Source organism: Robiginitalea biformata HTCC2501, assembly GCF_000024125.1.
Classification (GTDB): Bacteria; Bacteroidota; Bacteroidia; order Flavobacteriales; family Flavobacteriaceae; genus Robiginitalea; species Robiginitalea biformata.
Genome location: NC_013222.1, coordinates 1,510,942 through 1,568,612 on the forward strand (window position 1 = coordinate 1,510,942; position 57,671 = coordinate 1,568,612).

At 52.9% G+C, this 57,671-nt stretch carries 46 protein-coding genes and 1 other RNA gene (2 of these 47 only partly in view); 28 read left to right on the plus strand and 19 right to left on the minus strand.

The genetic code is table 11. From position 1 onward, the window contains the following. Window positions 1-23, minus strand: partial view of a hypothetical protein gene (locus RB2501_RS06705; protein WP_015754008.1) — the 5' end (the start) only. It extends 787 nt beyond the left edge of the window; 23 of the gene's 810 nt are visible here — the first part of the coding sequence; its start codon is at window positions 21-23; the stop codon falls past the left edge of the window. Window positions 24-70: 47 nt separating this feature from the next. Further along, complete coding sequence (locus tag RB2501_RS06710; RefSeq protein ID WP_015754009.1) at window positions 71-772, minus strand: class I SAM-dependent methyltransferase; 702 nt, start codon at window positions 770-772, stop codon at window positions 71-73. 72 nt (window positions 773-844) lie between these two features. On the opposite strand from RB2501_RS06710, the gene RB2501_RS06715 reads away from it, so the two are divergent. Beyond that, window positions 845-1,345, plus strand: coding sequence for a YkgJ family cysteine cluster protein (locus RB2501_RS06715; RefSeq protein ID WP_015754010.1), 501 nt, complete (start codon window positions 845-847; stop codon window positions 1,343-1,345). A gap of 100 nt (window positions 1,346-1,445) precedes the next feature. After that, window positions 1,446-2,321 carry a sterol desaturase family protein gene (locus RB2501_RS06720; protein ID WP_015754011.1) on the plus strand — a complete coding sequence of 292 codons (876 nt, stop codon included), beginning with the start codon at window positions 1,446-1,448 and terminating at the stop codon, window positions 2,319-2,321. A 35-nt stretch (window positions 2,322-2,356) separates the two neighbouring features. On the opposite strand, the gene RB2501_RS06725 is transcribed toward RB2501_RS06720, so the two are convergent. Continuing rightward, a complete protein-coding gene (locus tag RB2501_RS06725) occupies window positions 2,357-3,565 on the minus strand; it encodes an exo-beta-N-acetylmuramidase NamZ family protein (RefSeq protein WP_015754012.1) in 1,209 nt (402 codons plus the stop codon). Window positions 3,566-3,574: 9 nt separating this feature from the next. Here RB2501_RS06725 and RB2501_RS06730 point away from each other — a divergent pair, with 9 nt between their 5' ends. From RB2501_RS06730 to RB2501_RS06755, 6 genes are all read left to right on the plus strand, one after another. Then, on the plus strand, window positions 3,575-4,816 hold the full coding sequence (locus RB2501_RS06730) for an ABC transporter permease (RefSeq protein WP_015754013.1): 1,242 nt from the start codon (window positions 3,575-3,577) through the stop codon (window positions 4,814-4,816). A gap of 61 nt (window positions 4,817-4,877) precedes the next feature. Then, entirely contained in the window at window positions 4,878-5,885 is a 1,008-nt protein-coding gene (locus RB2501_RS06735) for a PLP-dependent cysteine synthase family protein (RefSeq protein ID WP_015754014.1), read from the plus strand. Between the two features lie 110 nt (window positions 5,886-5,995). After that, on the plus strand, window positions 5,996-6,913 hold the full coding sequence (locus RB2501_RS06740) for a sulfotransferase (protein WP_015754015.1): 918 nt from the start codon (window positions 5,996-5,998) through the stop codon (window positions 6,911-6,913). Window positions 6,914-6,971: 58 nt separating this feature from the next. Further along, entirely contained in the window at window positions 6,972-7,769 is a 798-nt protein-coding gene (locus tag RB2501_RS06745; RefSeq protein ID WP_015754016.1) for an aldose epimerase family protein, read from the plus strand. 61 nt (window positions 7,770-7,830) lie between these two features. Beyond that, entirely contained in the window at window positions 7,831-9,246 is a 1,416-nt protein-coding gene (locus tag RB2501_RS06750) for an MBL fold metallo-hydrolase (RefSeq protein WP_015754017.1), read from the plus strand. Between the two features lie 170 nt (window positions 9,247-9,416). Next, window positions 9,417-9,599 (plus strand): hypothetical protein, encoded by a 183-nt coding sequence (locus tag RB2501_RS06755; RefSeq protein WP_015754018.1) that lies wholly within the window; start codon window positions 9,417-9,419, stop codon window positions 9,597-9,599. A gap of 108 nt (window positions 9,600-9,707) precedes the next feature. Here the strand turns inward: RB2501_RS06755 and RB2501_RS06760 are convergent, their stop codons facing one another. Then, window positions 9,708-11,078, minus strand: coding sequence for an exonuclease domain-containing protein (locus RB2501_RS06760; protein WP_015754020.1), 1,371 nt, complete (start codon window positions 11,076-11,078; stop codon window positions 9,708-9,710). A 294-nt stretch (window positions 11,079-11,372) separates the two neighbouring features. Here RB2501_RS06760 and RB2501_RS06770 point away from each other — a divergent pair, with 294 nt between their 5' ends. From RB2501_RS06770 to RB2501_RS06810, 9 genes are all read left to right on the plus strand, one after another. Continuing rightward, a complete protein-coding gene (locus tag RB2501_RS06770) occupies window positions 11,373-12,671 on the plus strand; it encodes a phosphoribosylamine--glycine ligase (protein ID WP_015754021.1) in 1,299 nt (432 codons plus the stop codon). A gap of 1 nt (window position 12,672) precedes the next feature. Beyond that, window positions 12,673-13,137 (plus strand): GNAT family N-acetyltransferase, encoded by a 465-nt coding sequence (locus RB2501_RS06775; RefSeq protein WP_015754022.1) that lies wholly within the window; start codon window positions 12,673-12,675, stop codon window positions 13,135-13,137. A gap of 241 nt (window positions 13,138-13,378) precedes the next feature. Then, window positions 13,379-15,340, plus strand: a complete 1,962-nt coding sequence (locus RB2501_RS15765; RefSeq protein ID WP_015754023.1) for a SprB repeat-containing protein — start codon at window positions 13,379-13,381, stop codon at window positions 15,338-15,340. 210 nt (window positions 15,341-15,550) lie between these two features. After that, a complete protein-coding gene (locus tag RB2501_RS06785) occupies window positions 15,551-15,952 on the plus strand; it encodes a hypothetical protein (RefSeq protein WP_015754024.1) in 402 nt (133 codons plus the stop codon). Between the two features lie 80 nt (window positions 15,953-16,032). Then, on the plus strand, window positions 16,033-16,731 hold the full coding sequence (locus RB2501_RS06790) for a GLPGLI family protein (protein ID WP_015754025.1): 699 nt from the start codon (window positions 16,033-16,035) through the stop codon (window positions 16,729-16,731). Between the two features lie 13 nt (window positions 16,732-16,744). Next, window positions 16,745-19,390: a carboxypeptidase regulatory-like domain-containing protein gene (locus RB2501_RS06795; RefSeq protein ID WP_015754026.1), complete on the plus strand. Its 2,646-nt coding sequence runs from the start codon at window positions 16,745-16,747 to the stop codon at window positions 19,388-19,390. Window positions 19,391-19,543: 153 nt separating this feature from the next. Then, window positions 19,544-20,239, plus strand: coding sequence for an SMUG2 DNA glycosylase family protein (locus RB2501_RS06800; RefSeq protein ID WP_015754027.1), 696 nt, complete (start codon window positions 19,544-19,546; stop codon window positions 20,237-20,239). Window positions 20,240-20,330: 91 nt separating this feature from the next. Further along, window positions 20,331-22,040 (plus strand): hypothetical protein, encoded by a 1,710-nt coding sequence (locus tag RB2501_RS06805; protein WP_015754028.1) that lies wholly within the window; start codon window positions 20,331-20,333, stop codon window positions 22,038-22,040. 27 nt (window positions 22,041-22,067) lie between these two features. Beyond that, window positions 22,068-22,760, plus strand: coding sequence for a hypothetical protein (locus RB2501_RS06810; protein WP_015754029.1), 693 nt, complete (start codon window positions 22,068-22,070; stop codon window positions 22,758-22,760). Here RB2501_RS06810 and RB2501_RS06815 read toward each other — a convergent pair. Further along, entirely contained in the window at window positions 22,741-23,895 is a 1,155-nt protein-coding gene (locus tag RB2501_RS06815) for a hypothetical protein (RefSeq protein WP_148214306.1), read from the minus strand. The two genes, RB2501_RS06810 and RB2501_RS06815, sit on opposite strands and share 20 nt — an antisense overlap. A gap of 127 nt (window positions 23,896-24,022) precedes the next feature. After that, window positions 24,023-24,619, minus strand: a complete 597-nt coding sequence (locus tag RB2501_RS06820; protein WP_015754031.1) for a fasciclin domain-containing protein — start codon at window positions 24,617-24,619, stop codon at window positions 24,023-24,025. A 495-nt stretch (window positions 24,620-25,114) separates the two neighbouring features. On the opposite strand from RB2501_RS06820, the gene RB2501_RS06825 reads away from it, so the two are divergent. The 6 genes from RB2501_RS06825 (at window position 25,115) to RB2501_RS06850 (ending at window position 32,592) form a co-directional block, all read left to right on the plus strand. Beyond that, the gene (locus RB2501_RS06825) at window positions 25,115-25,789 is read left to right on the plus strand and encodes a C40 family peptidase (RefSeq protein ID WP_049764838.1); all 675 of its coding nucleotides are present in this window, start codon (window positions 25,115-25,117) and stop codon (window positions 25,787-25,789) included. 27 nt (window positions 25,790-25,816) lie between these two features. Beyond that, a complete protein-coding gene (locus RB2501_RS06830; RefSeq protein ID WP_015754033.1) occupies window positions 25,817-27,355 on the plus strand; it encodes a hypothetical protein in 1,539 nt (512 codons plus the stop codon). 18 nt (window positions 27,356-27,373) lie between these two features. Continuing rightward, window positions 27,374-29,146, plus strand: coding sequence for a hypothetical protein (locus RB2501_RS06835; RefSeq protein WP_015754034.1), 1,773 nt, complete (start codon window positions 27,374-27,376; stop codon window positions 29,144-29,146). Between the two features lie 18 nt (window positions 29,147-29,164). Next, complete coding sequence (locus RB2501_RS06840) at window positions 29,165-30,925, plus strand: hypothetical protein (protein ID WP_015754035.1); 1,761 nt, start codon at window positions 29,165-29,167, stop codon at window positions 30,923-30,925. Window positions 30,926-31,015: 90 nt separating this feature from the next. Next, complete coding sequence (locus RB2501_RS06845) at window positions 31,016-32,020, plus strand: hypothetical protein (RefSeq protein WP_015754036.1); 1,005 nt, start codon at window positions 31,016-31,018, stop codon at window positions 32,018-32,020. 44 nt (window positions 32,021-32,064) lie between these two features. Next, window positions 32,065-32,592, plus strand: a complete 528-nt coding sequence (locus RB2501_RS06850; protein WP_015754037.1) for a hypothetical protein — start codon at window positions 32,065-32,067, stop codon at window positions 32,590-32,592. A gap of 397 nt (window positions 32,593-32,989) precedes the next feature. Here RB2501_RS06850 and RB2501_RS06855 read toward each other — a convergent pair whose 3' ends face one another. The 6 genes from RB2501_RS06855 to ssrA all read right to left on the minus strand — a co-directional run bounded on the left by RB2501_RS06855 (window position 32,990) and on the right by ssrA (window position 42,118). Beyond that, on the minus strand, window positions 32,990-36,010 hold the full coding sequence (locus RB2501_RS06855) for an Eco57I restriction-modification methylase domain-containing protein (RefSeq protein WP_015754038.1): 3,021 nt from the start codon (window positions 36,008-36,010) through the stop codon (window positions 32,990-32,992). A gap of 100 nt (window positions 36,011-36,110) precedes the next feature. After that, window positions 36,111-36,812, minus strand: coding sequence for a nucleotidyl transferase AbiEii/AbiGii toxin family protein (locus RB2501_RS06860; protein ID WP_015754039.1), 702 nt, complete (start codon window positions 36,810-36,812; stop codon window positions 36,111-36,113). Further along, complete coding sequence (locus RB2501_RS06865) at window positions 36,809-37,327, minus strand: hypothetical protein (RefSeq protein WP_148214307.1); 519 nt, start codon at window positions 37,325-37,327, stop codon at window positions 36,809-36,811. The genes RB2501_RS06860 and RB2501_RS06865 overlap by 4 nt, the downstream gene beginning before the upstream one ends. A 221-nt stretch (window positions 37,328-37,548) precedes the next feature. Continuing rightward, window positions 37,549-39,789: a KAP family P-loop NTPase fold protein gene (locus RB2501_RS06870; protein WP_015754041.1), complete on the minus strand. Its 2,241-nt coding sequence runs from the start codon at window positions 39,787-39,789 to the stop codon at window positions 37,549-37,551. A gap of 424 nt (window positions 39,790-40,213) precedes the next feature. After that, window positions 40,214-41,485: a site-specific integrase gene (locus RB2501_RS06875; RefSeq protein WP_015754042.1), complete on the minus strand. Its 1,272-nt coding sequence runs from the start codon at window positions 41,483-41,485 to the stop codon at window positions 40,214-40,216. A 236-nt stretch (window positions 41,486-41,721) separates the two neighbouring features. After that, window positions 41,722-42,118: a transfer-messenger RNA gene (gene ssrA, locus RB2501_RS15980) on the minus strand. Between the two features lie 141 nt (window positions 42,119-42,259). Between ssrA and RB2501_RS06885 the strand changes: the two genes are divergently transcribed. Continuing rightward, window positions 42,260-43,471 (plus strand): NAD(P)-dependent oxidoreductase, encoded by a 1,212-nt coding sequence (locus RB2501_RS06885; protein WP_015754044.1) that lies wholly within the window; start codon window positions 42,260-42,262, stop codon window positions 43,469-43,471. A gap of 32 nt (window positions 43,472-43,503) precedes the next feature. Here RB2501_RS06885 and RB2501_RS06890 read toward each other — a convergent pair whose 3' ends face one another. Next, a complete protein-coding gene (locus RB2501_RS06890; protein ID WP_015754045.1) occupies window positions 43,504-44,619 on the minus strand; it encodes an Sb-PDE family phosphodiesterase in 1,116 nt (371 codons plus the stop codon). A 97-nt stretch (window positions 44,620-44,716) separates the two neighbouring features. On the opposite strand from RB2501_RS06890, the gene RB2501_RS06895 reads away from it, so the two are divergent. Beyond that, a complete protein-coding gene (locus tag RB2501_RS06895) occupies window positions 44,717-45,082 on the plus strand; it encodes a DUF1801 domain-containing protein (protein WP_015754046.1) in 366 nt (121 codons plus the stop codon). Window positions 45,083-45,110: 28 nt separating this feature from the next. On the opposite strand, the gene kdsA is transcribed toward RB2501_RS06895, so the two are convergent. Continuing rightward, window positions 45,111-45,929 carry a 3-deoxy-8-phosphooctulonate synthase gene (gene kdsA, locus RB2501_RS06900; RefSeq protein ID WP_015754047.1) on the minus strand — a complete coding sequence of 273 codons (819 nt, stop codon included), beginning with the start codon at window positions 45,927-45,929 and terminating at the stop codon, window positions 45,111-45,113. A gap of 202 nt (window positions 45,930-46,131) precedes the next feature. Here kdsA and typA point away from each other — a divergent pair, with 202 nt between their 5' ends. Next, entirely contained in the window at window positions 46,132-47,928 is a 1,797-nt protein-coding gene (typA, locus tag RB2501_RS06905) for a translational GTPase TypA (protein ID WP_015754048.1), read from the plus strand. On the opposite strand, the gene ppgK is transcribed toward typA, so the two are convergent. The 5 genes from ppgK to RB2501_RS06930 all read right to left on the minus strand — a co-directional run bounded on the left by ppgK (window position 47,925) and on the right by RB2501_RS06930 (window position 53,220). Next, window positions 47,925-48,683 carry a polyphosphate--glucose phosphotransferase gene (gene ppgK / locus RB2501_RS06910; RefSeq protein ID WP_015754049.1) on the minus strand — a complete coding sequence of 253 codons (759 nt, stop codon included), beginning with the start codon at window positions 48,681-48,683 and terminating at the stop codon, window positions 47,925-47,927. The genes typA and ppgK overlap by 4 nt on opposite strands. A gap of 100 nt (window positions 48,684-48,783) precedes the next feature. Then, the gene (locus tag RB2501_RS06915; protein ID WP_238528112.1) at window positions 48,784-49,923 is read right to left on the minus strand and encodes an MFS transporter; all 1,140 of its coding nucleotides are present in this window, start codon (window positions 49,921-49,923) and stop codon (window positions 48,784-48,786) included. Window positions 49,924-49,967: 44 nt separating this feature from the next. Beyond that, a complete protein-coding gene (locus RB2501_RS06920; RefSeq protein ID WP_015754051.1) occupies window positions 49,968-50,648 on the minus strand; it encodes a sulfotransferase family protein in 681 nt (226 codons plus the stop codon). A 99-nt stretch (window positions 50,649-50,747) separates the two neighbouring features. After that, window positions 50,748-52,421 (minus strand): aryl-sulfate sulfotransferase, encoded by a 1,674-nt coding sequence (locus RB2501_RS06925; RefSeq protein WP_148214308.1) that lies wholly within the window; start codon window positions 52,419-52,421, stop codon window positions 50,748-50,750. Window positions 52,422-52,536: 115 nt separating this feature from the next. After that, window positions 52,537-53,220, minus strand: coding sequence for a cell division ATP-binding protein FtsE (locus tag RB2501_RS06930; protein WP_041327577.1), 684 nt, complete (start codon window positions 53,218-53,220; stop codon window positions 52,537-52,539). A gap of 153 nt (window positions 53,221-53,373) precedes the next feature. Here RB2501_RS06930 and RB2501_RS06935 point away from each other — a divergent pair, with 153 nt between their 5' ends. Both RB2501_RS06935 and RB2501_RS06940 read left to right on the plus strand, forming a co-directional pair. After that, window positions 53,374-56,394: a tetratricopeptide repeat protein gene (locus tag RB2501_RS06935; protein ID WP_015754054.1), complete on the plus strand. Its 3,021-nt coding sequence runs from the start codon at window positions 53,374-53,376 to the stop codon at window positions 56,392-56,394. Between the two features lie 3 nt (window positions 56,395-56,397). Then, window positions 56,398-57,671: the 5' portion of a TonB-dependent receptor domain-containing protein gene (locus RB2501_RS06940; protein WP_015754055.1), read on the plus strand. The gene runs 499 nt beyond the window's last position; only the first 1,274 of its 1,773 coding nucleotides appear in the window; its start codon is at window positions 56,398-56,400; its stop codon lies beyond the right edge, outside the window.

A 57,671-nucleotide genomic window follows, 5' to 3' on the forward strand; every position in this document is an offset into this window, starting at 1 on the left:
ATCCTGTATTTCTTTGTCGTCATGCCGCTTATTTTTTTATTAACGCAATGCTGCCCGGTTGTGGTATCCGCTAGTGGGATAATCGGGCCAGATAATCGAAATGGTTCCCGTGTTCCAGCAATTCTGCCTCCAACCCGGCCTCCCGGGCCGCTTCCCCCAGGGTTTCCCAGTCTGCGAATAACCAGGAAAACGCTTCGCTTCGCTGACCCCCGTATTCCCAGAGATAGGTAACTTCCCCGTAATATTCCCGGTCGCCGGGCACCCAAACGCCCCCGTCAGGGTCCCTGTCGAACATATAGATGATGTCACTGGAGTCTGCCAGAATCTGGCCGCCGGGGGCCAGCAAGGACTTCAGATGACGCAAAAAGGGGGTTAACCCGGCCCGGCGTCCCGCCAAACCGATCCCGTTCATTAATAACAACAAGGTGTCGAAATCCCCTACCCGGTATTCCCGGATATCTGCGAGTACCGGCTGTTGGACTCCCCGCTCAGCCGCTACTTGCAGGGCCCCGGGAGAGCTGTCCAGGGCGGTGACATCCAGGCCGCGCTCCTGGAGGCACAGGCTGTGGCAACCGGCGGCACTGCCGACGTCCAAGACCCGGCCCCGTGCCAGGGTGAGCGCCGTCTGTTCCAGGTAAGGCATGCCGGGAAAGTCCCGGAAGAAGTAGGAGGGGGGTACCACTTCCGAATCCCCCAGGGAGGAGTGACTGACCAGATCGCCGGCCGGGTTGCCCTGATGGTAATCCATCAATGCCTTTCCGAAAACATCCATAGGCCCTACCTTTGGGGGGTGCCTGCTAAAGGTGCAGGCTGCGCCAAAAATACGAATTAATACTCCGTTGGAATGGATGAGGATCTGGAAAAACTGCCCCAGCGGGCAGCTGAAAAGCGGGAGGAAAACCGCCGGTTTCTGGGGAAACTCCGGCAACGCCCGCCAAAGAAGCTGGACCACCTGATGGCGGAATTGCACCGGGACGAATTCCAGCGCACGGACTGCCTGGATTGCGGGAACTGCTGCCGCACCACGGGCCCCCTCTTTACCCAGAACGATATCGGCAGGATCGCCGGACACCTCCGCATGAAACCCGGGGCCTTTGTGGAAAAATACCTGCGCACCGATGAGGACGGCGACCAGGTGCTGCAGGATCTGCCCTGCCCCTTCCTGGGTGCGGATAATTTTTGCCATATATACGAAGTCCGCCCCCGGGCGTGCCGGGAATACCCCCATACCGACCGCCGCAAATTCCACCAGATCACTTCCCTGACCCTGAAGAACACGGCTATTTGCCCGGCGGCATTCCGGATCGTCGAAGAGATGAAAAGGCGGCTGCCTGGTTATTTATAAGGCCTGGCAACCTGTTTTGTGCGGGGCGCTGGCATTTTTAAATCCGGTAAAAGGCTGTTCTCCGCCGGAATACATCTGACTTTTTAATATTTTTAGTCCTGTGGAAACGCTGATCGGGTATTTTGAAACCATCCCCTCCTCCCACCGGAGCCTCCTGCTGGTGAGCGGGATCACCATTTTCTGGCTCCTGGAGGGAGCGGTCCCGCTGGTTCGGTTTAAATACCGCAAATGGCGGCACGCCCTCCCGAATATCTTTTTCACACTCACCACGGTGGCGGTGAATTTTGCCCTCGCCTTCCTGCTCCTGCAGGCCAGCGACTGGACGCAAACCAGCGGCTTCGGGATCATCAACTGGATGCCGGACCTGCCGCTCTGGGCGTATGTCGCGCTCGGGGTGCTGTTGCTGGATTTTTTCGGGGCCTGGCTCCCGCATTTTGTGGAACACCAGGTGAAGCCCCTGTGGATGGTCCACCTGGTCCACCATACGGACCACGAGGTAGACACCACCACGGCCAACCGGCACCACCCGATCGAAAGCGTGATCCGGTTTGTATTCACGCTGTTTGGTGTCGTGCTGGTGGGTACGCCCATAGGTGTTGTGATGCTCTACCAGTCGCTCTCTTTGGTTTCCACCCAGTTCAACCACGCCAATATCCGCCTGCCGCGCAGGGTAGACCGGGCGCTGAGCTGGGTGATCGTCTCCCCGGACATGCACAAGGTGCACCACCACTATGTGCTGCCCTACACGGATTCCAACTACGGCAATATTTTTTCTATCTGGGACCGGTTGCTGGGGACGTATCGGGAACTGGACCGGGAAGCCATCGTCTACGGCGTGGATACCTTCCCGGACCGAAAGGAGAATGGGAGTGTCTGGGGGTTGTTGCGGCAGCCCTTCCACAAATACCGGAAACCCACCACAACAGGCACGGGCCGCACGGATGCCGATGCAACCGGGGCGGGTGCCCGGGGTTAGGATTTCCCGAAGCCGGAATTTATCGGGACATGGGCCTACGGGTACCGCAGGTATTTGGCGCGTATCGCCCGGAAGGCTTCCAGCCCGGGTTGCCAGGACGACCGTATTTCCTCCATTTGCATCCCGTTTTCGATTTGCCGCTGCAGCTCGGCAGTTCCCGCGTGGCGGGTAAAACCGCTGGTGAGGAAAAATTCCGATTCCGGATCCCGGTGTGTATAGGCTTCAATGAGCCATTCCAGGTTTACGGCGCGTGGCGGCTCCACGTTTCTCAGGTCCCTGCCGTGGCATAGCACCCCTTCGTGTTTCGGGTGGCTTGCGCCGGGGTTCGGCCGGGGCGTATACGAAAAGGCAAAATGCCCGGGGTCCAGGTAGGGGGCCCCGAAAGCCTGGAACTGATGGTCGGTTCCCCGGCCGGCGTTTGCGGTGGTCCCCTCAAACAAGCCCAGGCTGGGATACAGCATGGCGGCCTGCGTATTCGGGATATTCGGCGAGGGGGGGATGGGCAGTTCGTACGGGATGCTGCGCTGGTAATTTTGCAGGGGAATAACCGTCAGCTCGGCGCGGATGCCTCCTTCCAGCCAGCCTTCCGCATTGATCATTTCCGCGTATTCCCCAAGGGTCATCCCGTAGGCCAGGGGGATGGGGGTCATCCCCAGGAACCCTTTGTGTGCGTCTTCCATAATGGGCCCGTCCACAAAATTTGCATTCGGGTTGGGCCGGTCCAGTACCAACACGGGGATGCCCGCTTCGGCGCAGGCCTCCATCACGAGCTGGAGGGTTGCGATGTAGGTGTAAAATCGCACGCCCAGGTCCTGGATGTCGAAGACTACCAGGTCCAGGCCTTCCAGGTGTTCCGGGCCGGGTTTCCGGTTGGTCCCGTAGAGGGAAATTATCGGCAGGCCTGTGCGGATATCCGTGCCGTCCTGTACGTGTTCCCCGGCATCCGCCTGACCCCTGAAACCGTGTTCCGGGGCAAATACGCGCCTGAGGTCCATCCCGGCTGCCAGGAGGGAATCGGCCAGGTGTACGGGCTCTTTCCCGTCCCGGAAGACGACGCTGGTCTGGTTGGCCACCAGGGCAATCCGCTTGCCCCGGAGCAATGGAAAATAGGCATCCGTCTGGTTGGCCCCCGTTACCGGGTCGTTGGCAGGGGTCCCGGCTTCGGCGGGTTGCCCGGTGGAACTTCCGCAGGCCGCCAGGCCCAGGAGAAGTGCAAATAGTGTATTTTTGAGGGTGGTTAACACAGGCAGGGATTGAATTTAGAATTATACATCGCAAGGCGGCTGATCGGCAGCAAGGAGGATAAAAGTACTATTTCCGCCCCAATCATTAAAATAGCTATTGCCGCCATCGCTTTGGGCCTCTTGATGATGTTGGTTGCCCTGGCCACCGGCGTGGGGCTCAAATACAAGATCCGCGAAAAGGTATCCGCCTTTAACGGCCACATCCAGATCTACAATTTTGACAACAATGTGTCCCAGGTCTCCGTGGTGCCCATCGCCCGCGACCAGGAATTCTATCCGGATTTCAACCTGACCGACGGGGTGCGCCATATCCAGGCGGTGGCTACCAAGGCCGGGATCATCCGGACGGAAGACACCTTTGAGGGGATCATCGCCAAAGGGGTGGGGCCGGATTACGACTGGACGGCCTTCCGGGATTTCCTGGTGGCCGGGGAACTGCCCGATTACAGCGGGGAACTCGGGGAGGAGGTGCTGGTTTCCCGCCTGCTGGCCAACCGGTTGCAGCTTCAGGTGGGCAGCGAATTCAACAGCCTGTTCCTCAAGGACGAGGATCCGTCCCGCGTTCCCAACCGGAGGCGGTTCCGGGTGGCGGGGATCTTTGACAGCGGCTTCGAGGAGTTCGACGGCACCTACGTATTTACGGATATCCGGCACATCCAGCGGATGTATGGGTGGGAACCCGGGGAGATCGGGAATTTCGAGATTTTCCTGGACGATTTTGACGCCATCGGGGAAAAGAGCGCGGAAATCTATGGGAAGACCCTTTCCAGCCTGGACACCCAGACGATTATCGATAAGTACTACCAGATCTTTGAGTGGATCGGGCTGTTCGACTTCAACATCGCCCTGATTATCGGGATCATGATTTTGGTGGGAGGCATCAATATGATCACCGCCCTGCTGGTCCTGATCCTGGAGCGCACCCCGATGATCGGCATCCTCAAGGCACTCGGCGCCCGGGACTGGAGCATCCGCAAGGTGTTCCTCTACAACGCGGCCTACCTGATCGGTATCGGCCTGCTCTGGGGCAATGGCCTGGGCCTGGCGCTGCTGGCCGTGCAGCACCGTTTCCGGATTTTTGAGTTCCCCAACCCCGAGGAATATTATATTGACTATATCCCGGTTTATATGGACCTCCCAACGATTTTGTTGCTCAACCTCGGGGTGCTGCTGCTCTGCCTGCTCATGCTGCTGTTGCCGTCCTATATCATCACCCGCATCAGCCCGGTCCGGGCAATTCAATTCGATTGACATCCTTCCCGGTTCGCTTCGGCCTGTGCTATTCCTTTTGGCCTGCCTATATTTGCCTGTAATGGAATACGCCTCGAATATCCTCGGGACCATCGGGAACACCCCCCTGGTCCGAATCAACCGGATCACCAGCGATTTACCCTGCCTGGTCCTCGCCAAATACGAAACCTTCAACCCCGGGAATTCCGTCAAGGACCGGATGGCACTGAAGATGGTTGAAGATGCCGAGGCCGACGGCTTGCTAAGCCCGGGCGGCACGATTGTGGAAGGGACCTCCGGGAATACCGGTATGGGGCTCGCCCTGGCAGCAATTGTCAGGGGTTACCGGATGATATGCGTAATCAGTGACAAGCAATCCCGGGAGAAAATCGATATCCTCCGCGCGGTGGGGTGCGAGGTGCATATCTGCCCGACGGATGTCGCCCCGGAGGACCCGAGAAGTTATTATTCCACGGCGCGACGGCTGGCGGAGGAGATCCCCGGCGCCTGGTATGTAAACCAATACGACAACCCGGGGAATACCCGCGCCCATTACGAGAGTACCGGGCCGGAAATCTGGCAGCAGACCGACGGCAGGGTGACGCATTTTGTGGTCGGCGTGGGTACCGGCGGCACGATTTCCGGGGTGGGGCGCTACCTGAAAGAGCAGAATCCCGACATCCGCATCTGGGGGGTGGACACCTACGGGTCTGTGTTTAAGAAATACCATGAAACCGGCATTTTTGACCCGGACGAGATCTACCCGTATGTGACCGAGGGCATCGGGGAGGACATCCTGCCGGAGAATGTGGACTTTGAGATCATCGACGGCTTTACCAAAGTCACCGACCGGGATGCGGCCCTGTATACCCGGCGCCTGGCCCGGGAGGAGGGTATGTTCCTGGGCAATTCGGCCGGGGCCGCTGTGAAAGGCGTGCTGCAGCTCGCGGAACATTTTGGCCCGGAAGACGTGGTGGTGGTATTGTTCCACGACCACGGCAGCCGGTATGTAAATAAAATATACAACGACCAGTGGATGCGGGACCAGGGTTTTCTGGACCCGGAATCCGGCCCACCGGTAAAGGAATAGTCCATCGTGGGCGGGTGTGCACTGTTCAGAGAGGAATCGATAGAAAGGCACATTAATTATTATGAGAGGCAAGGAGCTTCGACGCCTTTGCAATTCGATACGCAGAATTTATGACCCCGAAAAATTCGCCTGACAACCATGCATCAAAAAACAACAAAACATCCAATAAAGGTCCTGATTTCATAGGGGTTGGTCCGGAAAAGACCGGAACGACCTGGATATATAAGCACCTGAATACGCATCCGGAAACCCGGTGCACCCCGGTTAAGGAGCTTCGCTATTTCTGGGAAAACCTGGCGTTTCCGGGCGAAAGTTTCCTGCACCGGCTTTTGCACCGGAAGAGCTGGCACAACCCCCAGTATCGCGCGTATTTCAGGCAACGATTCAGGACTTACCTCAGACAGCCGGGAACTTTAAGGGATACCCGGCGATTGGCCTGGGACTTGAAATACCTTTTTGCCAGGCACGACGACAACTGGTACCTGTCCAGCTTTGATAACACCCCGGGGTGCATCTCCGGCGAGGTGAGCCCCCAGTACTTTTTCCTCCCCGAAGCGGAAGTTGCCCGTATCTGTGAGTTGCTCCCGGACACCAAATTCATTATTTCCCTTAGATACCCCCCGGAATGGGCGTGGTCGTTTGCCCGGATGATGGTCCGCATCCGGGAGATTGAGAACAGTGAGGAGGCGATAGAGGGTTTTATCCGGGAACTGAAAGAGGAAAAGTCCTTCGCAAAGAGCCTGCAGATCTGGAAAAAGTACGTGCCGGAGGATCGGTTAAAAATTGTTTATTTTGACCAGCTCCGCGATCAACCGCAGGAGCTCTTTAATGAGATTTGCGACTTTTTGGGCATTCAACCCATGACCAAGGAACTCGCCCAATTCAAGGCAGCGGTCAACAAGGGAAAGAAAAGGGAAATACCCGATCGGTTCCGGACGATGCTCGCCAAGGGCTGGCAGGATGAGATTGCTGCGTTGGACCGGGCCCTGCCGGATTTGCCGGAAGCCTGGCGGACCCGTAAATTCTGATCGTGCCATCTGCGCGGATGGACGACGGATACGCAAAGAGAACAAAGAAAAACCCGATATGAAGCAAGAGTATACAAGCCAGGCGGAATTGATCAACGGCGACCTGCGGGTCCGGGTCGAAGCTGGAGAACTCCGGAGTTTCCGGCGGGGAGACAGGGAGTATATGCACGATCCTTCCGAACCCGGATGGGGCCACTCGGACACCGAAATGTTCCCGGTGATCGGCCCGACGGCGGAAGCGGCCTACCGCGTGCAGGTGCCCCGGGGAAATGCGATCCAGGACCAGCACGGTTTGCTCCGGGAACTGGCTTATTCCTGTACGGTCCGGGAAAAGGACCGGGCCGTGTTTGTCAGGGAATACAAAGCGGGAACCCCGGTGGCGAATTCCAAGTATCCCGGCCGGTCAACAGCCCGGCTACTGATCTGGCCTTTTTCGTTCCGGGTTGAAAAACATTTTCAGTTGGGCCCTGGTTCCCTGGAAATCACCTTTCGGGTGGAGGGGGAGAAAGACATGCCGTACATGTTCGGTTACCACCCGGCTTTCCGGCTGGGGGGGGAGGGGTCCCTGGAGGCGTGCGGCCGGGAATTCGAACTATCGGAAATCCTCGCAGCCGGCGACCGTGCACTGGAAGTTCCCGCCTGCGAAACGGTGTTCCTGGGAGGCGATACGCCGCTGCGCATCCACACGGCCGGATTCGGGAATTTTATGCTCTGGTCGCCGGACCCCGGGATGGTATGCGTGGAACCCATCACCTATTACCCGTATACACACGGTCCTGCCCGCCTTCACGAGGGGTTTCGCTTCCTCGACTCCAAAAAAGCGGAGTTTTCGGTACGGCTCCAGCCTGCAGGTTAGGCCTGTCTGGCCCCCTGAAATCCGCTTAAATTCGTACTTTTATTCGACAGAACCCTTCATCATGAAAATTGAACAAATCTATACCGGGTGCCTCGCCCAGGGGGCGTATTACATCGAAAGCGAAGGGGAGGCGGCGATCATCGACCCGCTCCGTGAGGTTGGCCCCTACCTGAGGCGGGCAAAATCCGACAAGGCGGAGATCAAATATATATTCGAAACGCATTTCCATGCGGATTTTGTCAGCGGGCACCTGACGCTGTCGCGGGAAACCGGGGCACCGATCATCTACGGCCCCCTGGCCAACCCGTCCTTCGACGCGGTGATAGCGAAAGACGGGCAGGTTTTCCGGTTGGGCAAGGTAGCCTTTGAGGTGTTGCATACCCCGGGGCATACCATGGAAAGCACCACCTACCTGCTGCGCGACCCGGAAGGGAAGCCCCATGCAATATTTTCCGGCGACACGCTGTTCCTCGGCGACGTAGGCCGCCCGGATTTGGCCCAGAAGGCTGCCGACCTGACCCAGGAGGAACTGGCTGGCACCCTGTACGACAGCCTGCGCAATAAAATAATGCCCCTGCCCGATGAGGTGATTGTCTACCCGGCCCACGGGGCGGGCTCGGCCTGCGGGAAGAACATGATGAAGGAAACCGTCGATACGCTGGGGAACCAGAAAAAGGTGAATTATGCACTCCGGGCAGACATGACCCGGGAGGAATTTATCGCCGAGGTGACGGAAGGGCTTGCGCCCCCGCCGGATTACTTCCCCCTGAACGTAAAAATGAACCGGGAAGGTTACGAGGACTTTGACCAGGTCCTCGCCCGCGGGACCCGCGCCCTGGAACCGGATGCCTTTGAAGCAGCTGCAGAAGAGACCGGGGCGATTGTCCTGGACGTCCGCCACCAGGAAGATTTTGCCAGGGGCCACATCCCCCGTTCAATATTTATCGGCCTGAATGGCGATTTTGCCCCCTGGGTGGGTGCCCTGGTAGCCGATGTGGAACAGCCCATACTGTTAGTGACCCCGGAAGGGAAGGAGGAAGAGGCCGTCACCCGCCTGTCCCGGGTCGGTTTTGACAAAACGGTGGGTTATTTAAAAGGCGGGTTTACCGCCTGGGAATCGGCGGGGAAGGAAATCGACCAGGTCAGGACCCGGCCGGCTTCCCGGATGGAATCCGAGATGGCCGAACAGCCTGGCCGGGTGTTCGATGTCCGGAAAGAAAGTGAATACGAGGCCGAACATCTGGAAGGCGCACAGAACACGCCCCTGGCCAGGATCAATGACTTCCTCCAGGAATTCCCGCAGGAGGAGGCCTTTTACGTGCATTGTGCAGGGGGGTACCGCTCGATGATTGCCGCCTCCATCCTGAAAAGCCGCGGATACCACAACCTTACGGATATCGGTGGCGGGTTTAAGGCGATGAAAGAGAGCGGGCTGCCGGTAACAGCCTTCAGGTGCCCTTCCCAGACGGGAGAGTAACCTGCGGTAGGGTCCGGATTCCGATACGCCATTACAGCACCTGTTTTGATCAGAAGGACGCATTTCCCCGTCGGAGATATGCCCTTTTTTTATATGTTAAGAAAATCACAAAAATTTCTTAATAAAACGGGTGTAAATCCCTAATTTTAGCGAGAAACAGAAGACGCGAGATGTTTAAAGAATTTTTGGAGCGGCTCGGGTGGATGAATATCGTGCTGCTCCTGATAGTGTTTTCGATTATTGTAGTTGCTGAAATCCGATACTTGCAGGGCCACATTCTGGAGGCTATTTTCATCGGTTTGTGGGCTCCAACCATACTCGGATTTATGAATTACCTCAAATACAAAAAGTGACCATGGACCTCGTCCTTGTATATTCGATTTTTGTCGGCCTGGTCTTTATGGTCTGGTTGCTCTTTGTCATCCGGCAATTCCACAAGCTCCGGAATAAGAACAAGTAGTTTACCCGGGGATACGCTTTACCCTGGCCGGGTGTTTCAATATATACGACTGTACTATTTTCTCCGTTTCCGGATAGTGTTTCTGGGGGGTGATCAGCGCCTCGAGGTCCGGAAGGCGATCCGGGCACTGGCCTTTGGGAACAAAGCCGTACCCCCGGTAGGTCCCGTCTGCCACCCAAACCAGGCCTCGCTCATCCGGTTGCCTGCCCTGCTCGTCTATTACCAGGTGGTTGCCGCCGGGCTCCAGCGATTGCAAGGCGTCGCGGACCTTTTTGTTGTAGGCTTCCACGGTTTGTTTTCCCGAGCAAATACCCGCGCATTGCGGCACGCGGAAATGACTGCAGGTTGCCACCCCTTCCTGCAGGTGGCAGAACTTGGCACATAACCCGAATTCCGTACACAGTTGCTCCAAAAATAAACGGGCATCCGTCTGGCTGAAGAAGACGCGAAGCGCTTGCTGGCCCCGGGCGAGCCTGTTAAACGCCAGGTGTATTACGCCGTTTCGGTCCGGATAGCTGAACAGTCCGAAAGCCGGACGGATGTTTTTTTGCGCCCGGTTGTATTTTGGAAAGTACTTCTTGATGGCGGCAGCTTCCATCAGCAGGGCAACCAGGTCCGAACCCGATAATTCAAAATCGATTTGGGAGGTCTCCCGGCAGAGCCTGCGTTCCCGGTCTGAGGTATCGTAAAAATGCCCGAGGGCGCGCTGGCGGATATCGATCGCCTTGCCTACATAGATGACATTTCCCTTGGAATCCTTGAAAAAGTATATACCCGGTGCCTCGGGTAGCTGCCGGAAGGACTCCAGGGGCAGGTGAGGCGGGAGCGTCCCTTCCCGCGACCGGGCATTGAGGAAGCCTGCAATGGTGTCCTGTCCGCCGGGCTGCTCCATGGCCCGGAGCAGGAGCAATGCGGTGGCCCGTGCATCCCCGGCGGCGCGGTGCCGATCGGAGAGCGGGATTTCCAGGGAGCGACAAAGCTTACCCAGGCTGTAGGAGCGAAGCCCCGGGAACACCCTGCGCGAAAGCCGCACGGTACAAAGTTTTTTACGCCCAAAGTCCAGGCCGCACCTTTCGAACTCCTTTCGGACAATCGGATAGTCAAAATTCACGGAGTGGGCCACAAAGACCCGCCCAGAGGAGAAGGCATCGATCTTTGGGGCTATTTCTGAAAAATCCGGGGCATTGCGCACCATGGCCGTGGTGATCCCGGTGAGCCCGGTGATAAAGGCCGGAATTTCACATCCCGGGTTTACCAGGGTGGAATAAGAATCCGCAATACGGCCCTGGTCGATATTGAACAGGGCAATTTCCGTGATCCGGTTTCCGTAAATCCCGTTCCCGGTGGTTTCTATGTCTACTACGGTGTACAAGGCAGCCAGGTGATATCTGTAAAAGTACGATTTCGAGCGTGGAATTCAAGGCTCCGGCGGAGGTGAAAATTATTTTTGAAGAGATGGTTTTTGAATCGGAAAAAAGACGAATTTCGCCCCGTGAAAACACAAGTATCGGGACGGTTGTCCCAGCGATGCAACTAAGCAACACCACCGGCCGCCCCGCTGCGGGGAACCCGCAGAAGGAACAGACGCTTCAGCAAGCGCACCGGACAGAATATCCCGCGGTTCCCGTCTTTGCACGGGGACTCCTGGCTCTCAATTCCCACGCCTATGGCCGCTCTCATTAATCAACCAGGGGCAAAACGCATCCTGATGGTATCCCGTTGGGGCGAAAGTCTGGATTTGGCCAACGCCATGAAAGAAGAAGGCCATGCGATGAAGTTCTATATCGAGGACCGCCCATCCCGGGAGATCGGATACGGGTTTGTCCCGAAGGTCCGCGACTGGAAAAAGCACGTGGATTGGGCGGACCTGATCATTTTCGACTACACCGGATTTGGCGCCGAGGCCGACCGGCTCCGGGAAGCGGGCAAACCGGTATTCGGGGGAACGGCCTATACGGATCAACTGGAGCTCGACCGGAATTTCGGACAGCAGGAGTTGCAGCGCCACAAGATCAAAACAATCCCCTCCCACGAATTCCACAGTTTCCAGGAGGCGATCCGGTTTGTGGAAACCCACCCGAACGCCTACGTGGTGAAACCGATGGGGGAGACGCAGGAATTGAAGCAGTTGCTCTTTGTCGGCAAGGACGATCGGGGGGAGGATGTCGTAAGGTTGCTTCGGGCCTATGAGAAATCCTGGGGAGCCGGCTTCGGAAGTTTCCAGTTGCAGCGGCGCGTCAAAGGGGTGGAGATCTCTATTTCGGCGTTTTTCAACGGGAAATCATTCCTCGCCCCGTACAATGTAACCTTCGAACACAAGAAACTCTTCCCGAAAGAAGTGGGGGTTTCCACCGGCGAAATGGGATCCTCCATGTTTTGGACGGCCCATTCCCCATTGTTTGAGCGGACCCTCCAGAAATTCGGTCCCGCCCTGGCGCGGGAAAATTTCCGGGGTCACCTGGATATCAATTGCATCGTGAATGGCAATGGGGTCTACCCCCTCGAATTCACTTCCCGTTTCGGGTACCCCCAGATTTTTATCCAGCGGGCGGGAATCACCGAGCCGATGGGGGAGTTGCTTTACGGGATAGCGGCCGGTACTCGGGAAACGCTGCAGACGCGCAAGGGCTTCCAGGTAGGGGCGTTTATTGCCGTCCCGCCTTTTCCGTACGACGACAAAAAGACATTTGACCTCTTTTCGAAGGACGCCGTTGTGGTTTTCCAGAAGGGTACGGAAGGTATCCACCCGATGCACCTGAAACAGGTGGGCGACCAGTGGCTGATTACCGGAAATACCGGGTTGGCCGTGCTGGTTACCGGGACCGGCCTCACCATGAAGGATGCCCAACGGACCATGTACAACCGCATTGGGAGCGTGATCGTTAACAACGGCTACTACCGGACCGATATCGGCGACCGCTGGCAGGAGGATTCGGATAAACTGTGGTCCTGGGGCTACCTCTGAGATGAAGCCGCTGCAATTGACCGACTGGACGAAAACCCCCGAGCGATTTTTCCGGGAGCTCCCCATGGACTGGACGGACGGCTTGCGGGCTGCCTGGCCGGATATCGCCGGGGAATCGAGAATCCTCGTTTGTTCGGATAATCACGGATTTACCTGCGGAGGCATCGTCAGCCGGGCCATCTTCCCGGATATGGGCCCCTACGAAGACCGTGCCCGGGATTTATACAACCGGCAATACTGGTACATCGGATACCTCTACGTGCACGCAAAACACCGTTCGGAAGGGCTGGGCACCCGATGGATGGAAGCGATTCGAACCGAGGTTCCGGCACGTGGTTTCTGGCTTGTGATTGAGAAAATCGGTTTGCTCAAGTTTTATGCCCGCTCGGGATTCCATGTAGACCGGATCCTCCGCATCGGGGGCGAACGGGAGTGGTTGCTCATTGTGGGCCGTGAGGATTGGTAATTTCCCGGGCCGGACGTGCCGGAAGGTATAAACCGCTTGGAGGAAAATTCATGCAACCATCTGATTAACAATACTTTTAACGAATTTAACCGCTTTTGATCCGCAATTGACCCAACCAAGGACGAACTTTATCTAAATTCCTTTTTGGAAACGCCGCCGGAACTTTACGGCTGCTTTCTGGAACCTTCCCCATACCTCCTGTACCTGCTTGTGCTTTCATGTTCAACCAAACAGAAACCACATGCAAAAAACTACGCTCGCCCAATTAATCATTGCGGTTTTACTTCTGGGATTCCCGGTAGCTCTGGTAGGTGCAACCTATCCGACTGTTTCGGATATCGCGCACCAGACTGAAGATCCGCATAGCTGCGAGGTTGAAAAGGTTTCGGATGCCAGCACTACAAAGGCAACCGATGGATCGGCCATCGTACATATGACCGGGGGGATCGCCCCCTACACGTATTTGTGGAGCAATGGGGAAACCACCCAGACGGCTACCCAACTAGGGGTAGGTACGCACCAGGTTACCGTTACGGATTCGGACGGATGTTCCTCAGTTTGTGAAGTAACCATCAGTTGTTCGACGACACCCCCGGAAGAAGTTTGTGACGGTGTGGACAACGACGGGGATGGCCAGATTGACGAAGGCTTTGATGCCGACGGCGACGGCATCCCGGACTGCGAGGACGACTGCGACGACCGCATTGATACCGACGGTGATGGCACTCCAGATTGCACGGACGACTGCGACGACACCATTGACTCAGACGGCGACGGCATCCCGGACTGCGAAGACGATTGCGATGACCGCATCGACTCCGATGGCGACGGTATTTCCGACTGCATCGACGATTGCGACGACAGTATTGACACGGACGGGGACGGTACCCCGGACTGTGTCGACGATTGCGATGACAGTATTGACACGGACGGCGACGGTATTTCCGACTGCGAGGACGACTGCGACGACCGCATTGATACCGACGGTGATGGCACTCCAGATTGCACGGACGACTGCGACGACACCATTGACACGGATGGCGACGGTACCCCGGATTGTGTGGATGACTGCGACGACACCATTGACTCGGACGGGGACGGTACCCCGGATTGTGTGGATGACTGCGACGACACCATTGACTCAGACGGCGACGGTATTTCCGACTGCGAGGACGACTGCGACGACACCATTGATACCGACGGTGATGGCACTCCGGATTGCACGGACGACTGCGACGACCGCATTGATACCGACGGTGATGGCACTCCAGATTGCACGGACGACTGCGACGACACCATTGACTCAGACGGCGACGGTGTCCCGGATTGCGTGGATGTCTGCCCAGGCTCTGACGATACGGCCGATTCGGACAATGACGGCATCCCCGATGGCTGCGACGTAGAGGAATGCGACGGTCTGGACAATGACGGGGACGGTCAGATCGATGAAGACCTCGATTGCGAAGAGCCAACCGGTGAGTGCCAGACTGCCTTTGCTCGATATACCCCAAATAATACATCCTTCTGTGAGGACAATTTAGGCGCCAACCGCTGGGGCTGGACGAACTTCTTCGATACGGAAGGAAACTACAATATGGAATTTTATTCCGGTGCCGGACAATGCGATACTTCCAACGGCTACCAGTCCGGAAATGTTACCGTGGCATATTCCAACGATATGGTTACTGTTACCATCAACCTGTTACCCGGGAATGTCATGACACAGGCCCACCTGTATGTTGGGGAAGAGAAATACCCCGAAGATAACAAAGGAGATCCAACGGTTGCACCGGGCCAGTATACCCAGGTAGTCGACCCGCTCAACAACGTAACTAGCTATCAGTTTCAACCCATAGATGTAAGCGACTATACAAACGGGTTCTACGTGATTGTCCATGCCGAAACCTGCCCGACGGGCGAGGTGGAAAAGCAGGGGCGCTCCGAAACACTGGTTGAGATGAAGCCTTTCCCGACCGTCTTTAATACGGACTTCGAGGTGGGGATCGAATCGGCTGTTCCTACCCGTGCCATCTTGCAGGTCTATACCCTGAATGGTGTCAGCATCAAACGGATGCCAGTGGAATTGCAGGCTGGGATGACAACCATACCCGTCAACCTGCCCGGTTTAAATTCAGCCATGTACCTGCTGGAGGTTCGAACCCCGCAAGGTCAAAGCCTGACTGCAAAAATCATGGCCCGGTAGGGATAGATACAGATAGATCCATAGTTTTGAAAACCGCAGTATCCGAGGGTACTGCGGTTTTTTGTTGCCCGACCCTGGCACCAGAAATTCCACCAGGGGGTGCTGGCGAATTGCAGCCCCCGAACCTATTCTTGCCCTGTCGCAATAAGAAGCCGGCGGGAGGATTCCGAAAATCCGGAAAAGAGTAGGAGCCATTTAATTCGTATTCACATGAAAAAGTTGTTTACCCTGACGATGATCTGCCTGTTTGGTTTTTGCGGGCCCCTGGCCTATCCATCTGCTGCAGACCCGGCCCCAGTTAAATTTCCGGGAGAAGTTGAAAAGGCCCAGTTGCAAGTCGTTTTTGGCAATGACCGGATGCAACAAACATTCCGGACAGATTTTCTCCCTGTGGACGCCTTTGAATCCCTGGAGTTTCCGCTTGGTATCGAAAAATTAAGAGAGCAATTTACCGAGGGTGAACTCTGCAAGGTATCCATTACCGTCACAGTACGGGTCGGGATAGATTCGAGTTACGCCGAAGCTTCCATGACAGTCAGTGATGTGAGCTGTGACCTGGTGGCTGCAACCATCAAGCGTATGAAAAGTCAATTGCTGGCAGCTCTTAAGTGATTTGGAAGAGGGGCAGGTCCGGGGGCGCGCCGTCGGGCGCCCAACCTTGGCGTAAACACTTATTATTTTGCTGGGCCATCTTGTCGTTCGGCGGCCATGCCGGGCTCCAGTGTCAGTATGTGGTGGCCGATTACGAGGTGCTGCTGGACCTTGGGATACTTCGGAAATTCCAGGCCCGCCTTTATATCTCGGGGGATCGGGCCCGTTTTGACTGGGGATCCCCGGAAATGCCCTTGGAATCCCGGGATAGCCGGGAACTCAGGGTGCAGGTAGCGCCCCCGGACACGATTGGCACCTACAATTACACCGACTCCCGTGGGGCCTTGATGTACTCTACCGTTGCCTCATTGGAAGGAGCGACCCGGATACTGAAGGAACCCCTGCCGGCCATCCATTGGAAGATTACGGAGAAACAACGGGAAATCGGTGCGTACCGGTGCTTGTATGCGGAAGGTTTCTTCCGGGGCCGGAAATACGGGGTCTGGTTTACTCCGGACATCCCGGTCCATTTCGGACCCTGGAAGTTGTACGGTTTGCCCGGATTGGTGGTTTCAGCGTCTGATGAAAACCACGCGGTTACCTTCAGGCTGCATGGCTTGACGCCCGGGGATTCCTTTCCCGAAACAGATTTTTCGGATCTGGAACCCATAGACCTGGCGGCCTACCGGAACTTCTTAAAAGATCGTTCCAACCGGTTGTTGCGCAGAATCCAGGCGCGTATGCCGCGGGGAGCTCAGTTCCGACTTACCGACCAACAACACCTTGAAATATTTCAATGAAACGCGAGATCGAATGTCAGATAGGAGGGGTATTGGTCGGTTTGGCGTGGCCATTTCGATATTTTGCATTTCGTTTCATGTATCCGGACAGCAGCAAATCCAGGGACATGTCCGCGACAGCCTGAATATACCCGTTTCCCATGTCAGCGTTGTCCTGTCCGGGGCGTCAGATTCCCTGATCATCGATTACGCATATTCCGGGCCTTCGGGGGGTTACCGCCTGGAATGCCCCGGAGCTGGGAGGTATTCGGTGACCTTCAGGTCCCTGGGATATCGAACCCGTTCTGTCCGGCTGCATTGCCCCGGGCATCCGCATCTGGCCCCGCGTATATTGAATACGACGCTTTTTCCGGCCCCTCTGGAGCTCGATACGGTATATGTGGCGCCGCCGCCCGCCGTTCACGTTCACGGGGATACGGTGGATATCAGTGTGCGGCAGTTCCGACGGGGCAACGAACCGGCCGTAGCCGACCTGCTGAAGCTGCTCCCGGGGATCAGTGTGGATGCGGAAGGGGTGGTTCGCGTCAATGGCCGACCGGTTGAAAAGGTATTGATCGGGGGGGACGACCTTTTCGGGAATGGGTACCAGTTGCTTACCCGCAACCTGGATGCGGAGGTCATCGACCGGGTGCAGGTAATCCGGAATTACGATTCCAACCCGCTGCTTGCAGGGTTACGCCAGGTTCAGGGGGTTGCTCTGAACCTGGAATTGAAGGATTCGGTGGGTGCTTCCGTCTTCGGGAGGTGGGTTTCCTTAAAAGGGATGCCTGCCGGTTTTGGCCAAATGCTGCATGCAGCTAAAATCGCCTCCCGTTCAAAACAGTTTGCGATTGCCGACCTGAACAACACGGGCAGGGATGCAACCGGGGAACTTTATGAATTGCTATACCCGGAACAATTGACCGGTGAAACATTTGTCGGGGATAAGGCATCCCTGCGGACCCGGCTCGGCAACCCGAATCCATGGGGCAGCCTGCAGGAATTTCGGTACGAAGCCAATGAAGCGGAAACCTTTGCGGGAAGCGCCCGTTTTGAGGCAGGGGCGGCCAATAAACTCCACTTTCTGCTCGTTTACAGCGGGGATGAAACCCGGGCCGGGGCTTCCACTTCGGAAGATTACCGGGCAGGGGGAGCGGACTTTCGAAATTCAGAGACGATGGCATACAGGGGTTTCGAGCGTGCCGGGATGGCCCGGGCGGGCCTGGTCCGCGAACTTGCAGGGATGCGTCTGGAATGGGTCAACACTCTCAAGTACAGTGTTTTCGGGGAGCGTCAAACCGGGGAATTCAATGGCCGGGCGGTGGGTGGTTCCGCCCGGGAAGTTCGCTCGGGCCTGGACAGCCGCCTGACCTGGACCCGCCGGTTGGATGCCCGGTCGGCCCTGCAAGTAACTGGCCGCTATGTGACAGACCGTATGCCTTTTCGCCAGTGGATACCCGACATTTCCGGTTCGGGATCTTCAAACCTGCCCGGGGTGGACGGGTTTATTGAGCAGAAATCCCGGAACCACCTGGGTTTTTTGGGCGTTGAAGCTACTTGCTTCCGGAAGGCATCCTCCGGGATGCTTCAAGGGACAGTGGGTGTAACCCATCGGGCAGAGAACCTGGTGTTCCCACCTTACGATTGGTTCCATATGGGAGGTTTTGGGAATGGTTTGTTTACAGCTTATATGAGGGGGGAGATTGAACAGTCTTTTGGGAAGCAGTTGCAATTGCTTGCCGGGGGTGCCCTGGTTTTTGGGAGGAACCGCTATTCCGGGGAGGATGCTTTCTATACTAGCTATTTGAACCTGTTGCCAAAAATCCGACTGACCTGGAATCCGAATGACCTGAATACCCTGAGCTTTTCCTACTCGCTGGGGGCTGAGCCGTCGGGTCTGCAAGAACACGCCGGCGCTTATTTCCTTATGGGTTACCGGAACATCCGCCGGGGTGTGGGGGAGTTTTTCCTCGGACGCAGCCACAGGTTTTTATTCAACTACCAATTCGGGGATTGGGGGAATTCCACCATGCTGCGGGCGTCCCTTGCGGTAAATCGGGAAGATAGGTGTCTGGGGAGTTTCCGGGTCGTATGGCCGCAATTCACAGTAGACTCCCAACAGCGTTTTGATCGAGCAACTTCCGTTTCATTGGGCGCTTCCGGCAATTGGTTTGTTCCGGGCCTGGAGTCTAACCTCAAGGCGGAATACCACCTTTCCCGAAGAATTTTTCAAGACCGGATCAACTTCGCACTGCGTTCCCTGGAGGGTTTGTCAACCCGATGGGGAGCAGCGTGGCGTACGGCCTGGGATCGTGGGTTCAACCTGCATGCGGGAAGTCGCTGGAACTGGTCGGCAACCCGGGGGGATTGGCGAAACACCGCTCAAAGCTCCGAGTATTTCCTCGATTTGGAGTTTCGGCCGCGGCCCGACTGGTTCCTTACCCTGAAATCGCGAAGAGAGGCATTTCGGGGATCCGGCAAGCCGGCGATTGCCTGGTTTTCCGATCTGGATGTCCGCTACCGGCCAAGAGCCGGCCAATTGGCCTATAGGCTGGGGGTGCGAAACCTGTTTAATACCAGGAGCTACCGGACCGTATTTCCAACGGATACCGGCGAGGTTACCTCCACCCTGAACCTGCTTCCCCGATTGATTGCTTTGGAAGCGGAGTTCCGGTTTTAGGCCCGGATATTGCACCCTGCTTTAGGCCCGGATATTGCACCCTGCTCCTATTTTGGAATAATACCTGTTTGGAAATTGCCTGTAAGTTGATTAAAATGGAGCGGATTTGTCCAATGATTCACAATACGAATTCATTCAACCCGATTCGTCACCATGTCTACCCGAGCCGCGAAGATTATTAATTTCAACCGGGAAGTTGCCTTTTCGGGCAGCCTGCCTCCGGACATCCGCATCCTGAACCCATTCCGATCCAATTCGGAGGTTCAGGCCATTTCCGAGGCCTTTTACAGGAAGTTTTATTCGGATAACCAACCCCGAAAACTGATTCTTGGGATCAACCCGGGCCGGTTGGGAGCGGGGGCCACCGGGATCCCGTTTACCGACAGCAAGCGGCTCGGGGACCCGTGCGGCCTTGAAACCGGAAGCCTCAAGACGCACGAACCCTCCTCGGTCTTTATCTATGAGGTTATCGATGCAATGGGCGGGCCGGAAAGGTTTTACAGCAAGTACTATATCAATTCGGTCTGCCCGCTCGGGTTTGTCCGCAAAAACCAGAAGGGGAATTGGGTTAACTGCAATTATTACGACTTCCCCGAGCTTTTCAAGGCGGTACGTCCGTTTATGATTGAGAACCTGCAGACCCAGGCCCGGATTGCAGGGGATGCCTCCGTCTGTTTTGCCCTCGGAAAAAAGAACGCGCGGTTTTTGGAAACACTCAACCAGGAAGCCGGCTTATTTGCACACATCGTAGCGCTGGACCACCCGAGGTATGTGGTGCAGTATAAATCCCGGCATATGTCGGAGTATGTAGCCACCTACCGGCGCGCACTCCAGGCGGCACATGATTAAAACCCTTGTTTTTTAATGGTTTATCTCCAACGTAAACCGTAAAAAACCGAGTATATTTAAAGGTCCCCCTCGAAGGAAAAACGATTGACTCGTGGACAAGCCTATTGCAGATCTTCATTGCCACCCGAGCCTGAAGCCGCATCTGAACGACAGGATTCCCGACATCTGGCGCCGGGCTGAAAACCCTCTGGCCCATCAGGTATTTGCCCGATTCAGTATCCGCAAACTGGTTTTGGCCGGGACGCTCAACAAACTTGCCCGGGTTACCCAATCCAATCTGGACGCGTGTTTCGAGGGTCGGAACCGACTGGTGGTTTGCAGCCTGTATCCGTTTGAACGGGAATTCCTGCGCCCGGACCGACCTTTCAAGAGGGCATCCCTGCTGGTTCGTACCGGCCTGCAACTTCTGTTGGGACGCCGGTACCGGAAAAGCGTGGACCTCAAACTGATCCGGTTGATAACCGGAATTTCCGAAAAATGGACCAGTTGGTTCCTCGGCCAGGTTCACGGGCAGGAGGTGTGGATCGATTATTTTCGGGATTACCAGCGCGAATACAACTACCTGAAGGACTCCCAGGGCCCGCGCCCGGGGGACGCTGCCGTTGGTTCCATCCCGGAATTCCGGTTGGTCCGGTCTTTTGCCGAATTGGAAGCCCTGGAAGGCCGGCCGGTCATTTGCGGCATCCTTTCGCTCGAAGGCCTGCACGGTATCGGCAGGTATCCCAAAAAGGCCCTTCGGGGGGCTACCCCGTTTGAAGATTTGATGCCGGAGGAACAGGAGGCCATCCGAACGTCACTCTTCAGGAACCTGGATACTATAAAAATGGCCGGTCGCGGGACAGGCTCCGACCCGGATGGGATCGCACCGTTTTTCGTCACCTTTTCCCACCACATGAACAATTTCCTGGCTGGCCATGCCCGGAGTTTTGGGGGCTTGCTCAGCCGGGTATTCAACCAACAGCCCGGGTTGGGCCTCGGGTTTTCGGCCCTGGGGGAGGAAATGGTGGGGAGGCTGCTGGAGCGGCGGGAAGATGCCGGCAGGATATTGATCGATACAAAACACCTGTCGCTCAAGGCACGGGGGGAATACTACCGGAGGGTCGGCAATATGCGGAACCGGGGGGACAACGTCCCGGTAATTGCGAGTCATACTGCTGTGAACGGCCTGGCGGATCTGGCAACAGCAGCGGGCAATGACAACGACCCCCGGATAGAACGCCGGTCCTATATCAGCCGGTTTTCCATCAACCTGACCGACGAAGATATCCGGGAAATCCTGAAATCGGATGGCCTGATCGGTATTTGCATGCACGACGGCCGGATGCCCGGCCGCAAATTCAAAAGAAAATTAAAAGCTGTAAGGGCTTATCGCGAAAAAGCGAAACGACTGTATGCGCAACTCTTCCTCACCAATGTATTTCATATTGTCCGGGTTGGGGAGGTGTACCTGGCTTCCGGGGGACGGGTTGCCGGCTCTGCAGACCCCTGGAAAACCGTGGCCCTGGGCTCGGATAACGACGGGATTGTCGACCCGTTTGACACCTACCGGACAGCTGCCGATTTTCCGGCATTCCGGGAGAAGTTGATCGAGGCGCTCAAAACCCAGGAGCGTCCCTATATGAGGGAATTCCGGATCCTTTCGCTTCCCGGGGAGGTTCCCATGCCGGCAGCAGAAATCGCGCGGCTGATGAACGGGCAATCCCCGGAGGAAGTCGTTGACCGGATTTTTTATGGAAACGTCCGGCATTTCCTGAAGAAGTACTTTAACGATGCCTACCGGTACGCACAACCGATTGCCTGACCACCGGGGCATCAAACGCGGTTAGAAATGAAAAAGATGAATGACGAAATGATTGTGTCCTACCTCACGCTGAGGAAGACCATTGGCTATGTCGCCGTGGGGATGCCCGTATTTTTGGTGGTGGGCTCCGTACTGGTAGGTGATTGTGCAGAAATTCAGCACTCCATCAGCGATTACTACCACACCCAGATGCGCGATGGGCTGGTGGGGACCATTTGCGCAATCTCTTTTTTCCTCTTTGCCTACAAGGGGTACGACGTACGGGATTTCCGGGCTACCAGGCTGGCTGCTGTTTCGGCCCTGTTGGTGGCTTTTTTCCCTACCATTTTTACAGGAACGCCGGTAACCCCCTGCAACGATGTCCGGCCCATTGAGAATGTCCTGGTTAAGAACATCCACTTTATAAGTGCCCTGGTTTTCTTCCTGACCCTGTCTTATATCTCCCTCTTCCTGTTCACCAGGAGCAGCCGTTCCCCGTCCCACCAACCCCGTCCAAAGAAAGCCCGGAACAGGATCTACCGGATCTGCGGCTATATCATGCTGGGATGCCTGGGGTTACTCGCCCTGTATTTCTTCTGGCTGGAAGAAATTTACCCGCAGCTCGAGGCCTATAACCCGGTATTCTGGCTGGAATCCGCAGCCCTTTGGGCTTTTGGCTTTTCCTGGCTTACCAAGGGGAAGTTGTTTTATCAAAAAAAAGCTACCGGCCCCGCTGGATGATTTCGCGGATTACGAGCCGCTCTGGAACGATGGGCAGGGGGATGATTTGAAGGGGTTTCCCGGTAAAATCCGTGAGGACGACCCCGCCTTCCGGGCTGCCGTCGCCGATGACATAGGTGATGACTACCAATCCGGTTGACGGGTCTGCGTCGAAATTCCCGAAGAGGACCCGGTTGCCGGTCTCCAATTCGATGCGTTCCTGCAGGACAGGGAGGAAGGGCGTACCCCCCGAGGAGAAATTGCCGCCTCCCAGATCGTACAGGGCGGGTTGCGAAAAGAACAGGCTGGGTTGTTGATAGATCAGGGACAGCAGCAGGACTTCTCCGGAAAATCGGGTTTGGAAGAGCCCCGGGCTTAAAAGCGGGATGTTGGGGGTGTTACCCCCCGACGTAAATGTCTGCGATCCCGTGAGGAATACCTCATAGGTTTCATCCCGCCCAAACAGCAAGAGTTCTTCCCCGCGCAGGGTAGCCGCCAAAAAGTTTCCTGTGAGGTCCAGATTGGTCACCACGGCCCCGTCCTCCAGGTCGATCAGCGTAAGCACGGGCAGATCCGTATCCGCATTGGTATAATAGGCAATCAGCATCCCCTCCCGGAACAACATGTTGATTTGGCCGCTGATTGCCGTCTGCGTGAGGCGCAGGTCCCGGCATTCCGCCGTATTGCGGTTAAATATCCGCAATCGCGCCTCCTCCGGGGAGCCTGCAGGAAACCGGGAATACGCCGCCACCACATAATCCCGGTTCCCCCAGACGGTCCTAATGGATTGATCGTTTCCGGTTTCTCCGGAAAACCCGCAAATATCCGATTCGGCGAATACATCCCCGGTTTCCAGGTCTTTGTAATAGACCCGGGATTGCCGGTTGTCCCAAGTGTAGTAGGCAATGGAGGCCGTGTCGATCTGGTTCCGGGCATCCTGCAGGAACTGCAGGTTGAACTCCCCGCTGACGCTCACCAAAACCGGCTGATCCTCATCCGTGCGCATATCCAGCTGGACGATTTCCTCACTGGTGTTGGCAAAGGCGGTAAATGCAACTACAGGGACCGGGCTTTCCGAGCTGGGGGCGTCTGTGGAACACCCCGGAAACACGAACAGGGCAAGTGGCAACAGGATGGCAACGACAGTCTTTTTCATAGCGGGCAACAGGATCATAGCGGGTAACGGGCGGGAGTCTAAATTACGGATACTTTCCTGAGCAAAAAAAGCGACCTCGTAGAAGATCGCTTTTAAAATAGAAGTGGGGTTGTTGAGGCCCTGTCGGTTACATGCCCGGCAGTACCACGGTGTCCACCACGTGGATGACGCCGTTGGATTGGTTTACATCGGCAATGGTTACCGTTGAAATATTGCCGGAGGCATCTTTGAGTTGCACCTGGTCACCGTTTAGCATGGCCATCAGTTTGGAACCGTTGACGGTGGTAAATTCAGCGGTACCCATCCCTTTTTTAATCGCTTTTACAATGTCCTTGGCCCCGAATTTTCCGGAGAGCACATGGTAGGTGAGCACGCCTTGTAACTTCGATTTATTCTCCGGCTTCAACAGGGTTTGAACGGTGCCGGCGGGCAACTTGTCAAAAGCGGCATTGGTCGGTGCAAAAACCGTAAACGGGCCGTCGCCCTGCAGCGTACCAACCAGATCCGCTGCCTTTACGGCTGCGACCAGGGTGGTGTGGTCCTTGGAATTCACTGCATTCGACACGATGTCCTTTGAAGGGTACATGGCTGCGCCCCCAACCATTTTGGTGCCTTTTTCCATTTTCTTGTGGTCTCCCGTCATGGTATCCTGGGCCTGGGAATTTGTGCTGTAACCCAGAACGAGGGCAAGTAGTAAAGCGGTAAATAAATTAGAACGTTTCATATACATTTTTTTGTGGTTTCTATCCACACTTACGGATACGGGGAGGGGAGGGTTCAGTTGTCGGGATTATTTCAGGCGAAGTTACCAGCCAATTCCCAGCAGGATTCTCGCGGATTTCCTGGGGATTTTGCAGGAGACCGGTATATGGGATTATAAGTTATTGAAGATCAATAACAACGGATTATTACAAATTACACTCAGAAGTTCACCAACTATACATATTTAAAGAAGCCACTCGGGAAAATAAAATACATTTAGAACTATACTTACAGAAGTAATATAAAAATACCTGCATAAAAAGTAGGTAATAACTGTAATTGGCTATCCCGATTATAGTCGTGTAATCGCAAGTTATCAGGCGAGATATTGATTGTTCCTGAGATTCTTAAATCCCTCTTTTTCGGATTCTCGGGCTTCCCCCAACTACTCATTTTTTAGAAAATTTCAATTAACCGGGACGGTATCGCAGGTACGGTCCAGTCAAATCTACAAGGTATGGCGAGTGCAGTTGAAATCGCATCAGCCCAAATAGGCGTACGAGAAGTAGCCGGACCAAAGTCCAACCCGCAAATCCTTCGGTACGCCAGGGAAACGGGTTTTAATAATTATCAATCCGACGATAGCGCATGGTGCAGTCTGTTCGTGAACTGGGTGGCAATGAAATCCGGTCTCGAACGCTCCAATTCACTGGCAGCCAGATCCTGGCTCAATGTCGGCATTCCCGTGGAGAACCCGGAACCAGGCGATGTGGTAGTTTTTTGGAGGGAAAGCCGGGATTCATGGAAGGGTCATGTGGGATTTTTCCAGGGTTTCTCCAATGATGGAAGCCGGGTGTATTGCCTGGGGGGAAATCAGGGTAACCAGGTATCGGTTACAGCAAAACCCTTATCCCAGGTATTGGGCTATCGAAGATTGCGAATCTTGGGGCCCATCGGTTTTTCCCGGAAAACCCTGAAAAAGGGGAGTACAGGACAGGATGTGGTGCGGTTGCAGGATGCCCTCAAACAACTCGGTTTTAATTGCGGAACATCAGACGGGATTTTCGGACCAAAGACCGAACAGTGCCTGAAGGATTTTCAGGCGACCAATGAATCGCTGGGAATAACCGGTCAATTCGACAGAAAAACCCGGGATTACATGGTTGAGATACTTTCCGCACGATTGAATTAATACTAAAAACGACAAATACATAAAATCATGGCAAAAGAAGTATTACCGGAAGAATTAATGAATTCCGTATTGGGTAAACTTTACGATGTCCTTACCAACGGGGACGATGTAGTACCTCAATCGGACGACAACTACCTGGCCTGGTTACCGGTCGGTATGCCTTATCCAAAGGATGAACTGGAATTTTTATCGACAGGTTTCTCCGGGGTCTACCGGGAACCCGAGCCGGTGGCAGTAGCCGCAGGGGAAGCAGGGGGTGCGCCCGCACCCCGTCAGAAAACGGCAGAAGAGATCAACCAACTGTTGGCACAGGATGTAACCCGAAAGTATATGCAGGCCGAAAACCTGGCCAGGCTGTGCGATATGGTGCCTGATACCAGCGGGGTCCGCGGGGACGTGACAATGAACAAATGGGAGCAGGAGAACAGTCTGAGTCTTGCCTATCAACACATCTTAAAATTCAGCCAGGTTGCCAATTTTGAGCCGGATGAGAAAACGAAGGCAAAGATCAAGCGCCTCAGAGGGCTTCTGCAGGAAAAGAAAGTGAAAAAGAACATTGTGACCGAAGAGGAGGAAGAGGTTTTAGAAGAAACCGCCCTTGTCAAAAAATACAATGAAAAGTTGCAGAACTTCCTGAATGTTGCACTCGAATACAACAACCACCGGGTAAATGCCCTGGCGGGTAAGGACCCGGCAGCCGTCCACTTCTGGGCAATGAATGCCAATATACTGAGGAACAAGGTGACAGCTGCCAAGAACGATTGGATAACCAATGGCTTTAAAGAAGAGTACGACCAGATAGCGGCATTTATCGCCCAGGTGGAAGGCCGAAGCATGCTTACCCTGAAGCAGCAATATATAGACGATATGGACAAAGCCAGGCTTACCGGCCCCTCTTCAGGTTCTGATTTTTTCTATACCTCGCTACTCCCCGGGGGGTTTGCCGAGACAGACAACGGGTGGACCGAGTTTACTTTCGGACAGACGGATTTTGCCTCGAACTACAAATTCAACTCCAAGAAAGGCAGTGGCGGCGGAGGCCTGTCGCTGGGCTTTTTTAACATCGGTGGCGGCGGCAGCTATGAAAAGCAAAAATCCAGCCGCAAAATAGATGTATCCACCTTTCGGTTGAAATTCAAAATTTGCCAGGTGCCGATTAGCAGACCGTGGTTCAACGTGAATTACCTGTCCAGTAAGTACTGGAGGTTTGACCAGAACAACGGGGAGTTTAAGGATAACATGGTCTCAGACGGGAATTCGCCTCCCAATGGCATGATACCGGCCTTTACGACTACCGCCGTGTTCGTCCGGGATCTCAATCTGCATTTCGGCGAAAGGAACTCCGAGGTGCAGACCGAAATGGAGAATGCCAGCGGGGGCGGCTTTGTTTCCTGGGGGCCTTTTCATGCCGGGGGCAAATATGAGACCCATAACCAGGAGCGGGACATGACTTCCCATAGCGAGAATCAGGGGATTCGGATCAACGGCATGCAGTTGATTGGCTTTAAATGCCATGTCCTGGGGAAAAGCCCGGACCCCAAACCCGATGTATCCGAGTGGGTATAACCGAATAAAACCAGAGGAATGTCCCAGCTAGCGACCATTTTCGAGAAGATCAAGGAAGATTTTTTCGATCATCACCAGGCAGAAGTGGAGGGGGAGAATTACAAATTGATTTTCTCTCCCTTCTCCACGGGATTTACCTATGACGACTTTCTGTTTCTCAATTCAGAGACGGCCTCTGAGAATGCGCGGAAATACCTGGACGAACTGCTGGAATTCTCCCAAATAGCCAATACGATCCCCCGGGAGGAGCACTTCTGGGCAGTCTCCGATGATCAGGATTACTTGTATATACCCTACAGGAATATCCTTGCAGATTTAAAATTGCTGGACCCGGACTCACTGAAACCGGAGATCTTGTATGATCACCCCATCTTTTTCCGTGCGCTCAAAACGCTGGATGAAGAACTGCAATCCGCATACCGGCCATTCCTGGAGCTTCAAGCCAAACTGGAATCCGAAATAAAGCAATTGCAGGAGAACCTGTCCGAATCCAACCGTTCGGCCGTGGAACTGGAGATAAAAATGAAGCGGGACAACCTCACGGAACTCCGGGAAAAATGGTCCTCAGAAGGAAAAAAGGCGGAAGCAGAGGCTGAAATAATCGAAATAATTAAGGACGAGTTCAACCGGTTTATGCGGCGTTTTGTGGAAGTCAAGGGACAACTCGAGACAGCTATTCGTTCCCACGCCGGGAGCGGCTCCAGTTTTTTACTGACCAGTTGCATGCCCAACAACCTCTATTCGGGTGAAAACCTGGAGTGGCGACGCATCCGGTTGGATCATGTTGAAATCCGCCGTATCCTCAAGGACCTGGATCCGGATTCGTACACGAGTATCATGGGATCGGCCGATGCAGCAGACCTGGAGGTGGAATCGATCAGCTTTGAATTGATCTTTGTGCAGGTTACGCGCCCCTGGTTCGACGACGCCATCCTGCGGTCGCCATTTTGGAATATCAATGTTCTGGATCGGTCGGAAATTCACATCCCCAGATATACCAATAAGCTCATTTTTATTCGGAAAGTAGATGTGAAACTACCCGAAAATTCCAAGGTGAACGATCGGATTCTGAAGAAAAATGTTCTGCAGAGTTTGGGCCCGTTTATCCTGAATACAGCGCAGTTCAGTTCGGGTAATCGCCTGCAGCTCAATTCGGTAAACAAATCCCTCCAGCTCAATCGCAAAGCCCTTTTCAATGTCGGGTCCAAATTGGGCAGGCAACCCGAGGCCCCTCAGCGAAAAGCACTTATCGCTAAAAAACAAAAGCAATTTTTAAAAGTAGCGCCACGACTTCAAAGCATTGCGATGCGGGGCCGGCCAAAAATTAAAGCGCCTACCCCTGTAATGGCATCTTTTCAGCCCGTGATGATGACGGTGCAACCCGCCATCATCAAGCCTGCGGTTCAGGACCGCGTACGCTGCAGGTTCTTATTTGTGGATAGTACGAATCGGGAAAAGGTTTCCACCCAATCTGTCGACGCGGAAATTCGGCCGGCCGGAAGCAGGTCTGCGGTCCCGGAGACCTTCAAACATCCGGATTCACATGTGCTGGAGATTGACTTGATACGGGGTCGGAAATATGAGATCGATATCCGGGCGGTGGGGTACCTTCAACGGAACGTAGCCTTCCAGCCCGTAAAAACGAATCCGCCGCAACCCTTTGAATTAACCGTCCGGCTCGAACCCGATCCCCGGCAGGATTCATCAAAAGAGGCATTTCAGCTTATTGGAGTGATATCCAAGGAGATAGAAGCATTTCCCAACCCAATCAAGGGTGCAGATTATATATAACGCATAAAAGACAAAATCATGGCAAAATCAACAGGAAAGCCTGGGGCGCAAGCCAAAGGAGGAAGATCCGGCTCAACCCGCTCGTCAAAATCCGATAGCAGGGCGGGATATGGAAACAACCCAAAAGATCGCGGTTATGTAGACGGCGGATATGAGGCTCGCGGGTACAATGACCCGGGGTATGACGATCGGGGTTACGACGATCGGGGTTACGATGATCGCGGGTACAATGACAAGGGGTACCAGGATACCGGATACCAGGACGGCGGAAGTGATTCGGGCAATTACGGAAAGGGGCAGGGCCGCGACACATACACGGATTCCCCACAGGATACCTACGCTTCCGGTAAGGGAGCGGGCGGGTATTCGCCAGGTGATGATTATGTCAGTTCGCCGGTCTCCAAAGGCGACCCTTATAACCGGGAAGTTGAGGACAATCCGTCCACCGGCTATTATTCGGACGATCCGTATTCGGACAACGAGCCCATTCAGGATCCCCCTTACGACGGATACGATGATCCGGTCAGCAAACAACCGGGGGGCAACGGGTATGCGGCAAAAGGCGGAGGGGATGGGCTTCCTGATGCGGATATGGTATTCACCGAAGAAGAAGTGTATGGCAACAGTTCCCAGCCGGAAGCGGATATGGTATTTACCGAAGAAGAGGTTTACGGCGAAGGCCCCAGGCGGGAAGAGGGAACCAGCCAGCCTCAGCCTCGCGGTGATGTGTTCGATCGGTCCGCAACGGCATTTGGCCAAATCCGGTTTCGCAACGCCCGGGACATTGATCAATTTTTTGCAGATAACAGCGACCAGCCGGATTTTATGTCCTGGTTTGGCACCCACATAGGCGGCCGCGGCCCCTGGCAGCACCGTCGTTTTGGCCGTATTTCTGCAGAGAATCGCAGCCGGTTCAGCATGGTGTGGGACAGGATCCCGCTCATCTACCGGGGTCGTTCGGAAGAATATTCCATCAACCTGTTTCAGTTCCTCGGGCTGGTGAGTATCATGATCAACGAAGTGGGGCAGACATTTACGCCCATTCGCGAACGGGGGAGTCTCCGATATATGTTCGGTACGATCATTCCCGCATCCCGGACCCGGCCCCAAAGATCCAAAAGGTCTTATAACGATTTTGGCAGAAGCGCCACCCACAGAAATAACAAAACCGCCTACGAGCTTTTCAACGACCCGGCATTTCTGGAGGCACACCGGGACGAGGCGCTTTATGAACGGGTTGCCAGGACCACCGACAGGGTATGGGACGGGCACGTATACCCCAACGGCTTCCCCACCGACCCCGATCAGGGAGGTATCATCACCCAGGCCGATTTCTATAAATTCAGCGGACGGGGATTGGTTCAAACTACCTGGAGCGGTGCCTATATGCGGCTTATTGATGCTACCCTGCAGTATGAGGGCAGTAACCGAATTATCCTGGAATACCGCAATGCGTGGAGGGGGAAGCGGAGTTCCGGCCTTTCTATCAGAGATATTGCCTCCCAGACAAAAAATTCGGATTGGGACCGGTTGTTTATGGAGACAAACAATGAGTTTGCCTGCCTTGCGGTCTACTGTTTTCAGCATGCCAAGAACGATTTTCTCCAGATTCCAACCGACGCGGCCCGACTACGGGCAACCCAAACGGCATCCAGCGGTTCCGGATCCATTTTTTATGTCGGCTACCGCGTGGGAGGGTCCCGGAGGTATGGGGAATTGGTGCGCGAACGCGTAATGCAGATGCTGAGCCGCCTGCTGCACGACACCCGACAGGCATAATACCGCGACCGCCCAGTTTGAAAACCAATTGGAAATACTCCTGGGCGCGTCCGGCAGTGACAACGGACAATTAACTTAAATAAGGATATCATGGGAACGCTATTTATTGAAGGAAGTATTACGGGGCATGCCAGCCCCAAATGGAAGCATCCGGGCAGAAAGGACAAAAAGATTCTCAATCGGCAACTATCCGTGAAACGCGCAGAGGAAGTTGAGCGCTTTGTACAGGAGATTTTCAGGCGGGAACTCCAGGCCAATGGCCTCGATATTCACTTCGCGATGGAGTGTACGCGGGAGAAGGACTTTGATGCAATCGCCATTGCGTCGGAAGGAGTCGGGGATATGCAGACGATCCTGGAAGTAGACGGGGACCCGGATGCCAATGACCCGTCCTTAAGGCGTGTGGACATCAATTTGATCCTTACGCATCAGATGGAGGGGGAGACAGGGATGAGCGTACTAATTACGATACCCGAGGAGTGCGAAGATCAGGCGACAGACCGCTGGGCCATTAAACTGGCTATGAGCGGGGGTGCCGGGCATGCGGGAGCCGGGGGCGCTTTTGCCATCGGACAGTTGAAAAATCGCAAAACGGGCCAGATTGTCCAGGGATCCTTTGTAGGTGGCGGGGCCGGTTTTGGGTTGCAAAGTCCCGGGGCAGACCCCGGCTGGGGAGACTGGACGAATTTCAGGACCGATCAGCGGATTACATTCCAGCATTTTGACGGCACACTGGCGCGTCTAACAACGGCGGGTGGGGGATTCCTGATAGGATATTCCCTGGCTTATATTTCCTTTCCGATTTACGGGGCCAATTCCATTTCCGTGGGTGGATTCAACCTGGGTTCCATTGGAGCCGACATCGGGACCAATATTGGCCAGTGGAACATTACAGGGGGGATCCCGGGCCCCAGATGTATTCCGGAACACGAAATCCCCGGGGAGGAGGCCATACCTTTTTCATATCAGGTAGAAGACAATTTAACCCATAGGGTCTTCTTTGATACCGGGAGTGCGGATATCTCGAATGAGCAGTTGAGTTTCCTGGAGGGCTTTATCCGCCATGCGGCCGGAGAATTTATGGTGAACCAATAATCTATTCTGTGATGATTTATTTTCATTCATCTAAGGGCCAGGGCATGCGGAAGCTTGCATTGCGCATCTGTTTCCTGTCCCTGCTGACGTTTACCGTCCTTTCATGTAAGGATGAACCCAAGGGGGAAATTGATGGCGGCGATTCCGATCAGAGCACCTCAACGATCAGTCCTGTTGAGCCTGAGGAGCCCGTAACTCCGCCCCCCGTTTCCAAGGCAGATCTGAGGGTTTCCAATCTGAAGATTGAAAAGGTGGTCGAAGCAGGCGGAAACAAAATGCATTATGTGAGTGTGGTGATTACCAACCACGGGGAAACTGAAGCCCGGGGTTTTGACTGCGGCTTTACCTACAAATGCCCGGCTGGCCTCGTTTTAAGCTCCGGAAACGACCTGGTCCAGGGGGGCTACCTGGGGCCAAATGCTTCGCGTACATATGGGGCGCGGATCAAGATAAGTTGTGACCCCATACCGGCCTTTTTGGACATCAGCCTGGACCCGGATTTCAACGACGATGTCGATGAGAGCAACGAGCAGAATAACATGTTGAAAACCCGGCTTACCATCCCCTTCTAATTCGGAGATTACCTCGCTCCCGCTCGGTGATCTCCCGGGCTTTCGGCTTCGCCGTGTCAGGAGATTACCTCGCTCCCGCTCGGTGATCTCCCGGGCTCCAATCCTGCAAATCCAAACCCTGCCATGCCTTTGGCATGGCGGTTTTTTGTTTCCCTCCCGCTCGCTCAAGCAAGCTTGGACTCGCGGATTGGAAACAAAAAACCCCGCCGGTTTCCCGGCGGGGTTTGGGAGTGATTGTGGAGCCGGGGAGACTAGGAGTATAGCCCTAAATCCCGGCAAAATATGCCAAATTGAGGGGGTAAAACTTTAACATTCTCCGAATAGGTATTTTAACATTTTTAGAGCTGATTTTTGGCTGAGGTGACCCAATTTATCTCAGAATGTCCATTTTGAAAAATCAACTGTTTTCCACGATTTGGATTTCTTCTTTTGTAAGTCCGTAAAGTTCATACACCATCTGATCGATTTCCCGATCGGTCTGATCTATCTGGTTCTGTAATACCTGTACTTTATCTTTTTGTTCATTAAAATAAAAGAGCCATTCCCCCTCTTCACTGAGGGTTAGTTTAATTTTTTGCTTTTTGAGTTCTTTTAAAAATTCTGCAAAATTTTGTTTTGACCAATTTTTCAGCCTTTTGCTTAACTTCTCGAAATTGAATTTTTCTTGTAAGTGTCTACAAAATGATTGATTGATTAAATCCATTTTTTCATTTTGTTCTTGCATCAATTTGGCTTTACTGCCAAGACTTATTTGTAAGAGATTAGAACAATGTTTTACCGGTAATTCTTTTAATTCATTCACTTTAATTTTTGGAAAGAGATCATCCTCTTCTGAATAGTACTTTCTAAAATAAAAACCATAAAGGCGACTATTCAATAGTGCCAAATAAAACCAAAGATTTGTCTTAGGTTTTGAGTTATAATATGTGCAGACGTAAAGGGACTGATCAGCGAAATATTGCTCCATATCAAGGACGGCAAAAAAGTATTCTCCTGTTATTTGTCTCAATAAGATTTTATGTTGTTTGTAGTAGTGTTCGGATTTAGGTGACATTAACCATTTACCCCATTTCACGTATGAAGGAGTCCAGTTTAATGAATATCTATGAACACCTTTACCTTTTATTTCCTTTACATATGAGTCGTCAAGTGGTATTTCAGAATGATAAATTCTCCCTTTAACATCTTCAGAGGTTAAGGGTTTTCCTTGTAGGTTTTGACCATAGCCGGCTTGATAAGGTTTAAACCCATTTGAAATATCTAGACACTCGACAAGCTTTTTTTCGGAAGAATTTAATTTTGATACTATTTCGTGTATTCTTAGATCTGGAGAAAATGATAGTAAGTAATTACTATTTCTTGACCATTCTAATTGTAAGTATGGATATAATTCATTGGTATTTTGCCCAACCCTTACCCGGTCATCCGGTTTGGGATTTACTTTTTTTGTAATAACAATTGAAGTTTCAACACTAGCATCCTCGAATATAATTTGACGATTGAAATTTATAAGCGATAGCATTCTAGTTTCAAATAAAACAAGTCTTCTTAGTTCCTTGGCATATTTGTTGGATAACCACGCGTTAGGAATTATAAAGCCTAGAAGAGCATCAGGTTGCAACAGTTTATTTATGGTAATATCAATAAAGAGGTAGTAAGCCTCTGAGTGTCCAATCACGGTCTTATATACTTCCCTGAAATAGTTGATCGCGGAAGTATTTAATTTGGCTCCATATGGCGGATTCCCAATCACCACATCAAACCCGCCTTTCTCAAATACCTCAGGAAATTCCTCTTGCCAATTAAAAGCCTTATCTCCAGCCACCTTTGGATCATCAATCAGGCTATTTCCGCATTTTATGTTATCGCTCAGCGAGGTTAATTTTCTACCCTTTTGCGCGGTGCGCAGCCACAAAGACAACTTCGCGATTTCGACGCTTTCCTCATTGATATCCACTCCAAAAAGGTTGTTTTCCAGAATGGTGTTTTCGACGTCGCTCAGGATAAGCGCATCCTTATTGTACTTGGCTGATAGTTCGTCAATGTAGCGGTGCTCGGCAATTAAGAATTCCAACGCCTGGTTCAGGAAAGCCCCGGATCCGCAAGCAGGATCGCAGATAGTTAGTTGTAGGAGCCAGTCCCTGTAATCTTGGAGCTTTTGAAGTCGTTTGCGGCTTCGCTGTTTGGCCGGCTGATAGGCTTCATCTGTAATGTCTAATTCTGCTTTCTTTTCTTCACAGAGCTTGCCGACTGTGTTTTCGACAATGTATTTGGTAATGTATTTCGGGGTATAGAAAACCCCGTCCTTTTTTCGTTTGGTTTTGCTCTTATCAATTTCGGCCCCTTCAATTTCGGCTTGAATGTTCTCGATTTCCGTAAGGGAATGTTCAAAAATATGCCCCAGGATATTTACGCTGACTTCGCTTTCAAAGTCGTAATTGCTAAGGTTCCGGGTATGCTCATAAAGCAGGTTGTCATCTATGGTAATGCTGTCCAGGATTTCATCTTCCTCAAACAGTCCGCCGTTATAGGCAAAAATGTCATGTTTTTTTCCTTTGTACCCGGAATTTAGATAGCCGAAATATTTCTGAAATCGCTCATATAGCGGGAAGTATTCGTCGTACTTGTCTTTCAGATCCGTCCATTGCTGCAATATGGTGCGGATGGAATTCGGGGGTAAGAGTAGCCGATCCTCGGCAAAGAAAATGAACAGGAAACGATCCAGCAGCTTTTGGGTTTTCTTGAAAAGGAGCAACTTATCGTATTGCGGGTTTGCCTCGGAGATATTTTGAAAGACGGCCGTGCGAAATGCTGAATAGTCTTTGTAGAGCGTTTTGGTAATCTTCTCTTCCTGGGTTAGGGACTCCTCTTTGATTTTTTTAGGAAGATCCTTTAACAGGCATTCTGATGATAGGCAAAGCCATAGAATTTCAAATCGCTCCCTGGGGAGTTGAAAAAGATGGAACTCTTCAAAATCGACGGCATTGTCTATATAAAACCGAAGCTTCTCAAAATTACTGGTGATTACATATTTGCAGCCCGGTTGATTGTTCTTATACCCAAAGGCTTGGGCTTCGACCTTGCCCAGGTCGGTAGTGTCCGTCCCTTTTAATTCGATGACGGCCAGGGCGGTTTCGCCTTTCAGGATGGCTCCATCCGCCTTTTTTGCATCCTTGACATTTTTTAGTTCCGTGGTCAGATTGAAATCCGGGTGCGGATTTTTGGTGTACCCGAGGATATTTACAAAAAGGTCAATTAAGAATTCTCCCTGGTATTGTTCCTCTTTTGCGTTTCGAATGTTTTCCTGAATGGAAGCATTGTGAAAATGGCGGGTATATCGCTCGTAGGCGTTGCCAATTGTATCGGCATCCAAAGTCTTGAGATACTTCTTTAGAACCGAATTTTGATAAATGGGCATGTATTAAAACTTAGTGGAGGAGAATTCTCCTACCAAAATAGCTAATCCCATTCGATTAAAAAATTGATGAGGTATCGGGAGATGCAGGTTGAGGATTACTCTATTGATTTTGGGTGCTGGAGATGATGTTCTCCATGCGCTCAAGGATGATTTCCATGCGTTCGTCAGCTTGTTCATAATATAAACAACCAAGCATGGCAGAAGTAATTTTCCTGTCCTCTAATAACTTTATAAGACTTTCTTTAATAAATGTTTTTACCTCCTCATCATTTTGGTTGATAGTATCATCTATCGTTGTTGTATAGTTGAAGAGATATACGATATCTTCCAGGTCATGACTTTTATATACATCCTTAATTCCCCTATCAAAAAAGGCCTCCAGTTTTGTTGCCAGGAAGTAGGGTAGGGGCAATATTTTGATGACCGTGTCATCAAGTTTCACAGAATTGGCCTTATCGAATCCCAGTTTAAACCATCGATTTGAAGGAGCCCAGCCTACGGCTTCCGTGGCCATAACATCAACTTTTAAGTCGTCATAACGAAAACGGCAATTGACCGTATCCTCCGCTGATTGCGTAAAGCCCCGATTGTAGAGTTCTTCCCTAAGTTCTTCGAGCTTGGCATAGCTGGCCAACTCAAAAGTCAAGTCAATATCTTTGGTGGGACGGATATCCTCGGCCGCTGAATCGTCAATGTACAGGCTGACCATTGCGCCACCCACATAAACAACCTCATCATTTAATCGGCCCAGTGCTTTGGCGACCTTTTTAGTCGCTTCGCGATTGATGAAACTGTGCTTCACAGAATCCGTTTTTCAAGATGTTCCAGGGCCAAATTTTTTTCACGATTTCGACCTACTCTGACCGCATCTATTAGGGCCAGCATCTCGTAGAATTCACCATTTAATAATGTCGCTTTAGGGACGGTCGGATAGAGTGGAGCAATACTTTCACCCCTTGCCCTTCCTTTAGCATAAGGCCAGACATAAGTTGAAGCACCAAGTATGCTATCTACAAGGGGCGGTGCACTATGTGCGGTTGGTATTCCACGTACAATGGGTCCTGGCTTTTGGGGGAAAACCACCCTAAGGCCGAATTGAATGAAATCGAAAAACGGTTGTCGGTTTACTTGTTTCCCATTATTAATAAGTAATCCCGAATAAACCGACCTAGCTAAAGAGTTACTTATTTCTGATTGACTTAGGTGAAGTGTTTCTGAGAGAACCATCTGCGTGTAATCCTCATCGCCCGTTACGATGAGTTTAGCAAGGACAACAATGTCCTGTGGTTTCATTTGCGGGATGCTACTACTTTTCATTTTATTGCGTATCGTGATATGCAATAATATGAATTAAGTAACAGAATTATAAACTATCAACGAAGAATATTTCGTAATGCGATATTCGATAGATGATTCAGAAGAGTTTTGGTCCCTCTACTTGAAGGATTTACCTTTTTCTTTCGTTTTAATTATTTAATTGAAATGGCAAACTTTACTTAGTCTTCCCATAAAAATTTAGATTGAATCTAATCATTAAATCAAAATTCTTCATTCAATTGAAGCTTGTGATACCAGAACATAAATTGTTTTAAGTAATCCAAATTGTCACTTGTACTGTTTTTATTCCAAAATCCCCTTACGTTTGACTTTACTTCATTCACAATGTTCGAGTTCGTTTTAATAATTTTTGAGTAAATGAATTGAGGATTAATAATTTTAGCAAGTGCTTCGTATTCCTTTTGACCAAAATCGTCCAAATAATCACCCTTTGACCCTTCCCACCAAGTAGGAAAACACTTTATGAATTCAATTAAATTAGTCTGCTTTATCTGTCTCTTCAAATATAATTCTAAGCCTTCCTTGGATATTCGATTCCAAATCTGAAGAATCGATCTAGTTATAAAATCAGGAAACTTTGTAAAAAACGCTTCGTCTTTATAATTTTCTTTTAAATGATCAATAATCTTGTTATCAACTAACTTCTGAATAACGGTCCCTTCAAAATTCTTATGGTAAAGTCCCCTTCTTACATAGAGAAGATTAATTATATCTAGATCCTCTATGAATTTTTGAGAAATATCTAGAACAATGTCCTCATTAAATGAAGTGATATTCTCAAATATGTCTTGAATTAATTGCTGTTTTGGCGTTGCTTTTCTATTGTCTAACGTATCCTCAACTACAATCAATTTATCCAGATTTCTGAGCAACAATTCAACCAATCTACGTTTGTCATTTTCCTGACTTTGATTATAAGATTTCAGTTTATCTAAAAACTCGTACTGTAATTTGGCTTTATCATAATTGCCAACTAAATCGAATAAATATTCATCCAATAAGTTATTTTGAGTATCCCGAGATAAAGCTTCGTAAAGTGGTTCTAAAGCTTTTAAGGAAATGAATCCAACAGTATTAAATTGGAAATAAATACCAAAAATTTCTTTATGATTTATTCTTCTTTCAATTCTAGATAAATTTTCGTCGGATTTTACATTTAATGTATCCTTAGTTTTAGATGATAGTAGATTTTGAAGACTCTTTTGAAAAGGAAAAAGTTTATCAAGAATTTCAAATAATCGTTCCTTTTCCTTCACTTTTATCGTCCAGTTTTCTTTTAGAAAAGCCTCAAGTTGATCTTTATATGGCGATTGAGTATTGTCGGCTATTGAACTGGAGAAAACTTTCGGAATAAATAGCGAAGGATTGTATTTGAGAAAGTCATAAACTTTGGGATACTTCAATTTTAGCAACTCAAGCCATAATAAATCTGCATAGTTAACTTCATCTTTAAGGGCTATGAGGCTGACCGAAAATGAATTAAGTAGCATTACAATTTCCCTTGGTGTCTCAAGAAATTTTTCAATTCCCTCAATCTCAATTCTAAATCGACTTATTCCATTATCATAAGAGTGATTATCGGGATTCAGATCGATACTTTCAATGTCAATCTGATTCTTGAGCATTATATTATGAATGCCGGAATTTAAAGTTTCCTGAATTCCATGCGAATCAAGTAAAGGGAGTTTTAAAGGAATATTGACAATTTTTTCTATGTAGCGATACCCGTCATTTATTTCAATTCCATAATTGGAATAAATAGCCTTTGCGACCATATCATGATCAAAAGAAAGAACATATGTCAGATTTCTAAATGACGCTGTTAGCTTGATTAATCTAAAAATATTATATATCTCATTTTTATTTAGTCTATCTATGTCATCAACAAATACGACCAATCTAAAATTAAATTGCTTCAGTGAATTGTCGATTTCGCTTTTCTGTTCTTCAATGGATTTGGAGTTCTTATCATTGAAAACTTTATTTAAATCGTACGTTGCCTTTGTTGTGTACTTATAACCTAGGTTGAAACCTTTTTCAATCTCAAAGGAAGTACCTCGAAGAACAGTTTTGGCGTAGCCTTTAAGATTTCGTATTAAGGAGTTATCATTACCAAAATCATATTGATGTTTCAAAACTTTTATCAATCCATCAAAGTATTCCAATAGAACTTTGTTTTCGGTTGAATATCTCCAAGGGTTAAATTTGTATTTGATAATCCTTTTTTGATTATACTCGCTAGTTGCTTCTAGATTTTTAAAAAGGAAATTTAAAAAAGTAGATTTTCCATCCCCCCATTTCCCATATACACCAAAAACCAGTGGTTCGTCAGAAAGTGCACTTTTGCGAATTGCCTCCTGTATTTTCCCTGCGTAAGGTGAAAAATTATATAAATCTTCACTAACTCTTACTATTGGCTCATTTGAATGAAAATAAGTCATCCCTTAAATATATGCGAAAATCAAAAATGCTCTATTTGCTTAAAGTTACAACTACAATAGGAACATTACCATTATTGAGTAAATAGATATTGGTCTTAAGCTTATAAGAGTTCGACCTTAAAAACTCTAAGTAATACTCCGATGCTAATCTAAGGGGAGAAGCAAGAGGGTAACCTGCCGCCGCAGGTTACAATCGCATAATCATCACATTATCAGTTACATACAGACTTGGGTGCTTTTCGTTTTTATAACAATTTTATCCAAAAAGCTCCTAATGCCCTGATAATCAGCTTGGATTTTACCCAAAAATGTATAAAAATTCATTTTGATGCCTCGCAAGCAGATTAGTTAGGTAAGGTTTGGGGACTGCCTAGAACTTCGAATTATGCCTGTAATTTGAGAAGAAAATTGGGATTTCGATTGGTCATTCCCCTGAGGAAAGAAATCGATTCTGAGGCCGTGGCGTTTCTTTTTGCGGCTTTCTTAGGTTGAGCACATTTTTAAGCGCTGCCATATCGTCTGCCACTTTCTTATTGACGATCTTAGCATAGTGCTGGGTGGCTCGGAGATTCCGATGTCCCAGGAGCTTACCGACTGTTTCGATAGGCACGCCATTGGAGAGCGTAACTGTTGTCGCAAACGTGTGCCGGGCCAAATGGGTGGTCAGGTGTTTGGTGATGCCGCAGATGTCCGCTATTTCCTTGAGATAGGCATTGGAGCGTTGGTTGCTTAGGACAGGAATTACACAATCGCCATTCACCACCTTGGGGTGGTCCTCATACTTTTCTATGATTTCCAGGGCAGTAGGAAGGAGGGGGATGCCCAGCTTGGAACGGGTCTTTTGTCTGGCACTTTGAATCCATAGACTACCGTCTATATGCTTAACGATGTTGTTCGGGGTAAGCTTCTTCACATCGATATAAGCGAGTCCGGTAAAACAGCAGAATACGAACATATCTTTTACGATTCCCATTCGCGGAACCGTAACTTCATAGTTGATTAACCGTTCCAGTTCCTCCCGTGTCAGGTATTCCCGGTCTACCCATTTGAACTTGGCCTTGAAATTATAGAAGGGATCTTTTTGAATCCAGTCATTCGCCACGCCCATGCGGATAATCTTCTTGAAGTTGTTGATATACTTCAGGCTGGAATTGTGGTTGCATTCTTTGGTGAATTTCAGGAAATAGTCAAACCGGTTAATAAACCGCAAGTCCACTTCCATCATCGGGATATCGTCCCGGCGGTATTCTGTTTTGAGGAATTCCCGTGTATGTTTAAAGGTAGTATTGTATCGCTTCCAGGTACCCAGGGCATACTCTTTTCCGACAAGTGATTTCATCTGACGGTTATGCTCCTCGAATACTTCCATCAACATTTTGAAACGCTGGTCCTTTTGCAGGTAGCGTTCTTTGATCTGGCGCGCAGTGAACGGTTTTTCACTTTCGATGAATTGATAGTGGATTTTATTGATCTTGGCTCGGATCATGTCCAGGTAGTGGTTCAGTTCGGAGGCTTCCTGGGTATTGCCCCGCATCCGTCCGGCTTTGGCATCCCATTTTTCGGGGTCAATCTTCCGGGCGGTACTCATTTCGGATCGCTTGCCATCGACCGTAATCCGCATATAAATGGGCACCGGAACAAACGGGTTATGGCACTTGCCTTTGATATAAAACAGGAGAGAGAAAGTTTGGGTCATTTTTACGCACCTTTAAAATTGAATTTTAAGGTACGAAAAAGATCAATTTACTTTTTGTAATTAACATTATTTCAGCTAATTACGGGGAATTCGGTGCGTGTTTTCACAAACCCCAAATACGCACCGAATGACTCACCTATTTGGTGATATTTTTTGATTTTATTTGGCATCCTAAAAAACAAAAAAACCTGTAAATCATACGATTACAGGTTTTTTGTTTCAAAATATAGTGAAAGTTGTGGAGCCGGGGAGATTCGAACTCCCGTCCAAACAAGCAATAACCATGCTTTCTACATGCTTAGTTTCCGATTGATTGTCGACGCGCAACTGACCGGAAACGGCCCATTACGCGCTTAGCTTCTTAAGGTTTATGCGGTTAGCGAAGCGATAACCACACTATGTTGACTTTTCTGGTGCCCCTAAATGGATCGCCGCCAACAAGGGCTATCCAGGGACATCTCGCTTCTCCGCCTTGCGGAGACGAGGCATGATCTTACTCTAATTCAGATTATGCGGCGAGAGCGTAATTATTATCGCCAATTAAAAGTGTGAAATATGAGATTTACGAGCTGTATCCCAGCGCTCGGCATGCTTACATCGCCATTGGTCTTGCTGTCAAAACCAGTCGGCCCCAGTTTTTCAATGAACATGAAAGGAAAGGCAAAGATACGCAATTCGCGGGTTTCCGGCATCTGATGCGATTCCACAACCCCGGGTTTGTTTACCCTTGGCAATCCACCTATTTTTGCGCAAATTCCATACCAAAGCACGAGCATGAAATTTGGATTGATCAGAGAGCGTAAAAACCCGCCGGACCGCCGCGTAGTGCTGTCTCCGGCCGCCTGTCAAAAAGTCCTCAACCAGTTTGACGGGATTGAAATTGTCGCCGAATCCTCCCCGATCCGGGTCTTTGAGGATGCCGAGTACCGGGCTGCAGACATTCCCGTGGCGGACGACGTTTCGGATTGCGACGTACTACTCGGGGTTAAGGAAGTGCCCATTGATGCGCTGATTCCGGAAAAGAAATATTTCTTCTTTTCCCACACCATCAAAAAGCAGCCCTATAACCGGGACTTGCTCCGGGCCATCCTCGAGAAGCGCATTGAGTTGTACGACCACGAAGTACTCACCAATACCAAGGGGGTCAGGCTGGTGGCTTTCGGCAGGTATGCGGGTATTGTAGGGGCATACAACGGCATTAGGGCCTATGGCCTGAAATACGGGGATTTTAAACTGCCCAAGGCCGAAACCCTTTCGGACCGGGAGGCGCTCATCGAGGCGCTGCGGGGTATCGAACTTCCCGCCATTAAAATCCTGCTTACCGGTCGCGGCCGGGTGGGCAGCGGGGCCCGCGAGATCCTGGACGGGATGGGCCTCAGGCAGGTTACTGTGGCGGACTACCTGGAAAAGGAGTTCCGGGAGCCTGTATATTGCCAGATCGATGCCTCGGAGTACAACAAGCGGAAAGACGGGGTGCGCGGGAACAAGGCTGATTTTTTTGCCAACCCGGAGGCCTATCGCTCCAATTTTTTCCGGTTTGCCCGGGTGACGGACCTGTTTATTGCCGGGCACTTCTACGGTCAGGGGGCTCCCTACCTGTTTACCAGGGAAGACGCCCGCCATCCGGAATTCCGTATTCGCGTAGTGGCCGATATCAGTTGTGATATCGACGGGCCGGTAGCTTCCACCATCCGGCCGTCGACCATTGCAGATCCGGTCTACGGGTATGACCCGGCCACGGAATCGGAAACCGATTTTAAAAACCCCCGGGCTATTGCCGTCATGGCGGTGGACAACCTGCCGGCGGAATTGCCGCGCGACGCCAGCGAGGGGTTTGGTGCAGCCTTTGTAAAGCAGGTAATCCCCGCATTTTTTGATGGAGACGCGGACGGGATTCTCGAGCGGGCACGAATGACCAAAGACGGCACACTCACCGACAGGTATGCGTATTTACAGGATTACGTAGACAATATCCCGGCGCCCTGACCGACCGGCCGGGACCCGGTTTTACTACTGTTTTATTCCGCAGTAATATCCCAGTTCACAACAGGTTGTACCCCGGGAGCCGTGAAAGCGCCCAGGGCCTTCAATGCGAGCTGGATCGTTTCGGATTTCTCGAGAGTCTTGATCTGCAGCGTGTAGTTGCCGCCGGCCGGGATGCGGAAAACAGGGGAACTGCTGTAAAAAGAGTAGGGCATGGCATTCTCGAACAACAGGTCCGTACTGCTTGTGTTTTTCAGTTCCACCTTCAGGATCTGGGTCTTCGGGATGTAGCTGGCCGATACAATTTCCACCGAAGCCCGCAACAGGGGAACCAGGTATTCTTCACGCCCCACCAGCAGGTCTTTGTAGACGGCCACGGTACGCCCGGCAAACAAGGCTTCCCGCAGGCTTTCGATGCTGCGTTCCCGGGCGAATACCAGGGTCACCGGGCGGTGGTGTCCCTTTTCCGTATAATCCCAGTCGATGAGTCCGTGGATATCGCTGGTCCCCATGATCGTCAAATTTTGTTCCAGGGCAATGGCCAAGGCCTCCTGGGAATAATCCGTGGTGTTGATTACCTCGATGCCGTGCAATTCCCCCGCCTCGATACGCGCTTTCTGGAAGTCGCTCAAAACCGGGTTGCCCTGCGGCTGCTGGGCATACCACGCCGGGTGGTTCCAAAAGACAAAGGCCCCCTGGCGTGCAGCTTCGGCAAAGGAATCCGCGGCCTCTTCCGTCAGTAATTTGTTAGCGTCTTCGATAAAGATTGCATTACTGTGGCCCATCGGGGCCTGTCGGGTGATTTCCGAACCATGGATGATCAGCAGGTCGTGGTCGGCGGCCTCTTGCAGGGCCAACTCATAAGACCGGTTCCGGTTGGGATGGGGGATATCCTCACCATGCGGTTGGTACTCCAGGTGCTCGGTGAGCGAGATGGCATCCATGCCCTCCCGGAGCGCCTCGGATATGCGGATATCGGGCCAGACGCTGCCGTCGGAAAATACCGTGTGCTGATGCAGGTCGGTGACCAGCGTTTTATATCCGGGAATATCCGGATATTCCATGGGTTGGGCGCCGGCGTGGGAGTGGTCCTGTGCCGTTGCGATAGCGCCAATAAGGAATAAGATGCAAATAAGGTTGTAGCGGTTCATGTCGGTTGATTTCAGTACGTAAAGATACACGCTGCCTCCGGACTATTGTTAACCGAATATTAGGATTTACCCTTATTTTAGGATTCGATTTACATGAATGAACCCCGCTGAAAATTATATTTGGGAGGCCTGCGAGCCGTATCGCGGTATCATGGTCCAGCTGCAATTGCTGATCCATCGGGAAATACCTTCGGCCGAATTGCGATTCAAATACCGACTGCCTTTTTATTATGTCGACAATCGTCCGTTTTGCTATATGAACCAATCCCGGGATTACGTGGACCTGGGCTTTGCCCGGGCGGCCCATCTGACGCGGCACCTGGATAAAATGGAATCAAAAGGCCGCAAACATATGCGGTCGTTGCGCTATCGCAGCGCGGAGGAGATCGATGCAGCAATCCTGTCCGATGTCCTGCGCGAAGCTTACTCGGTGCGTTTCCGCCCCCTTCGGAAGAAGGGGTAGGGACGCCACCACCCTGGAGGAACCTAATTTAGAAGGTGTTGACGGTTTTCCTGATGGCTGTCAGGCGGGTGAGCAGCCCTTCCAACTGGTCCAGGGGAAGCATGTTTGCCCCGTCGCTTTTGGCGTTGGCCGGATCGAAATGGGTCTCGATAAAGATGCCGTCCACCCCCGCTGCGATACCTGCACGGGCCATGGTGCCGATGAGTTCCGGGCGGCCGCCGGTTACCCCGGACGCCTGGTTGGGCTGCTGGAGGGAATGGGTGACGTCGAGGACCACCGGGGCGTATTGGCGCATGACGGGAATCCCGCGGAAATCCACGATGAGGTCCTGGTACCCGAACATCGTCCCCCGGTCCGTGATCATTACCTGCTCATTCCCGGATTCGGTAACCTTCCCCGCTGCGTGTTTCATACTCTCGGGGCTCATAAATTGCCCCTTCTTCAAATTGACCACCTTGCCCGTTTCTGCCGCTGCAACCACCAGGTCTGTTTGCCGCACCAGGAAGGCCGGGATTTGAAGGACATCCACGTATTCTGCCGCCAGCGCGGCATCGGAGACTTCATGGATGTCGGTAACCGTGGGTACGCCGAAGGTTTCGGACACCTTGCGCAGGATCTTCAGGGCTTTTTCGTCCCCGATCCCCGTAAAGGAATCCACCCGGCTGCGGTTCGCTTTCTTAAAGCTCCCTTTAAAGACATAGGGGATTTCGAGTTTATCCGTTATCCCGACAATGGTTTCCGCTATTCGGAGGGCCATGTCCTCGCCTTCAATGGCGCAGGGCCCCGACAAGAGGAAGAAGTTATTGCCTGCAATGTGTTTGATCTGCGGAATTTTGGAGAGGTTCATGCACAATTCGTTTTCGCAAAGATACTATTTATTCAAGGGGAGCGGTTTCAATCGCCAGAAGAATGGACCCCCACCCACCCGTTGTAAATTTCGCCAGGCAACCTGCAAAAAACCAGCATTTTAAGCCGGGTGACGAAATTTTAAGCCATTTGGAAAACCGAGCGGAATTCGGTGTATCTTTGTCGCCTTAAAATTTGAGACCATGCGCGATATCCGCAACGTTGCCATCATAGCCCACGTCGACCACGGGAAAACCACCCTGGTAGACAAGATTCTGCACTTCTGCCAGCTCTTCCGGGAGAACGAGCAGACGGGCGATCTGATCCTGGACAACAACGACCTGGAGCGGGAACGGGGGATTACCATCGTATCCAAAAATGTTTCCGTCACCTATAAGGACACCAAAATCAACATCATCGATACCCCGGGCCACGCCGACTTTGGTGGTGAGGTGGAACGCGTACTGAACATGGCCGACGGCGTGCTGTTGCTGGTGGATGCCTTTGAGGGCCCGATGCCGCAGACCCGGTTTGTGCTGCAAAAAGCCCTGGACATGGGCCTGAAACCCTGCGTGGTAATCAACAAGGTGGACAAGCCCAACTGTACCCCGGAAGAGGTGCACGAGAAGGTGTTTGACCTGATGTTTGAGTTGGGCGCGGAAGAATGGCAGCTCGATTTCCCGGTGGTTTACGGCTCGGCCAAGGAAAACTGGATGGGGGAGGACTTTAAGCAGCCCACCGATTCAATTGCGCCCCTGCTGGAGATGGTTTTGGACCACATCCCCACTTTTGAGCCGGAGAAGGGCACTACCCAGATGCTGATCACCTCCCTGGACTACTCCTCCTATACCGGGCGGATCGCCATCGGGAGGCTGCAACGCGGCCCGCTGCGTGAAGGCCAGGACATTACCCTGGTAAAACGGGATGGCCGGAAGGTGCGCTCCCGGATCAAGGAGCTCTATTCGTTTGAAGGCCTGGGCCGGGCGCGGGTAAAGGAACTCCAGACGGGGGATATCGGCGCGCTCGTAGGCCTGGAGGGCTTCGATATCGGCGATACGATTGCGGATGCCGAGGCACCCGAGGCCCTGGCCAGCATTGCCATCGACGAACCAACCATGAGCATGCTGTTTACCATCAATGACAGCCCGTTCTTTGGGAAGGATGGGAAATACGTCACCTCCCGCCATATCAAAGAGCGCCTGGAGCGGGAACTCGAGAAAAACCTCGCCCTGCGGGTGGAAGAAACCGACAGCGCCGATAAATTCCTGGTCTATGGGCGCGGGGTGCTGCACCTCTCCGTCCTGATCGAAACCATGAGGCGGGAAGGCTATGAGCTCCAGATTGGCCAGCCCCAGGTGATTATCAAGGAAATCGACGGCCAGAAGTGCGAACCGGTGGAATCGCTGACCATCGACCTGCCGGAGGAAGTATCCGGCAAGGCCGTGGAGATGGTTGCCTTGCGCAAGGGGGAAATGACCCGGATGGAATCCCGCGGCGACCGCATGGTATGCGAATTCCTCATCCCGTCCCGGGGCATCATCGGCCTGCGGAACCAATTGCTCACAGCGACGGCCGGGGAAGCCATCATGGCGCACCGCTTCCTGGAATACCAGCCGATGAAAGGGGAGGTGCCCCAGCGGCAGAACGGTTCCATGGTTTCCATGGAAACCGGGAAAGCGATTCCCTATTCCATTGACAAGTTGCAGGAACGGGGCCGTTTTTTCATCGACCCGGGGGAGGATATCTACGAAGGCCAGGTCATTGGCGAGAATTCCCGGGGGGACGATATGGTGGTTAACGTCACCAAGACGAAAAAACTAACCAACGTGCGGGCATCGGGTTCCGACGACCGGGCCCGGATTGTTCCTGCCGTAAAATTCTCCCTCGAAGAGGCGCTGGAGTATATCCAGAAAGACGAATATGTAGAGGTAACCCCGAAAAACCTGCGGCTTCGGAAAATCCTCCTCAAGGAAACCGACCGCAAGCGGTCTAAGGACTAGCCTTCGTTGAGTTCCGGGTGGCAGACCAGGCAGGCGGTAGCTGCGCCGATAATGCCCGCGTGGTTCTGTAGCCCTGCCGGTATTACGGGCGTATCCACCGTAATATATTTCTTGTACTGGTCGAAGTCTTTGGAGGTTCCCCCGCCGAGGACAATCGTGTCCGGGGCCACGATGAGTTCCACGTATTTCAGGAATTTATTGAATCGTTTGCCCCATTTTTTATAGCTGAGGCCCTCCCGTTCCTTGGCGGAAGCCGCTGCCCAGGATTCGATTTTGTCGTATTTCTTATAGGGGATCTGCCCGAGCTCAAAGTTCGGGATCAGCCGTCCGTCCAGGAAGGCCCCGCTGCCCAGGCCGGTCCCGATGGTAATCATCACCACAAAACCCTGCATATCCTTGCCGATCCCGTAGTTCATCATGGCGTATCCGGCAGCATCCGCGTCGTTGATAACGGTGAAATCCATGCCGGTGGCTTTTTCGAACAGGGCTTCCACGTCCATGCCCTTCCAGGATTTGTGCAGGTTGCCCTTGGACTTGCAGATCCCTTTCTTGATTACCGAGGGGAAGCCGCAGCCCACAGGGCCCTTGTAGTCGAAGTGTTTCACGATTTTCGCGATCACCTCGGCCATCTCGTCGGGTTTCCTGGATTTGGGCGTGGGGATGCGGAATCGCTCCGTAAGCATTTCACCGGTTTCCATGTGGACCATGGCGCCCTTGATTCCCGAGCCGCCCACATCTATTCCGAGTACTTCCATGAAAATTGGATTGGTTTGGTCGCAAAGTAACAAAAAAAGATCGGCATGCCGGTTTGAGCAGATTCTTCGGGTTCCATGAACTCCCGAGAGAACCCCGGCTTTAGCCTGCCTTTTTCCAGAGGGGGCTGCTCATGAGAAACAACAGGGCCAGGGCTGCGGTGAGGATCCCGATTCCCAAAAAGACGGTTTCCAGGCTATACAGGCCAATAAACGGCAACAGGACCAGGGGCGAAATAAATTGCCCGAGGAACCAAAACGTGGTGAGCCGCCCAATCTGCTTGCCGCGCACAGCCGGGGGGGCCAGTTGCATGACTAGGATATTTGCATTCGGGATGAGCAGGCCCATGCCCAGGCCGGCGAGCAACATCCCGACCACAACGAGCGCATAGGTGCCGGAGAAGGCCACCACCAGGAAGGCGACAGCCATCAGGCCGAACCCGGCAAAAAATATCCGGGCAAACGACAGGCGCCCCTTGATCCTGGCGTAGAAAAAAGAGGCAACCGCCGAAAAAAGCGTGCTGCTGGCAATGGCCAGCCCGATCAGGGCATTTTGTTCCACCCCAAGGCTTTTCAGGTAAAAGGGTATTTGCACGGGGACGATAAAAAACAGGATCCACATGAGCATCACCGTGCCGAATACCAGCCAAATCTCGCGGGGGGCGCGGCCCCCCGGGGTTTTCTGAATGATTTCCGCCAGCATTTCAGGTTCCCGGATGAAGCGCAGCGCAATGGGAAGGATCAGGAGGGAAAATAGGTACAGCAAAAAGGGTACGTCCCAGCGAATGTCCGCCAGGAACCCACCCAGGCTGATAAACAGGATGCCCGCCAGGGACATCAAGGCAATCTGAGTACCCGCAAACCGCTGGCGGGCGGCCCCCTGGTAGTAATCCGCGATCAGGGTGGTGACAATGGTCATGGTAATCCCCACGCAAACCCCCAGTAACGCCCTGCCTGCGAGGATAGCATACAGGTCTTCCAGCCAGTAGCCCGAACTGCCTGCCAGGGCATAGGCTACCAGGGCAACGCCCAGGAGGGGCTTCCGCCCTTTACGGTCGATATAGCCCCCTGCAAGAAGCGAGGTAAGGGCGATAAACAGGGCCGGGAGGGACAAGGAGAGTTTCACCAGTGCCTGGCCGTTGGGGTATCCGCTGAAGTCCCGGCTCATGTCGGGCAGGCTGGCGGAAATCGTGATCATGGAGGCAATTGTGAGACTGCTGACCAGCAACAGGCTCAGTTTCACTTCCCAGCGGTTTTCGTACATAGCGTTTCGGAGTCCTCCCGGGTTTATGCCATCTGGCCTTTCATGAGCTTCGGGAGCATCTCCTTGAAGTTTTCCTTTTTATTCAGGTGGGGCAGCGGTTCTGCTGGTTCCGGGACGCCCAGGAAGGCACACAACGGCTTCCAGCCATCGCGTACATCGTACACCAGGAGTTTGTCTTCCGGTACATACCTTTTTACTTCGGCCAGGTGTTCCTTCCATTTGGCTTCTGCATATGCCTTGTCCTCAAAGCGGCCTTCGAATTCCCGGGCAAAGAATTTATCCTTGAACAGCTTGATGCATCGGACCACCTTGCGCGCCCGGCTGCTGGCGATGAGCTTGCCCATCATCTTGATTTTTTCGCCCGGGGTCTGCGGCCCGGCCTTCATAACCGTGCTGGAGATGCTCTTATACCAGGATTCGAAGTCCCTAACGGTAAGGATCACCCGGGCTTCCGGGTAACGCTCCATGTGTTCCTTGTACCAGGGGTAGCAGGGGAAATCCACGGTAGCGTCGTAATTCGCATACAGGCCGTCCCAATCGGTGGTGCCGGTCTGGTCCAGGGTTTTCCAGTAATGGAGCATGTCCGGGTTTACCAGTAATTCCTTCATGTGGTATACGCGCTGGAACCCGAGGGTCTCCAGGGATCGTTTCAGGGTTGTGGTACCGGTCCTCGGGAAGCCGGCACCGATGATTTTAATCGACATATCGGTGGCGTTTGTTGGTTGTTATTGGAATGGGTTGTTGTTGAAATGGGTTGTTGTTGGAATGCCTTGCTGGTTGAGTTGATTGGATTGGTTGTATCATTACTGGCCTTCCGGTTCGGCCGGCGGGGGAGGCATCTTGTAAACCTCCGGCTGCGGCTGCAGGGGCTCCAGCGTTTTACCTGCAAAGGCAGGGTTGTCCGCCGGGATCAGGGTGCTCCTGAAAACGCCGAATATAAACGGGCCTTTGGGTTGCGGCTCCGTTCCGTCGGGCAGCTTGTACGTGCCCATATACGGGTTCCAGTATTCCCAGACAATCTCGTTGTCCGGCGACACCTCGAAAAACCGGCCTTTCATCCCTTCCGTAATAAAGGTATTCCCATTGGGAAGCCGGTGGGCCCCGGAGATAAAGGCGGAATAGAACGAATACAAATCGGGTGCCCGGTAGGTCCATGCGGGTTCCTCAGGGCCAAACGTCCCCCCGGCATCCAGGACATAGGCGCCATCGGCGTCGGTTGGCGGCTCGAGCTCCAGCACCTCGCTGAAATTGCCCACATCCCCGACGGCCATGGCGAATTCCGGGGGTTTGGCATTCTGAAAACCGGCCCATACCGTCGGCAGTTTGGCCTTGCCGTCATGGGGGTCGTTGTTGTATACCATCAGGCGCCCGGCTCCCGGCTGTCCCTCCGGGATCCACCGGATGTCGTGCTGTCCGAACAGGACCCGGTCGTCCGGAGTACCCAGGCCGTAATTTTGCGGGTTCCCCCATCGGTAGAGCAAGTCGCCCCCATGGCCCTGGTTACCACCGCTTCTGCCTCGGGCTTCCTCGGTAGTCGTGCTGTGGTCGATGATAAAGATTTCATTCATTCCGGGGGAACTCAGGGCAATCTGGTCCAGCCCGGGGTGGTAGTCGATGGCATTGGTATGGGTGATATCCGACCCGCGGTTGTCTACCGTGGCATTCGAGGTGGCCATCCCGTTTTTAATCATTTGTTTTACCTGTTCCTCGGTCGGGGGCGGGCCGTCCCCCTCTTCCGTGCTGTGGAAATTTATGTCGATTTTCCGGGGATGCTCCGAAGGGTCCCCGTAATTGGCTTTGGACGGGTCGAAGTCCTGGACCAGGTGGTCTTTCATGTGCCATTCCCAGACGATTTCCCCCCCTTTCGGATAGGTCGGCCGGATTTCCACTACCTGGTCGAGCCAGAGCCCGGCCCTGGGCAGGCGCTCCGGGTCCCGGCCCATGGCGATGGCTTCCTCTACCGGCATCACCTCGTAGGCAATGGCCAGGATATTCCCGTTGGGCATCGGTTCGATGTCGTGGTGAATCAGTTCGGTTTCGGTGGCCAGCTCATAATCCCAGAGCATGTTGCCGTCCCAGTCGTATTCGCGGACACGGCCGGCCTGCCCGCCGGCTGCAAAAGTGGGGAAATCCTCGTCCCGCTCCAGCCGCAGCAGATGGCCGTTGGGGAGCAGGTAAGAATTCATCGAATTCAGTTCGCTGTCCCAGCGGTGTACTACCCGGCCCGCCTTGTCGATCAGGAAAGTGGTCGTATCTGAGGATGGCTCAAAAAGCACATAGCCCTCCGTGTCCCGGTCCGTGTTGACAATGAGCCCGCGCTGTGCCGTCAGGCCCGTCATGTTGCGCATGTCATCGGGTTTCCATTCCCGTACCGCGAGGTTGCCGGCATCCGGGTTTTCTTTTGTTTGAGTGTCCTGTTTACAGGAAATCCCGAGCAGCAGCAGGGCCCCCAGGATATAGGTAAGGTAATTTTTCATCAGGCGGGTTGTTTGAAGTTGGTCGTCCGGCACTACGGTTGGGGGAAGAGGCCTTTGCCGAATCTCTGAAAGATAGAAAAAAAACCTTTTGATTCGCTGAAAACCAGGTAAATAATCAGCCGGCCTTCTGAATGACCTCAAATACCTTGTTGCCGTCGCACTTCAGGGTTTTTGAAGGGTATTTCAGGATGAGCGCATAGTCGTGTGTGGCCATGAGGATGGTGCGGCCGGTTTTGTTGATCTCCTGGAGGACCTTCATGACTTCCACGCTGGTCTGCGGGTCCAGGTTTCCGGTGGGCTCGTCGGCCAGGATCAGCTCCGGGTCGTTCAGGAGCGCCCGGGCAATGGCGATGCGCTGTTGCTCGCCCCCGGACAGTTCGTGGGGGAATTTGAAGCCCTTGGTCTTCATGCCCACCTTTTCCAGGACGGCATCGATACGCGCATCCATTTGGGCCCGGTCTTTCCAGCCGGTGGCCTTGAGGACAAAATCCAGGTTGTTGTGCACATTGCGGTCCGGGAGGAGTTTGAAATCCTGGAAGACGATGCCGAGTTTCCGCCTCAGGGCGGGGATATCCTTTTCCTTCAGGGTCTTCAGGTTGAAGCCCACGATTTGCCCCTGGCCCTCCCGCAGGGGCAGGTCGGCGTAGAGGGTTTTCATAAAACTGCTCTTCCCGCTCCCGGTTTTCCCGATGAGGTAGACAAACTCCCCGGGCCGGACCTCCAGGCTGATGTCGTTCAGGACCAGGTTCTCCTGTTGGTAAACCGCTACGTCATTCAGGGATAATACGCTTTCAGCCATGGGGATTATTGTTGATATAAAAGTAATAAGTTCCGGGCACACCCGGGCCAGGCGGAAGGGATTTTCACTTAATTCGAATCCGGCCCGCATACTGAGGGGACGTATTTAACGTTATTAAGGGAAATTCGGTTATTCTAACGCCAAGAGAACATTATGCGAAAGGAAATTGCCGTGCTGCTCGCCTGTGCCCTGACCGGGGCATGGTGCATGGGGCAGGAATCCGCGGTGTACACGCACGAGAACAAAACCTACCAGGATGCCCTGACGCTTTACAACAACAAGCAATACCAGGCAGCCCAGACACTTTTCCAGGAGGTAAAGGACCAGACGGCAGATCCGGAGACGGAAGCCAATAGCGCCTATTACATTGCAAATGCCGCAGTGCGGCTCAACCAGCTCGGTGCCGACCGGCTCATGGAGGACTTTGTGGAGCGCTATCCAACTTCCGTCCGGCGCAACTCCGCCTTCATGGATGTAGCCGATTACTATTTTGAGAACGGCCGGTATCCCTATGCGATGAAGTGGTACGGGAAAGTAGACCAGAGTTCCCTCTCCCGGAGGGAGAAGGAACGCTTCGACTTCCATATGGGGTATTCCCTGTTCTCCTCCCGGAAACCCGAGGAGGCAGAACGCTATCTGCAGCGTGTGAGCAATTCGCAGGAGTACGGTTCCCAGGCCAAGTACTACCTGGGGTATATCGCCTACCAGCAGGACGACTACGAGGCAGCCAACGAGCGGTTCGACCAGATTACGGACCAGGAAGTCCTGGAAGAAAAGCTTTCGTATTACCAGGCCGACATGAATTTTAAGCTCGGGAATTTTGAACAGGCCATTGAGCAGGCCGTAAGCCAGTTGCCCAAATCGGACCGGCGGGAAGTATCCGAACTCAACAAGATCATCGGGGAGAGCTACTTTAACCTGGGCCGCTATGCCGAGGCGATCCCCTACCTGGAGAAATACCAGGGAAAGCGGGGCCGCTGGAACAATACGGATTACTACCTGCTCGGTTATGCGCACTACAAACAGGGCGATTACGAAAATGCCATCCGGCAATTCAACAAGATTGTCGGGGGGGATGACTCCGTGGCCCAGAACGCGTATTACCACCTGGGGGAATGCTACCTGGAACTCGACAAGAAGCAGGAGGCGCTCAACGCCTTCCGGAATGCCTCCCAAATGGAGTTCAGTCCGGAAATCCGGCAGGATGCTTTCCTGAACTACGCCCGCCTGAGCTACGAAGTCGGCAACCCCTACCAGCCGGTGCCCCGGGTGCTGCAGGAGTATATGGAAGCCTATCCGGACGGGGAGGACCACGAGGAGGTCCGCGAACTTCTGGTGGATTCCTACATCACTTCCAAAAATTTCAGCGGCGCCATGGAACTCCTGGAGAAGAATCCGGGGTATGCCAGTGAGGCCACCTATCAGAAAGTGGCATTTTTCTACGGGGTGGAACAATTCCTGGCCGAGGCGTATCCGGGAGCCCTTGAAAGCTTTGAAAAGGCGATACAGGCGGGAGCGGACCCGAGGTACACAGCCCGTTCCCGGTATTGGAAGGCGGAGTCGGCCTTTGCGGTGGGGAATTTTGAACAGGCACTGACCCAGTATGCTCAGTTCCGCGCCAGTTCGGCGGCAGCCTCCCTGGAGGAATACGCCGACCTGGATTACCAGATGGGGTACACCTATTTCAAATTACGGGATTACGGGAATGCCGCCACGCACTTTCAGCGCTTTGCCCGTTCGGCTCCGGACGGGGCGCGGAAAACGGATGCGTGGATGCGCCTGGGCGACAGCTACTTTGTGAGCAGCAGGTACCGTCCAGCAATCGAGGCCTATGACCAGGCACTCGCCACCGGCAGCCCGGAGCGGGATTACGCCGCCTACCAGAAAGCCATCAGTTACGGTTTCCTGGGCCAGGAACAGACCAAGCGCGACGCCCTGGATACTTTTATCGGGCGGTTTCCGAATTCGAGCCTGAAAGACGATGCACTTTTTGAACTCGGCAATTCCTATGTGCAATCGGCAGCCGACAACCAGGCCATTGCTTCCTATGACCGCCTGATTCGGGAAAGCCCGGGCAGCAGCCTGGTACCCGCCGCGAAAATGCGGAAAGGCCTGGTCTATTACAACGGGGGGCAGAACCAACAGGCACTGACCGTATTCAAGGAGGTGGCCGACCAGTACCCGAACTCCCAGGAAGCCATGCAGGCGGTGGCAACCGCCAAACTCATCTACGTGGACATGGGCCAGGTAGACCAGTATGCAGCCTGGGTGCGCGGCCTCGATTTTGTGGAGGTTACCGACAGCGAACTCGAGGCGGCCAGTTTTGAGGCGGCTGAGAAACAACTCGTGGAAGGAAACGACGCGGCGGCTGCCCGCGCCCTTGAAAAATACCTGGAACAATTCCCGAACGGGGCCAACCGGGTGGCTGCCTATTTTAACCTCGGGCAGATTGCCTATGCAGACGGGCAGGCAGACAAGGCCCTGGCGCATTTTGAGGTAGTGGCGGATGCCGGGCGGGGCGAACGGGCCGAACAGGCGCTGACCCGGGTATGCGAGATTTTGGTTTCCCGCGGGGACTACGCCGCGGCCATGCCCTACCTGGAGCGGCTGGAGGCCACGGCGGATATCCCCCAGAACCGGACCTTTGCCCAATCCAACCTGATGAAGGGCTATTTTGAAAAACAGGCCTACGACCGGACCCTGGCCTATGCCGAAAAAGTGCTGGCCAGCCCGTCCCTGGACGACCGGATCCGAAGTGATGCCCGCCTGATGATTGCCCGGTCTGCCTGGGCAACCGGGAATACGGAAAAAGCCCGGCAGGCGTATGCCGAAGTCCTCTCCATTGCCACGGGCCGGGCTGCCGCCGAGGCGCTCTATTACCAGGCGCATTTTAAGCGGGAAGACGGCGATTTCGAGGCCTCGAACCAATCCGTACAGCGGCTGGCCAGGGATTTTGCCGCCTACAAGGAATGGGGCGGCAGGGGCCTGATCCTGATGGCAAAAAACTTTGAACAACTCGAGGACGCCTTCCAGGCTACCTATATCCTGGAAAATGTCATCTCCAATTTCGGGGCCTATCCGGACATTGTGGAAGAAGCCCGGGCTGAACTCGCCCAGATCAAGGCGCGGGAAGCCCGGCGCAACGCCTCGATAAACCCCGATGGAAACCGTTAAGGAATGAACACGATTATGAAACTGATCCGATATACGGGGCTGATTGCGGCCCTACTCACAACTGCCGCCGGTTGGGGGCAGGATGAAACCGACGACCTTGGCACCGAAACCGTCACCGTGGTGCGCTCCTACACGCCAACCGTTTCGGACGCACGCAAGATCCAATCGCTGCCCAGCCTGCAGGACTCCATTGCTTTGCAGAAAAAACCGGTGCAATACGAGATCCATTCGGTTCCGGTGGCTTCCACGTTTACCCCGGCCAAGGGGCAGGCGGCTGCGGTGGAACGGGCCAGGCCCGAGAAACTTTTTAACAGTTACGCGGCCCTGGGCCTCGGCAATTACAACAACGCCCTGGCAGATTTTTATATCAGCCGGGATTTTGACCGGGGGAACAAACGGATCGATGTGGGGCTGAACCACCTGTCGTCCCGGGGGGACATCGACGGTACGCCCCTGGACACGGATTTCTATAATTCCGGCCTGGATGTCACCTACTCCCAGCGCGACAGGGACTGGGAATGGAATGCCTCCGCCGGGATGGAACACCGCCGGTACAATTGGTACGGGGTAGATACCGGGCTGCTGGAAGAGGGGGAGACCTCGGTAGCGGGCATAGACGAAACCCAGGATTATTTCCGCGGGAGCCTGCAGGGGCAGGTACATATGGAGGACACCTATTTTACCGATGCCGAGTTGCAGGTCAGTCGTTTCTGGGACGCCGTGGAATCCGCCGAGAACCGGTTGCGATTCACCGCAGCATTCGAATTTCCGGTCACCGAGGAGTCCCTCGGGCTGGGCCTGGAAATCGATTACCTTGGCGGGCATTTCGAAAACGCCCCGCAGAGCCAGTATATCAACGATACCGAAATTGACTACCAGTACCTGATTGCGGGGGTGCGCCCCGGCCTGTTGATGCTGCGCGACGACCTGAAACTGTTCCTGGGTGCCCGTATCACCGCCGGGCTGGACCTGGAAAACAGCGAAAACAATTTTTATATCTACCCGTCCGTGGAGGCTTCCTACAACCTCCTGGAGGAGAATGTGATTGCCTACGGGGGCGTGGATGGCGGCCTCGACCAGAATTCCTACTACGAGTTCAGCCGGGTAAACCCGTTTGTTTCCCCGACGCTCGCCGTCATGCCGACAGACCGGCAGTACGAGGCCTACCTGGGGCTTAAGGGGCAACTCACCCCGTCAGTGAGCTACAACCTCAAGGGGTCGTATGCCGCCGAAAATTTCAAGCCCCTGTTTATCCTCAACCCGATCAACGAGACGCG

Coding starts and splice junctions, on each gene's coding strand:
- RB2501_RS06710 (WP_015754009.1), bottom strand. CDS start 772: ATGGATGTTTTCGGAAAGGCATTGATGGATTACCATCAGGGCAACCCG.
- RB2501_RS06715 (WP_015754010.1), top strand. CDS start 845: ATGGATGAGGATCTGGAAAAACTGCCCCAGCGGGCAGCTGAAAAGCGG.
- RB2501_RS06735 (WP_015754014.1), top strand. CDS start 4,878: ATGGAATACGCCTCGAATATCCTCGGGACCATCGGGAACACCCCCCTG.
- RB2501_RS06740 (WP_015754015.1), top strand. CDS start 5,996: ATGACCCCGAAAAATTCGCCTGACAACCATGCATCAAAAAACAACAAA.
- RB2501_RS06745 (WP_015754016.1), top strand. CDS start 6,972: ATGAAGCAAGAGTATACAAGCCAGGCGGAATTGATCAACGGCGACCTG.
- RB2501_RS06750 (WP_015754017.1), top strand. CDS start 7,831: ATGAAAATTGAACAAATCTATACCGGGTGCCTCGCCCAGGGGGCGTAT.
- RB2501_RS06755 (WP_015754018.1), top strand. CDS start 9,417: ATGTTTAAAGAATTTTTGGAGCGGCTCGGGTGGATGAATATCGTGCTG.
- RB2501_RS06770 (WP_015754021.1), top strand. CDS start 11,373: ATGGCCGCTCTCATTAATCAACCAGGGGCAAAACGCATCCTGATGGTA.
- RB2501_RS06775 (WP_015754022.1), top strand. CDS start 12,673: ATGAAGCCGCTGCAATTGACCGACTGGACGAAAACCCCCGAGCGATTT.
- RB2501_RS15765 (WP_015754023.1), top strand. CDS start 13,379: ATGCAAAAAACTACGCTCGCCCAATTAATCATTGCGGTTTTACTTCTG.
- RB2501_RS06785 (WP_015754024.1), top strand. CDS start 15,551: ATGAAAAAGTTGTTTACCCTGACGATGATCTGCCTGTTTGGTTTTTGC.
- RB2501_RS06795 (WP_015754026.1), top strand. CDS start 16,745: ATGTCAGATAGGAGGGGTATTGGTCGGTTTGGCGTGGCCATTTCGATA.
- RB2501_RS06800 (WP_015754027.1), top strand. CDS start 19,544: ATGTCTACCCGAGCCGCGAAGATTATTAATTTCAACCGGGAAGTTGCC.
- RB2501_RS06810 (WP_015754029.1), top strand. CDS start 22,068: ATGAAAAAGATGAATGACGAAATGATTGTGTCCTACCTCACGCTGAGG.
- RB2501_RS06815 (WP_148214306.1), bottom strand. CDS start 23,895: ATGAAAAAGACTGTCGTTGCCATCCTGTTGCCACTTGCCCTGTTCGTG.
- RB2501_RS06820 (WP_015754031.1), bottom strand. CDS start 24,619: ATGAAACGTTCTAATTTATTTACCGCTTTACTACTTGCCCTCGTTCTG.
- RB2501_RS06825 (WP_049764838.1), top strand. CDS start 25,115: ATGGCGAGTGCAGTTGAAATCGCATCAGCCCAAATAGGCGTACGAGAA.
- RB2501_RS06830 (WP_015754033.1), top strand. CDS start 25,817: ATGGCAAAAGAAGTATTACCGGAAGAATTAATGAATTCCGTATTGGGT.
- RB2501_RS06835 (WP_015754034.1), top strand. CDS start 27,374: ATGTCCCAGCTAGCGACCATTTTCGAGAAGATCAAGGAAGATTTTTTC.
- RB2501_RS06840 (WP_015754035.1), top strand. CDS start 29,165: ATGGCAAAATCAACAGGAAAGCCTGGGGCGCAAGCCAAAGGAGGAAGA.
- RB2501_RS06845 (WP_015754036.1), top strand. CDS start 31,016: ATGGGAACGCTATTTATTGAAGGAAGTATTACGGGGCATGCCAGCCCC.
- RB2501_RS06850 (WP_015754037.1), top strand. CDS start 32,065: ATGCGGAAGCTTGCATTGCGCATCTGTTTCCTGTCCCTGCTGACGTTT.
- RB2501_RS06855 (WP_015754038.1), bottom strand. CDS start 36,010: ATGCCCATTTATCAAAATTCGGTTCTAAAGAAGTATCTCAAGACTTTG.
- RB2501_RS06865 (WP_148214307.1), bottom strand. CDS start 37,327: ATGAAAAGTAGTAGCATCCCGCAAATGAAACCACAGGACATTGTTGTC.
- RB2501_RS06870 (WP_015754041.1), bottom strand. CDS start 39,789: ATGACTTATTTTCATTCAAATGAGCCAATAGTAAGAGTTAGTGAAGAT.
- RB2501_RS06875 (WP_015754042.1), bottom strand. CDS start 41,485: ATGACCCAAACTTTCTCTCTCCTGTTTTATATCAAAGGCAAGTGCCAT.
- RB2501_RS06885 (WP_015754044.1), top strand. CDS start 42,260: ATGAAATTTGGATTGATCAGAGAGCGTAAAAACCCGCCGGACCGCCGC.
- RB2501_RS06890 (WP_015754045.1), bottom strand. CDS start 44,619: ATGAACCGCTACAACCTTATTTGCATCTTATTCCTTATTGGCGCTATC.
- RB2501_RS06895 (WP_015754046.1), top strand. CDS start 44,717: ATGAACCCCGCTGAAAATTATATTTGGGAGGCCTGCGAGCCGTATCGC.
- kdsA (WP_015754047.1), bottom strand. CDS start 45,929: ATGAACCTCTCCAAAATTCCGCAGATCAAACACATTGCAGGCAATAAC.
- typA (WP_015754048.1), top strand. CDS start 46,132: ATGCGCGATATCCGCAACGTTGCCATCATAGCCCACGTCGACCACGGG.
- ppgK (WP_015754049.1), bottom strand. CDS start 48,683: ATGGAAGTACTCGGAATAGATGTGGGCGGCTCGGGAATCAAGGGCGCC.
- RB2501_RS06920 (WP_015754051.1), bottom strand. CDS start 50,648: ATGTCGATTAAAATCATCGGTGCCGGCTTCCCGAGGACCGGTACCACA.
- RB2501_RS06925 (WP_148214308.1), bottom strand. CDS start 52,421: ATGAAAAATTACCTTACCTATATCCTGGGGGCCCTGCTGCTGCTCGGG.
- RB2501_RS06930 (WP_041327577.1), bottom strand. CDS start 53,220: ATGGCTGAAAGCGTATTATCCCTGAATGACGTAGCGGTTTACCAACAG.
- RB2501_RS06935 (WP_015754054.1), top strand. CDS start 53,374: ATGCGAAAGGAAATTGCCGTGCTGCTCGCCTGTGCCCTGACCGGGGCA.